The sequence below is a fragment of the Dietzia cercidiphylli genome (assembly GCF_039531545.1).
Lineage (GTDB): Bacteria > Actinomycetota > Actinomycetes > Mycobacteriales > Mycobacteriaceae > Dietzia > Dietzia natronolimnaea.
Map to the genome: position 1 here is coordinate 112,733 of NZ_BAAAQG010000021.1, position 55,800 is coordinate 168,532.

General features: G+C 71.6%; 56 protein-coding genes and 2 pseudogenes (1 of these 58 running past the window's edge). 37 read left to right on the forward strand and 21 right to left on the reverse strand.

What is annotated here, in order from left to right; genetic code table 11:
* From ABD250_RS16045 to ABD250_RS18130, 4 genes and pseudogenes are all read left to right on the forward strand, one after another.
* Positions 1-117 carry the 3' portion of a lipase family protein gene (locus tag ABD250_RS16045; protein WP_344393276.1) on the forward strand. It extends 1,638 nt beyond the left edge of the window, so only the last 117 of its 1,755 coding nucleotides appear in the window; its start codon lies beyond the left edge, outside the window; it ends in the stop codon at positions 115-117.
* 54 nt (positions 118-171) lie between these two features.
* Positions 172-459, forward strand: a pseudogene (locus ABD250_RS16050) (ArsR/SmtB family transcription factor); the annotation flags it as partial.
* 3 nt (positions 460-462) lie between these two features.
* Positions 463-924 (forward strand): annotated as a pseudogene (locus ABD250_RS18125) (SRPBCC family protein); the annotation flags it as partial.
* Positions 925-969: 45 nt separating this feature from the next.
* Entirely contained in the window at positions 970-1,659 is a 690-nt protein-coding gene (locus tag ABD250_RS18130) for a dihydrofolate reductase family protein (protein ID WP_422110539.1), read from the forward strand.
* On the opposite strand, the gene ABD250_RS16060 is transcribed toward ABD250_RS18130, so the two are convergent.
* Positions 1,598-2,590, reverse strand: coding sequence for a pseudouridine synthase (locus tag ABD250_RS16060; RefSeq protein ID WP_182659257.1), 993 nt, complete (start codon positions 2,588-2,590; stop codon positions 1,598-1,600). The two genes, ABD250_RS18130 and ABD250_RS16060, sit on opposite strands and share 62 nt — an antisense overlap.
* A 53-nt stretch (positions 2,591-2,643) precedes the next feature.
* Here ABD250_RS16060 and ABD250_RS16065 point away from each other — a divergent pair, with 53 nt between their 5' ends.
* On the forward strand, positions 2,644-3,540 hold the full coding sequence (locus tag ABD250_RS16065; RefSeq protein WP_344393278.1) for an endonuclease/exonuclease/phosphatase family protein: 897 nt from the start codon (positions 2,644-2,646) through the stop codon (positions 3,538-3,540).
* The gene (locus ABD250_RS16070; protein WP_182617154.1) at positions 3,537-4,157 is read left to right on the forward strand and encodes a DUF2238 domain-containing protein; all 621 of its coding nucleotides are present in this window, start codon (positions 3,537-3,539) and stop codon (positions 4,155-4,157) included. The genes ABD250_RS16065 and ABD250_RS16070 overlap by 4 nt, the downstream gene beginning before the upstream one ends.
* A gap of 49 nt (positions 4,158-4,206) precedes the next feature.
* On the opposite strand, the gene ABD250_RS16075 is transcribed toward ABD250_RS16070, so the two are convergent.
* Positions 4,207-5,535: a cation:proton antiporter domain-containing protein gene (locus ABD250_RS16075; protein WP_182659425.1), complete on the reverse strand. Its 1,329-nt coding sequence runs from the start codon at positions 5,533-5,535 to the stop codon at positions 4,207-4,209.
* A gap of 97 nt (positions 5,536-5,632) precedes the next feature.
* Between ABD250_RS16075 and ABD250_RS16080 the strand changes: the two genes are divergently transcribed.
* The 5 genes from ABD250_RS16080 (at position 5,633) to ilvD (ending at position 11,828) form a co-directional block, all read left to right on the forward strand.
* On the forward strand, positions 5,633-6,640 hold the full coding sequence (locus ABD250_RS16080; RefSeq protein ID WP_182659426.1) for an LLM class oxidoreductase: 1,008 nt from the start codon (positions 5,633-5,635) through the stop codon (positions 6,638-6,640).
* Between the two features lie 33 nt (positions 6,641-6,673).
* Positions 6,674-7,375: an oxygenase MpaB family protein gene (locus ABD250_RS16085; protein WP_182659427.1), complete on the forward strand. Its 702-nt coding sequence runs from the start codon at positions 6,674-6,676 to the stop codon at positions 7,373-7,375.
* A gap of 90 nt (positions 7,376-7,465) precedes the next feature.
* Positions 7,466-8,839 carry a cryptochrome/photolyase family protein gene (locus ABD250_RS16090; RefSeq protein ID WP_344393336.1) on the forward strand — a complete coding sequence of 458 codons (1,374 nt, stop codon included), beginning with the start codon at positions 7,466-7,468 and terminating at the stop codon, positions 8,837-8,839.
* A 71-nt stretch (positions 8,840-8,910) separates the two neighbouring features.
* On the forward strand, positions 8,911-10,053 hold the full coding sequence (locus ABD250_RS16095) for a PQQ-dependent sugar dehydrogenase (RefSeq protein WP_182659436.1): 1,143 nt from the start codon (positions 8,911-8,913) through the stop codon (positions 10,051-10,053).
* A gap of 50 nt (positions 10,054-10,103) precedes the next feature.
* On the forward strand, positions 10,104-11,828 hold the full coding sequence (gene ilvD, locus ABD250_RS16100) for a dihydroxy-acid dehydratase (protein WP_182659435.1): 1,725 nt from the start codon (positions 10,104-10,106) through the stop codon (positions 11,826-11,828).
* Positions 11,829-11,911: 83 nt separating this feature from the next.
* Here ilvD and ABD250_RS16105 read toward each other — a convergent pair whose 3' ends face one another.
* Positions 11,912-12,307, reverse strand: coding sequence for a VOC family protein (locus tag ABD250_RS16105; RefSeq protein WP_179525623.1), 396 nt, complete (start codon positions 12,305-12,307; stop codon positions 11,912-11,914).
* 32 nt (positions 12,308-12,339) lie between these two features.
* A complete protein-coding gene (locus ABD250_RS16110) occupies positions 12,340-13,026 on the reverse strand; it encodes a phosphate signaling complex PhoU family protein (RefSeq protein WP_179525622.1) in 687 nt (228 codons plus the stop codon).
* A gap of 162 nt (positions 13,027-13,188) precedes the next feature.
* On the opposite strand from ABD250_RS16110, the gene ABD250_RS16115 reads away from it, so the two are divergent.
* Both ABD250_RS16115 and ABD250_RS16120 read left to right on the forward strand, forming a co-directional pair.
* Entirely contained in the window at positions 13,189-13,323 is a 135-nt protein-coding gene (locus tag ABD250_RS16115; protein ID WP_259844327.1) for a hypothetical protein, read from the forward strand.
* The gene (locus ABD250_RS16120; RefSeq protein WP_179525621.1) at positions 13,320-14,465 is read left to right on the forward strand and encodes an acyl-CoA dehydrogenase family protein; all 1,146 of its coding nucleotides are present in this window, start codon (positions 13,320-13,322) and stop codon (positions 14,463-14,465) included. The genes ABD250_RS16115 and ABD250_RS16120 overlap by 4 nt, the downstream gene beginning before the upstream one ends.
* 66 nt (positions 14,466-14,531) lie before the next feature.
* Here the strand turns inward: ABD250_RS16120 and ABD250_RS16125 are convergent, their stop codons facing one another.
* The 7 genes from ABD250_RS16125 to ABD250_RS16155 all read right to left on the reverse strand — a co-directional run bounded on the left by ABD250_RS16125 (position 14,532) and on the right by ABD250_RS16155 (position 19,763).
* A complete protein-coding gene (locus ABD250_RS16125; RefSeq protein ID WP_182658831.1) occupies positions 14,532-14,810 on the reverse strand; it encodes a DUF7218 family protein in 279 nt (92 codons plus the stop codon).
* Between the two features lie 5 nt (positions 14,811-14,815).
* A complete protein-coding gene (locus ABD250_RS16130; RefSeq protein WP_182609930.1) occupies positions 14,816-15,286 on the reverse strand; it encodes a heme-binding beta-barrel domain-containing protein in 471 nt (156 codons plus the stop codon).
* A 9-nt stretch (positions 15,287-15,295) separates the two neighbouring features.
* Entirely contained in the window at positions 15,296-15,832 is a 537-nt protein-coding gene (locus ABD250_RS16135; RefSeq protein ID WP_179525618.1) for a DUF488 domain-containing protein, read from the reverse strand.
* A complete protein-coding gene (locus ABD250_RS16140) occupies positions 15,832-16,812 on the reverse strand; it encodes a DUF808 domain-containing protein (protein WP_179525617.1) in 981 nt (326 codons plus the stop codon). The genes ABD250_RS16135 and ABD250_RS16140 overlap by 1 nt, the downstream gene beginning before the upstream one ends.
* Positions 16,813-16,932: 120 nt before the next feature.
* Positions 16,933-17,802 carry an oxygenase MpaB family protein gene (locus tag ABD250_RS16145; protein WP_344393287.1) on the reverse strand — a complete coding sequence of 290 codons (870 nt, stop codon included), beginning with the start codon at positions 17,800-17,802 and terminating at the stop codon, positions 16,933-16,935.
* Between the two features lie 86 nt (positions 17,803-17,888).
* Positions 17,889-19,139 (reverse strand): multidrug effflux MFS transporter, encoded by a 1,251-nt coding sequence (locus ABD250_RS16150; protein ID WP_182644780.1) that lies wholly within the window; start codon positions 19,137-19,139, stop codon positions 17,889-17,891.
* A 114-nt stretch (positions 19,140-19,253) separates the two neighbouring features.
* Complete coding sequence (locus ABD250_RS16155; RefSeq protein ID WP_179525615.1) at positions 19,254-19,763, reverse strand: LGFP repeat-containing protein; 510 nt, start codon at positions 19,761-19,763, stop codon at positions 19,254-19,256.
* Positions 19,764-19,901: 138 nt separating this feature from the next.
* On the opposite strand from ABD250_RS16155, the gene ABD250_RS16160 reads away from it, so the two are divergent.
* Positions 19,902-20,384: a VOC family protein gene (locus tag ABD250_RS16160; RefSeq protein WP_182652392.1), complete on the forward strand. Its 483-nt coding sequence runs from the start codon at positions 19,902-19,904 to the stop codon at positions 20,382-20,384.
* An 80-nt stretch (positions 20,385-20,464) separates the two neighbouring features.
* Here the strand turns inward: ABD250_RS16160 and ABD250_RS16165 are convergent, their stop codons facing one another.
* Together ABD250_RS16165 and ABD250_RS16170 are read right to left on the reverse strand one after the other, a co-directional pair.
* Positions 20,465-22,162 (reverse strand): fumarate hydratase, encoded by a 1,698-nt coding sequence (locus ABD250_RS16165; RefSeq protein WP_182657876.1) that lies wholly within the window; start codon positions 22,160-22,162, stop codon positions 20,465-20,467.
* 64 nt (positions 22,163-22,226) lie between these two features.
* Positions 22,227-22,793, reverse strand: coding sequence for a protein-L-isoaspartate O-methyltransferase family protein (locus ABD250_RS16170; RefSeq protein WP_182652390.1), 567 nt, complete (start codon positions 22,791-22,793; stop codon positions 22,227-22,229).
* Between the two features lie 195 nt (positions 22,794-22,988).
* Here ABD250_RS16170 and ABD250_RS16175 point away from each other — a divergent pair, with 195 nt between their 5' ends.
* From ABD250_RS16175 to ABD250_RS16205, 7 genes are all read left to right on the forward strand, one after another.
* Positions 22,989-23,900: a siderophore ABC transporter substrate-binding protein gene (locus ABD250_RS16175; RefSeq protein ID WP_182609238.1), complete on the forward strand. Its 912-nt coding sequence runs from the start codon at positions 22,989-22,991 to the stop codon at positions 23,898-23,900.
* Between the two features lie 19 nt (positions 23,901-23,919).
* Complete coding sequence (locus ABD250_RS16180) at positions 23,920-24,942, forward strand: ABC transporter permease (RefSeq protein ID WP_338404121.1); 1,023 nt, start codon at positions 23,920-23,922, stop codon at positions 24,940-24,942.
* Positions 24,935-25,984, forward strand: a complete 1,050-nt coding sequence (locus tag ABD250_RS16185) for an iron chelate uptake ABC transporter family permease subunit (protein ID WP_182652389.1) — start codon at positions 24,935-24,937, stop codon at positions 25,982-25,984. The genes ABD250_RS16180 and ABD250_RS16185 overlap by 8 nt, the downstream gene beginning before the upstream one ends.
* 15 nt (positions 25,985-25,999) lie before the next feature.
* Positions 26,000-26,881: an iron ABC transporter ATP-binding protein gene (locus ABD250_RS16190; RefSeq protein WP_179525609.1), complete on the forward strand. Its 882-nt coding sequence runs from the start codon at positions 26,000-26,002 to the stop codon at positions 26,879-26,881.
* A gap of 41 nt (positions 26,882-26,922) precedes the next feature.
* A complete protein-coding gene (locus ABD250_RS16195; RefSeq protein ID WP_179525608.1) occupies positions 26,923-27,909 on the forward strand; it encodes an LLM class F420-dependent oxidoreductase in 987 nt (328 codons plus the stop codon).
* A 54-nt stretch (positions 27,910-27,963) separates the two neighbouring features.
* Positions 27,964-29,256: an acetyl-CoA hydrolase/transferase family protein gene (locus tag ABD250_RS16200; RefSeq protein ID WP_182657879.1), complete on the forward strand. Its 1,293-nt coding sequence runs from the start codon at positions 27,964-27,966 to the stop codon at positions 29,254-29,256.
* A 139-nt stretch (positions 29,257-29,395) separates the two neighbouring features.
* Entirely contained in the window at positions 29,396-30,133 is a 738-nt protein-coding gene (locus ABD250_RS16205; RefSeq protein WP_344393297.1) for a hypothetical protein, read from the forward strand.
* A gap of 73 nt (positions 30,134-30,206) precedes the next feature.
* On the opposite strand, the gene aqpZ is transcribed toward ABD250_RS16205, so the two are convergent.
* From aqpZ to ABD250_RS16220, 3 genes are all read right to left on the reverse strand, one after another.
* Positions 30,207-30,932 carry an aquaporin Z gene (gene aqpZ / locus ABD250_RS16210; protein ID WP_182609516.1) on the reverse strand — a complete coding sequence of 242 codons (726 nt, stop codon included), beginning with the start codon at positions 30,930-30,932 and terminating at the stop codon, positions 30,207-30,209.
* A 250-nt stretch (positions 30,933-31,182) separates the two neighbouring features.
* Entirely contained in the window at positions 31,183-31,911 is a 729-nt protein-coding gene (locus ABD250_RS16215; protein WP_182659394.1) for an SIR2 family NAD-dependent protein deacylase, read from the reverse strand.
* Between the two features lie 38 nt (positions 31,912-31,949).
* Positions 31,950-32,570, reverse strand: a complete 621-nt coding sequence (locus ABD250_RS16220; RefSeq protein WP_241730811.1) for an Rv1157c family protein — start codon at positions 32,568-32,570, stop codon at positions 31,950-31,952.
* 412 nt (positions 32,571-32,982) lie between these two features.
* Between ABD250_RS16220 and typA the strand changes: the two genes are divergently transcribed.
* The 4 genes from typA to ABD250_RS16240 all read left to right on the forward strand — a co-directional run bounded on the left by typA (position 32,983) and on the right by ABD250_RS16240 (position 38,049).
* Positions 32,983-34,905: a translational GTPase TypA gene (typA, locus tag ABD250_RS16225; RefSeq protein ID WP_179525605.1), complete on the forward strand. Its 1,923-nt coding sequence runs from the start codon at positions 32,983-32,985 to the stop codon at positions 34,903-34,905.
* 95 nt (positions 34,906-35,000) lie between these two features.
* Positions 35,001-36,758: an ABC transporter family substrate-binding protein gene (locus tag ABD250_RS16230; protein WP_344393300.1), complete on the forward strand. Its 1,758-nt coding sequence runs from the start codon at positions 35,001-35,003 to the stop codon at positions 36,756-36,758.
* The gene (gene mshB, locus ABD250_RS16235; RefSeq protein WP_344393302.1) at positions 36,755-37,651 is read left to right on the forward strand and encodes an N-acetyl-1-D-myo-inositol-2-amino-2-deoxy-alpha-D-glucopyranoside deacetylase; all 897 of its coding nucleotides are present in this window, start codon (positions 36,755-36,757) and stop codon (positions 37,649-37,651) included. The genes ABD250_RS16230 and mshB overlap by 4 nt, the downstream gene beginning before the upstream one ends.
* Complete coding sequence (locus ABD250_RS16240) at positions 37,648-38,049, forward strand: hypothetical protein (RefSeq protein WP_182658295.1); 402 nt, start codon at positions 37,648-37,650, stop codon at positions 38,047-38,049. Before mshB ends, ABD250_RS16240 begins: the two co-directional genes overlap by 4 nt.
* On the opposite strand, the gene ABD250_RS16245 is transcribed toward ABD250_RS16240, so the two are convergent.
* Both ABD250_RS16245 and ABD250_RS16250 read right to left on the reverse strand, forming a co-directional pair.
* A complete protein-coding gene (locus ABD250_RS16245; RefSeq protein ID WP_182658296.1) occupies positions 38,020-39,711 on the reverse strand; it encodes a PH domain-containing protein in 1,692 nt (563 codons plus the stop codon). The genes ABD250_RS16240 and ABD250_RS16245 overlap by 30 nt on opposite strands.
* On the reverse strand, positions 39,708-40,352 hold the full coding sequence (locus tag ABD250_RS16250; RefSeq protein WP_182658297.1) for a PH domain-containing protein: 645 nt from the start codon (positions 40,350-40,352) through the stop codon (positions 39,708-39,710). Before ABD250_RS16250 ends, ABD250_RS16245 begins: the two co-directional genes overlap by 4 nt.
* Before the next feature lie 99 nt (positions 40,353-40,451).
* On the opposite strand from ABD250_RS16250, the gene ABD250_RS16255 reads away from it, so the two are divergent.
* The 3 genes from ABD250_RS16255 to dapC all read left to right on the forward strand — a co-directional run bounded on the left by ABD250_RS16255 (position 40,452) and on the right by dapC (position 44,573).
* On the forward strand, positions 40,452-43,046 hold the full coding sequence (locus ABD250_RS16255) for a bifunctional FO biosynthesis protein CofGH (protein ID WP_344393306.1): 2,595 nt from the start codon (positions 40,452-40,454) through the stop codon (positions 43,044-43,046).
* Between the two features lie 85 nt (positions 43,047-43,131).
* Positions 43,132-43,455 carry a ferredoxin gene (gene fdxA, locus ABD250_RS16260; protein WP_095718370.1) on the forward strand — a complete coding sequence of 108 codons (324 nt, stop codon included), beginning with the start codon at positions 43,132-43,134 and terminating at the stop codon, positions 43,453-43,455.
* Positions 43,452-44,573, forward strand: a complete 1,122-nt coding sequence (dapC, locus tag ABD250_RS16265; RefSeq protein WP_344393309.1) for a succinyldiaminopimelate transaminase — start codon at positions 43,452-43,454, stop codon at positions 44,571-44,573. Before fdxA ends, dapC begins: the two co-directional genes overlap by 4 nt.
* Positions 44,574-44,723: 150 nt before the next feature.
* Here dapC and dapD read toward each other — a convergent pair whose 3' ends face one another.
* A complete protein-coding gene (gene dapD / locus ABD250_RS16270; RefSeq protein WP_179525597.1) occupies positions 44,724-45,692 on the reverse strand; it encodes a 2,3,4,5-tetrahydropyridine-2,6-dicarboxylate N-succinyltransferase in 969 nt (322 codons plus the stop codon).
* 61 nt (positions 45,693-45,753) lie between these two features.
* Between dapD and dapE the strand changes: the two genes are divergently transcribed.
* From dapE to ABD250_RS16310, 8 genes are all read left to right on the forward strand, one after another.
* Positions 45,754-46,923 (forward strand): succinyl-diaminopimelate desuccinylase, encoded by a 1,170-nt coding sequence (dapE, locus tag ABD250_RS16275; RefSeq protein ID WP_425551928.1) that lies wholly within the window; start codon positions 45,754-45,756, stop codon positions 46,921-46,923.
* 112 nt (positions 46,924-47,035) lie between these two features.
* Positions 47,036-47,836: an LOG family protein gene (locus ABD250_RS16280; protein ID WP_182657937.1), complete on the forward strand. Its 801-nt coding sequence runs from the start codon at positions 47,036-47,038 to the stop codon at positions 47,834-47,836.
* Positions 47,836-48,390 (forward strand): LOG family protein, encoded by a 555-nt coding sequence (locus tag ABD250_RS16285; RefSeq protein WP_182657938.1) that lies wholly within the window; start codon positions 47,836-47,838, stop codon positions 48,388-48,390. Before ABD250_RS16280 ends, ABD250_RS16285 begins: the two co-directional genes overlap by 1 nt.
* 68 nt (positions 48,391-48,458) lie before the next feature.
* Positions 48,459-49,271, forward strand: coding sequence for a dihydropteroate synthase (gene folP, locus ABD250_RS16290; protein ID WP_182657939.1), 813 nt, complete (start codon positions 48,459-48,461; stop codon positions 49,269-49,271).
* A gap of 74 nt (positions 49,272-49,345) precedes the next feature.
* On the forward strand, positions 49,346-49,696 hold the full coding sequence (locus ABD250_RS16295; RefSeq protein WP_179525592.1) for a DivIVA domain-containing protein: 351 nt from the start codon (positions 49,346-49,348) through the stop codon (positions 49,694-49,696).
* Positions 49,697-49,787: 91 nt separating this feature from the next.
* The gene (locus tag ABD250_RS16300) at positions 49,788-49,955 is read left to right on the forward strand and encodes a DUF3117 domain-containing protein (RefSeq protein WP_107747298.1); all 168 of its coding nucleotides are present in this window, start codon (positions 49,788-49,790) and stop codon (positions 49,953-49,955) included.
* Between the two features lie 79 nt (positions 49,956-50,034).
* The gene (locus tag ABD250_RS16305; protein WP_344393314.1) at positions 50,035-51,507 is read left to right on the forward strand and encodes a leucyl aminopeptidase family protein; all 1,473 of its coding nucleotides are present in this window, start codon (positions 50,035-50,037) and stop codon (positions 51,505-51,507) included.
* The gene (locus tag ABD250_RS16310) at positions 51,504-52,409 is read left to right on the forward strand and encodes a putative RNA methyltransferase (RefSeq protein ID WP_344393316.1); all 906 of its coding nucleotides are present in this window, start codon (positions 51,504-51,506) and stop codon (positions 52,407-52,409) included. Before ABD250_RS16305 ends, ABD250_RS16310 begins: the two co-directional genes overlap by 4 nt.
* A gap of 60 nt (positions 52,410-52,469) precedes the next feature.
* Here ABD250_RS16310 and glgA read toward each other — a convergent pair whose 3' ends face one another.
* Positions 52,470-53,636 carry a glycogen synthase gene (gene glgA / locus ABD250_RS16315; protein ID WP_338404153.1) on the reverse strand — a complete coding sequence of 389 codons (1,167 nt, stop codon included), beginning with the start codon at positions 53,634-53,636 and terminating at the stop codon, positions 52,470-52,472.
* 143 nt (positions 53,637-53,779) lie between these two features.
* Here glgA and glgC point away from each other — a divergent pair, with 143 nt between their 5' ends.
* A complete protein-coding gene (gene glgC / locus ABD250_RS16320; RefSeq protein WP_182658262.1) occupies positions 53,780-55,006 on the forward strand; it encodes a glucose-1-phosphate adenylyltransferase in 1,227 nt (408 codons plus the stop codon).
* Positions 55,007-55,055: 49 nt separating this feature from the next.
* Here glgC and ABD250_RS16325 read toward each other — a convergent pair whose 3' ends face one another.
* Entirely contained in the window at positions 55,056-55,664 is a 609-nt protein-coding gene (locus tag ABD250_RS16325) for an O-methyltransferase (protein ID WP_179525589.1), read from the reverse strand.
* Between the last annotated feature and the right edge of the window lie 136 nt (positions 55,665-55,800).

A 55,800-nucleotide genomic window follows, 5' to 3' on the forward strand; every position in this document is an offset into this window, starting at 1 on the left:
ACCTACCCCGGCCGCGATCACAACGGGTTGGTCGCTGCGGACTCTCCACTGACCCCGCAACTCGTGAGCTGGACCCTCGATCGCTGGAACCGGGCGGCGCCCACACCCACCTGCTGAGCGGGCGAAGGAGGGGGAACGCGCACAGGTCGGAACGGGGTCGCCGAACCCCAGCGCAGGGAGATCCTGGTCCTGCTGCGGGAGGGCGAGCGGCCGGCGACCGAGGTCGCGCTCGAACTGGGGATCACCCAGCCCGGTGCCTCCAAGCATCTGCGGGTGCTCCGCGAGGTCGGCCTGGTGCGCGACCGACGTGAGGGCAAGCAGCGCATCTACCACCTCGACCCCGGCGGGCTCCGGTCCGTCCACGAGTGGGTCGGCGGGTTCGAGCGGTTCTGGAACGAGAGCTTCGACAGGTTGGACGACTACGTCCGCGAGATTGCGCGGGCCGAGGAGGAGGAGTAGACCATGGGGGACAGCAGGCGGGGTGACCCGACAGGGCCGGAGACCGCGGACCGCGAGATCGCCATCACCAGGTACATCGACGCGCCGCGAGAGCTGGTGTTCCGCGCGTTCACCGAGGTGCAGCACCTGGCGCGGTGGTGGGGACCGGAGGGGTTCACCACCACCACCCGGTCCTTCGAGTTCCGCGAGGGCGGCGTGTGGGACTTCGTCATGCACGGCCCGGACGGAACCGACTACCAGGAGCGGATCACCTGGCGCGAGATCGTCCCCCCGGAGCGGATCGCGCTACTGCACGGCGAGTCCGCGGAGGATCCGGAGGCGTTCGAGTCCGTCCTGGACTTCCGAATCGACGGCGGGGGGACCCGTGTCGAGTTCCGCACGGTGTTCCCGACGAGGGAGCTCCGCGATCGCGCGGCGCAGGAGTACCACGCCGTCGAGGGTGGCGAGCAGACCCTGGCCAACCTGGCGGCCCATGTCGCCGAGCTCGCCGACGCGCAAGGGGAAGCGGGAGTGCGGAGGCAACTGGTCCGGGTCCACAACTTCTCCGTCTCGCTGGACGGGTTCGGTACGGGGGAGGGGCAGTGCCTCGAGGCGCCCTTCGGTCACGCCGGGCACCGGTTGTTGGAGTGGGCGCTACCGACACGGACCTTCCAGGACATGGGATTCCACGGGGACCGCGAGGCCTCGGTGGGGGTCGACGAGGCGTTCGCGAGCCGGTGGAACACGGGAATCGGCGCGGAGATCATGGGCCGCAACAAGTTCTCCCCCACCCGGGGCCCCTGGGCGGACGAGACGTGGCGTGGCTGGTGGGGGGACACCCCGCCCTTCCACACCCCGGTGATCGTCCTGACCCATCACCCCAGGCCGACGCTGGAGCTGGACGGCGGCACCACGTTCCACTTCATGGACGCCGACCCCGCCGCGGCGCTCGACGCCGCGCGCGAGCTGGCAGGTGGCCTGGACGTCCGCATCGGCGGGGGAGCGAGCACGATCCGCCAGTTCCTCCGGGCGGACCTGATCGACCACATGCACATCGTCGTGGTGCCCGTCATCCTGGGCCGGGGGGAACGGCTGTGGGACGGGGTGGAGGGGCTCGAGGAGCGATTCCACATCGAGTCCACCACCTCGCCCAGTGGGGTCATCCACCTGAGCTTCTGGCGTCGCCGTACACCGGGGCCTCGGCCAACCTCAGGCGTGTGACGAATCGCCGGGGTTCACCCGAGAGCGGGTCGGTGAACGCCAGCTCCCTCGCGAGCAGCTGGAGAGGAAGGGAGTGATCATCCGGGATCTCCGGTAGCAGGTCGGGGTACCGGCGATCCCCCAGGATCGCGATCCCCAGTGCGGCCAGGTGCACCCGCAGCTGGTGCAACCGGCCGGTCCGGGGGCGCAGGATCGTGTGCAGCACCGGGCGCCCGGCCGCGCTCCTGCCGGCACCGAGGACGTCGACGAGGGTCTCGGTGTTCGGCGGGAGGTCGGGGCGGACGGCGACCCGTCGGTGGCCTCGCAGCCTCTCGAGGTGGTCGCGGTGGACGAGGGGGACCGGGCGTCCGGAGATCTCCGGCGTGTGCGGATCCCAGCCCGGCGGCCGCGTCGAGACCGCCTCGTAGACCTTGGCGACCTCTCGTCGTTCGAACAGGGTCTGGTAGGCGCCCCGTGTGGACGGGCGTGCCGAGAACATCACCAGCCCGGCGGTGGCGCGGTCCAGACGGTGGACCGGGGTGAGGTCGGGATTGTCGAGACGGACGCGGAGACGGACGAGTGCCGACTCGCGCAGGAACCCGCCCGTCGGGGTGGTGGGGAGGAAGTGGGGCTTGTCGATCACGACCAGATCGTCGCTGACGTGCACGATCTCCTCGCGGACGGGGAGCGGGTCCTCCGCCGGCACCTCGCGGTGATACCAGATGAACTCGTGTGAACCGAGGGCCGCCGTGGGGCCGACCGGGCGGGCGTCGGCGCCCACGAAATCGCCGGCGGCGAAGCGGCGGTGCAGATCGGCAGGGTCGAGGTGATCGAACCGCTCGACCACGTACTCGGCGATCGACGCCCACGGCCCGGCCGTCGGCACGCGGAGCCGCGTCGGTCCGACCCCGTCCCTCACGGGCAGGGGCGAGGGCATCGGCACGACCGCCATCCTCCCCAATAGACTGGGGATCCACCACCCGATCCGGATTCGAGGACCGCACGATGGCACCGCACGACCCCGGCCCCGCCCCGGCCGCGCGGCCCGAGCCCTCGTTCCTCATCGGACCGGTCACCGAACCGGACATCCACGTGATGAGCTGGAACGTCCGCCGTCCGGTCCCGGCCGTGGTGGCGCGCCCGTCCGACCGGTGGAGTCGGCGCGCCCCCGCGGTCCGCGCGCTCCTCGCCGCCGAGCGGCCGACGGTTCTCGGCGCGCAGGAGGTGCTGCGCGAGCAGACCACGGTGATGCTCGACGCCCTGGGCCCCGGGTACGCCGTGGTCGGCCGCGGTCGGGGCTCGGACGGAGGTGGCGAGGCCTCGCCGATCTTCTACGACTCCGGACGGCTCGAGTTGCTCGACTGGGACCAGATCGCGCTGTCCGATCAGCCCACCCGCGCGGGATCGGCATCCTGGGGGAACCTCATCCCCCGGGTCATGGTGTCGGCGGAGTTCCGCGATCGCGGGACCTCACGGAGCTTCCTCGTGATCAACACCCACCTCGACCCGTTCTCCGCGCGCTCCCGTCTGCGGTCGGCGCGGGCGATTCTCGACCTGGTGTCCGCCGCCGCCCCGTCGTCCGCCCGGCACAGTCCGGCGCTGGTGACCGGCGACCTCAACACGGGCCCGGCCGGCGCGGCGGTCCGAGAACTGGTCCGGGAGGGGACTCTGGTCGACAGTTGGCACAGCGCGCGGACCCGCGCGAGCGAGGAGTGGGGGACGTACACCGGCTACCGCGCGCCGCGGAGGAACGGGGCGCGCATCGACTGGATACTCGCCTCGTCAGCATTTAGGGTCACCCACGCCGCGGTCAACCCGCTGCGGCCCGGCGGCGTGTGGGCGTCGGACCATCTGCCCGTCCACGCCGTCGTGCGTCTCGACCGAGGGGGTGTCGCCGCGTGATCGACAACTTCCTGCGTCCCGCGGAGAACCGCGTGCGGATGGCGGCGGACGCTCTGCGGATCCTCGGGGCCCTCAGCGTCCTGCTCGCCCTGCTGCTGCACGGTCTCACGGACGCGGCCATCGTCGCGTTCGCCCTGCCGGGACTGATGCTCCCGCGCTTCGTCGGGATGAGGCCGTGGGCGGACACCGCGGTGTCGGTCACGTTGCTCGTCGCCGCCTGGAGCAACGTCTTCGACCTGTACACGCGCATCTGGTGGTGGGACATCGTGGTCCACTTCGCGTGCGCCGGAGCGCTGGCGGTGGTGACCTACCTGTTCCTCGCGCACCGCGGGATCGTGCCGGCACCGGGCGACGGGGGTGTCCCGGCCGCGGGGGCGGTGGTGCTCACCACCGCCTTCGGCCTGGCCCTGGGCGCACTGTGGGAGATGGTGGAGTGGTTCGGCCACGCCTACCTGACGGACCGGATCTACGTGACCCTCGACGACACGATCGGGGACATGGCCGCGGGTGGTCTCGGCGCCCTGGCCGCGGGTCTGCTCCTGGCCCACTGGCCCCGGGTGCTGATGCCGACCGACCGGCCCGGTCGCGTGTCCTCGGAGGCGGGGTCCCGCCGCTAGACGGTCGACCCGGAGACCGCTGCCCGGGTACCACCGCTGACGCCGGACCTCACCGGATGCCGTCCTCGTCGTCGTCGTTCCCCCGTGACCCCGGTGAGACGGGGTCCTCCGGTGACGGTGTCGTGGCGCCCGGCCGACGAACCGGGGCTCCGGCCCGCACCACCTCCGCCAGGAGGGGGAAGAGCAGGACGGTGACCGCCCCGGCCGCCACCAGGACGGAGGAGATCTCGCCCGTCATCAGACCGTTGTTCACCGCGACCTCGGTGACCGCCACGATGATCGGGAGACCGGTCGCCGCGTACAGACCCACCCTCGCCCGTTCCCGTGGACCGTCGAGCCCGGGGCTCGCGCGGGTGACGGTCTCGCCCAGCCACACCCCTCCGCCGCGGAGGACCAGCATGCTCACCACGGCCGCCACCAGCACCCACGGCGAGGCCGCCACGGCCTTGAGGTCGATGCCCATCCCCGACACCACGAAGAAGGCGGGGATGAACAGGGTGTAGCCGACGGTCTCCAGTTGACGGAGCAGGATCGCGGCGAGACCGCGGTCCGGGGCCTGGCCACCGCCGCGCAGGTGTGCCCCGAGGGAGTCGACCAGTCGGCGCAGGATCATGCCGGCGGCGAACGCGCCGAGCACCACGTCCAGACCGAACACCGTGGCCACGACCATCATGGTGGCCAGCAGCAGGATCACCGTGCGCATGGCCAGCTGTCCGGTGGAGGTGGTGCCCTGCAGGAGCGCCCGACCGAGCGCGGGGATGTGGAGCAGTCGGGCCGGCACCGCCAGGATCACCAGCGCGGCCAGTCCGAACAGCCCGACGGCCGCGATGGAGGACTCGATGCTGCGGGTACCGAGCAGCACCGCCATCACGAGGATCGGCCCCAGTTCCCCCACCGCGCCGTGGGTGAGGACCGCCCGGCCCACGGGAGTGCTGTCGTGACCGGAGCCCTTGAGGATGGGCAACAGGGTCCCGATGGCCGTGGAGGTGAGCAGGAGCCCGATCGCCACGGCGGTCTCCCAGCGGCCCGAGACCATCCACCCCACCGCGGCTGCCAGGATCAGGCTGACGACCCAGGTCCCGGCCGCTCGTCGTCCGCTGCGCCCGGTGAGGGTGGAGACCTCGAGCTCGAACCCCGCCAGCAGGAACAGCATCCCCAGCCCGAGCTCCGCGAGGAGCGCCACCCCGCCGGATTCCACCGCCAGGTCCAGACCGTTGGGGCCGATCACCATCCCGCCCACCAGGAGGAGCACCACGCCCGGGATGAACGAGCGGGTGACCCCGGACAGCACCGGTGCCGCCCAGACGGCCAGGACGATCCAGAACAGCGAGACGAGTTCGGTGGGGGACGCCTCGGCGGCCAGGAGGGTGGTGGTCACGTCCGGCCTCTCGCTAGGTCGATGAAGGAGAGCTTAGTCGAGCGGGGCGCGCGAGCCCGCCGACCGGCGTCGACCGGATCGTGCGAGGGTGGGGCACATGACCACCTCGCCGCTCATCGTGTCCGACGGCGACCCCCGGCGGCTTCCGGGCTTCCGTCGCACGTTCGGTGCGGGGCGCCTGACCCTGGGGCTGGGCTTCCCGCTGCGGACGCGCGCCGATCAGGGCGACGGCTCGGACATCAGCGAACAGATCGAGGTCGCCCGGGCCGCGGAGGCCGGAGGGTTCGCCGCCCTCTACGCGAGGGACATCCCGCTTCGCGTCCCGTCCTTCGGCGACGTGGGCCAGATCCACGATCCGTGGGTGTTCCTGGCGTACGTGGCCGCACACACCAGCCGGATCGCCCTCGGGACGGCGGCCGTCGTGCTCCCCGTCCGCCATCCACTTCACGTGGCCAAGTCGGCGGCCAGCCTGGACCGTCTCTCCGGCGGCCGGTTCCTGCTCGGTGTGGCCTCCGGCGACCGGCCGGAGGAGTTCCGCGCGTTCGGACTGGAGCAGGGGCGGAGGGGGGAGCGGTTCCGGGAGAACCTCACGGTGATGACCCACGCCCTCACCACCGAGATGCGCGGGATCCGCTGGTCCGGGGGGTGGATGCACAGCGCGGACGTGGTCCCCAAGCCCACCGCCTCGTCGGTGCCGGTGATCATGACCGGCTCGTGTCAGCAGAGCATCGCGTACCTGGCCGCCCACGGGCACGGATGGCTGACCTACCCGCGTGACTTCGACGCGCAGCGCCGGACCGCCGCGCGGTGGCGCGAGGTGGTGACAGCGAGTCGGGAGGGAGGATCCGACGACGACGAGGTGTTCAGTCCCTTCGGGCAATCGCTCCAGATCGACCTGGCCGAGGACCCCGACGAGGCGGCCTCGCCGATCGGCTTCGGATTCCGGATCGGTCACCGGCGTCTGGTCGAGCACCTGACGGACCTGCGGGGGATCGGTGTCAACCACGTCCTGCTGGGTCTCGCGGCGTCCCGCCGGCCGATCCGGGAGGTCGTCCGGGAGCTGGCCGAGACCGTCGTGCCCCACTTTCCCGCGCTCGACCACTAGCCTCACCGGCGGAACGGAGAGGCGGGACCACCCATGGCAGGCGCGGCCACCCCGGAACCCGGACTGTTCGAGCACCTCCGGTCCCGGCAGTTCCTGTTCATGTTGCCCCGCGCGGTGTCACTGCAGCTGATGCACCCGGCGATCAGTGCGGCGATGCTCGAGCACTCGCCCTCCCCGGGCTTCGTCTGGCTGCACAAGCAGCGATCGGTCCCCCCGACGATCGACATGGCGTTCGACCCGCATCCGGAGTCCTGGATACCGAGGCGCATCGTGGTCACGCACGACACCATCCGGGGAACCGACGCCGACGGCCACCGTTACCACTCACTGGACCCGCAGGTCTTCCACTTCCAACACGCCACGTACGTGGACTCGCTGTTCGAGACCATCACGAGATTCCGCGGTCCACTGGACGCCGGGGAACGCCGGTCGGTCTACGCCTCGTGCTGCAGGTGGTACCGCGCCTACGGCATCTCCGACGCACCGCTGCCCCCGACGGTCGAGGACTTTGACGCCTACTTCCGCGACCGGACCGGGGCGCTCGCCGTCACCCCGGCGCTCACGCGCTACCGCGGGCAGCTCCTCCGTCCCCGCCAGTGGTGGCCGGCCGCGGTCCCCGCCGGCGCCATCCGGACGTTCCTGCATCCAGTGGCCGCGCGGGCGCTCGGGGTGCGGCCGTCCGCGATCGATCGCGCGGTGTCCGCCGCGTTCACCTCGGCGTCCTCGCTCGGGTGACCGCGTCTGCCACAATCGAGCCACGGCGGCGGGGCCCGGCACGATCCCGGGGAGGGTACCCGCCCGAGGAGATCCGGAGGCGATGTGACCATCTCGATCCTGTGGTTCCGCCGCGACCTACGACTGGCCGATCACCCGGCCCTCCTGGCGGCCGTCGACTCCTCGGACGAGGTCCTGCCGGTGTTCGTGCGCGACCCCGTGTTGCTCGCGCGAGGAGGCGTCCGCGCGGAGCGGCTGGAGGCCTCGCTGGCCGCCCTGTCGGCGGACACCGGCGGCGCCCTGATCGTCCGCACGGGCGAGCCCGCCGCGGTGATCGCGGAGCTGGCGGAGACGGTGGGCGCCGATCAGGTGCACGTGAGTCGCGAGTCCACCCCCTACGGGCGCCGTCGGGACGACCGGGTGCGCAGGGCCCTCGCCGGCGACGGCCGGGAACTCGTCGAGACCGGGTCGCCCTATGCGGTCGGCCCGGGCAGGGTCCTCAACAAGTCCGGAGAGCCGTACCGGGTCTTCACCCCGTTCGCCCGGGCCTGGCACGACCACGGGTGGCCGGAGCCCGGCGACCGCCCCGACGACATCTCGTGGGCCGCGGACCCCGACTCGGGCGCGTCCGAGGACGTCGACCCCGGGCCGGGAGGCGCGGGGCGCGGGGGAGAGGCCGGGGAGCAGGCGGCCCTCGCGCGGTGGCGGGAATTCCTGCACGAGGACCTGACCTCGTACGGCGACCAGCGGGACCGGCCCGACCTCGACACGACCAGCCGACTGTCCGTGCACCTGAAGTACGGGGAGATCCACCCGCGCACGATCCTGGCCGAGCTCGCCGATCACCCCGGCTCGGACTCCGAGGGCGCGCGTCGGTTCGTCACCGAGCTGGCGTGGCGCGAGTTCTACGCGGACGTCCTGTGGCACCGGCCCCGCTCCGCCTGGCGCGATCTCCGGGACACGCTGGAGGGAATGGACTACGACGAGGGCCCGGAGACCGCCGCGCTCGTCGAGGCCTGGCAACAGGGGCTGACCGGCTACCCGTTCGTGGACGCCGGGATGCGGCAGCTGCGGGCCGAGGGGTGGATGCACAACCGCGTCCGGATGGTCACCGCGAGCTTCCTGGTCAAGGACCTCCACGTGTGGTGGCCGTCCGGGGCCCGGTACTTCCTCGACCACCTGCGGGACGGCGACCTGGCCTCCAACAACCACGGGTGGCAGTGGGTGGCCGGGACCGGCACCGACGCCTCGCCGTACTTCCGGGTGTTCAACCCCGTCACCCAGGGGGTGAAATTCGATCCGGACGGCGACTACGTGCGCCGGTGGATCCCCGAGCTCGCGCACCTGTCGGGCGCCGCCGCCCACGAACCGTGGCGAGCGGCGGACGGATACGACCACGGGTACCCCGAGCGCATCGTGGACCACGCCGAGGAGCGCCGCGAGACCCTCCGTCGCTACGACCGCGCCCGCGGCGACGGGAGCTGACGGGCCCGGCGGGTCACCTGCAGGGACCCGGCTCGGGGCCGGGCCGCCCGCGGAGCCGATACCGTGAGGGCATGCGACGACTCCTGGTCCCGGTAGCGGCAGCGGCCCTCGTCCTGACCGGGTGTACCGGCGGAACCGCCTCCGTCGACCCCGATGACAGGGCGGGGCAGGCGCCGTCCACCGCCGCCACCTCCGAGGACTTCCGCGTGACGGAGCACGGCGGGTTCGACGAGGGGTGGGCGATGGCCTTCCTGCCCGGTTCCGAGCACCTGCTCATCTCACAGCGCGGAGGTGAGTTGATGCTGCGCGATCAGTCCACCGGCGAGGTCGTCGAGGTCGCCGGGGTGCCGCCGGTCGACGACGCCGGGCAGGGAGGTCTGCACGACGTCGCCGCCGGCGCCTCCCACGCCGAGGACGGCGCCGTCTACCTCAGCTGGGTGCGCGACCATCCCGAGGGCGCGCAGGGCGTGGTGGGCCGCGGCATACTCGACGTGGACCGCGCCGAGCTGACGGACCTGGAGGTGATCTGGGAGCAGGACCCCGCCGTCGGCAACGGACACTTCGCGCTGCGCCTGCTCGTCCTCGACGACCACCTCTACGTGACCTCGGGCGACCGCCAGGAGCAGACCCCCGCCCAGGACACCGCCAGCAACCTCGGCGCAGTGGTCCGCCTGACCCTCGACGGGGACCCGGCGCCCGGCAACCCGTGGGCGGGGGACGGCGGCTCCTCCGCCGACCTCTGGACCATCGGCCACCGCAACCCCCTGGGCATCGCCGAGGACCCGGAGGGCGGGATCTGGGTGTCCGAGATGGGCCCCCGCCACGGCGACGAGCTCAACCTGCTCGTCGAGGGCGCGAACTACGGGTGGCCCCGGGCCTCGATGGGACGGCACTACGACGGCGGGGACATCCCGGACCACCGGGACGGTGACGGCTTCGTCCCGCCCGCCGCGTACTGGGTGCCCGCCATCTCCCCCGGCAGCCTCCTGATCTACGGCGGGGACCGTTTCGACGGCTGGAGAGGCAGCGCGCTCGTCGGCGGACTGTCCGGACAGGTGTTGGTCCGTGTGGAACTGCAGGACCAGACCGCGACCGTCGTGCAGGAATGGGACATGGGCGAGCGGGTCAGGGCGCTCGCCGAGGCCCCCGACGGGGCGATCTGGGTGCTCGAGGACGGCCCGGGTGGGCGCCTGCTCGAGCTGACCCCGGTCTGACCCGTCGCCTCTCCTGTGGCCCTCTCCCGTCCACCGCCTAGTCTGGCGGTATGACGCAGCAGACTGATCAGACGAGCACCCGCGACGGTGTGGACATCAAGCCCCGCAGCCGGGACGTCACCGACGGCCTCGAGAAGACCGCCGCGCGGGGCATGCTCCGCGCGGTCGGGATGGGGGACGACGACTGGGGCAAGCCCCAGATCGGGGTGGCCTCCTCGTGGAACGAGATCACCCCGTGCAACCTCTCGCTCGACCGCCTGGCCAAGGCGGTCAAGGAGGGCGTGCACTCCGGCGGCGGGTACCCGCTCGAGTTCGGCACCATCTCGGTGTCCGACGGGATCTCGATGGGTCACGAGGGCATGCACTTCTCGCTCGTGTCCCGCGAGGTGATCGCCGACAGCGTCGAGACGGTGATGAGCGCCGAGCGGCTCGACGGGTCGGTGTTGCTCGCCGGCTGCGACAAGTCCCTCCCGGGGATGCTCATGGCCGCCGCGCGCCTCGATCTGGCGGGCGTCTTCCTGTACGCGGGATCCACGTTGCCCGGCTTCGCGAAGCTCTCCGACGGCACGGAGAAGCAGGTCACCATCATCGACGCGTTCGAGGCCGTCGGGGCGTGCTCGCGCGGTCTGATGAGTCGCGAGGACGTCGACACCATCGAGCGAGCCATCTGTCCCGGCGAGGGGGCGTGCGGCGGAATGTACACCGCCAACACCATGGCGAGCGCGGCCGAGGCGCTCGGGATGTCCCTCCCGGGGAGCGCGTCCCCGCCCGCGCCGGACCGGCGGCGGGACGACTACGCCAAGGCGAGCGGTGAGGCGGTGGTCGAGTTGCTGCGTCGCGGGATCACCGCCCGCGACATCATGACCAAGGAGGCGTTCGAGAACGCGATCGCCGTGGTCATGGCCTTCGGCGGATCCACCAACGCCGTCCTGCACCTGCTCGCGATCGCCAGCGAGGCGGAGGTCGAGCTCACCCTCGACGACTTCGCCCGCATCGGCGCGAAGGTGCCGCACCTCGCGGACGTCAAGCCGTTCGGCGCGCACGTGATGACCGACGTCGACCGGATCGGCGGTGTTCCGGTGGTCATGAGGGCCCTGTTCGACGCGGGACTCCTGCACGGCGACTGCCTCACCGTCACCGGGCGCACCGTCGCGGAGAACCTCGCGGACATCGCCCCGCCGGACCCGGACGGGCTGGTGCTGCGCGCGATGAGCGAGCCGATCCACCCGACCGGCGGCATCACGATCCTGCACGGGTCGCTCGCCCCTGAGGGCGCCGTGGTCAAGTCCGCCGGCTTCGATTCCGATGTCTTCGAGGGCACTGCCCGCGTGTTCGAGCGGGAGCGCTCCGCCATGGACGCGCTGGAGGACGGCACGATCACCGCCGGGGACGTCGTGGTGATCCGCTACGAGGGGCCCAAGGGCGGCCCGGGCATGCGCGAGATGCTCGCGATCACCGGCGCCATCAAGGGCGCCGGGCTCGGCAAGGACGTGCTGTTGATGACGGACGGGCGGTTCTCCGGTGGCACCACCGGCCTGTGCGTCGGCCACATCGCCCCCGAGGCGGTGGACGGTGGACCGATCGCCCTGGTCCGCGACGGCGACCGCATCCGCCTGGACGTGTCCGACGGGACCCTGGACCTGCTGGTGGACGAGGCCGAGCTGGAGGCGCGTCGCGCCGGGTGGGAGCCGCTCCCGCCGCGCTACACCCGCGGTGTGCTGGCCAAGTACTCCAAGCTCGTGCAGTCGGCCTCGACGGGCGCGATCTGCCGGTGAGGCCCCGCGGCAGCAGGTGACACGCCACGGTGGCTCGCCCACCACCGCATGACCCGGGCTCACACCCGGGTCATGCGGTCGCCCTACTTCGCGTCGGGGTCCGGTTGGTGGATGCCGAACACGTTGCCCTCGGTGTCGAGGAAGTAGCCCTGCCACGCCATACCCGGCAGGGCGTGCTTGTCCATGGCCACCGTCCCGCCGGCGTCGAGGATCGCGCGGGCGGTGGCGTCGAAGTCCCCGCACCCCATCGTGAGCACCGCGCCGGCGACGGGCGATCCCGTCGCAGGGGTGTCGCCGTTGCGCTGCATGATCGCGCCGTTGATGCCCGGTTGGTCCTCGGGGCCGGAGGTCACGCCAAAGTACGGTGACCCGGCGAAGTCGCTCCAGTCCTGGTAGGTCCAGCCGAAGACGGCAGCGTAGAACGCGCACGCCCGCGCGGGATCGGAGGCGTGGATCTCGAAGTGGATGGGACGGGACACGGCGGGCTCCTCACATCGGAGATCGGATCGGGTCAGTCGAGGACGGTGCCGTCCTCGAGGTGGGAGAGCGACCCGCCCCCGGGCCTCTCACCCGTGGCGAGGTAGACCACGCGGTTGGCGATACTGACCGTGTGATCGGCGAACCGCTCGTAGTAGCGGGCGAGCAGCGCCAGATCCACCGCCGCGACCGAGCCGTGCGGCCAGTCCTCGGCGGAGATCTGCCGCATGAGGTCGGCGTGGAGGGAATCGACCGCGTCGTCCTCCGAATCGAGTGAGCGAGCGAGGCGGACGTCCTTGGTGGGGAGCAGCTGCCCGAGATTCCGGGCCATGGCCGAGTCCCGCTCCGCGAATTCGCGGATCGTCGGGACCACGGGCCCGGGGATGACCGGGTTGGGGTGGCGTCGGCGGGCGACGCGGGCGATGTGGCCGGTGAGGGCGGCCATCCGCGTGAAGTGCTCGACGATGTAGATGCCGGAGACCACCTGCCGCAGGTCGCGGGCCACGGGTGCCTCGAGCAACAGCAGATCGAAGGCGTGCTGCTCGCTCGCCTCGCGCAGATCCTCCACCTCGGCCGCGCCGTCGATGACCTCGGTGGCGGCGACCTCGTCACCCTCGAGCAGCGCCACGGTGGCGAGGTCGAGGAGTCGGTTGTTCATCTCGCAGAACCGGACCAGCTGGTCGGAGAACTCGTCGAGCTTGGTATGGAGGACGGTGCGCATCCCATGACTGTAGTGGTGGGGCGGGATCGCCGCGATCCCGTTAAGCCAGTGTTCACCGCCCGGGCGGTCGGAGTGGGGGTGCGGGCGTGGGGAATAGATGGACCCATCGGTCTGTTCTGCCCTGTCGTACGCACGTCGCCCGCGTCCCGGAAAGGACACCCGATGATCCCGTTCCCGTACGAGACCACCCGCTCCCGGGAGAGGCGACCCGGCCGGTCGGTGCTGATCGACGCGGACTCGATGGTCGGGGCGCGGGAGATCGGCACCACCGCCTCGCGTCTGCGCGGGCTGGCATGAGCGGGTCCGCGGCCGCCACTCTCACCCCGGACCTCGGGGCACCGCGGGCACGGCTCACCGCCGGGGACCTCGGCGCCGTCGATCCCGGAGCGCTCATCGCGGTGATCGATTCGGTCGCCGCGCGGGCGACGGCGCTGGACCGCGGGGACGCCGACCTCAGGCAGGACCTCTCCGCTCTCGCCGACCTCGGCCTCTTCGACGTCGACCGCACCCCGGTCGGCGTCGCCGCCACGATCATCGAGGCCGTGGCCACCGAGAGCCTGGCGGTGGCCTTCGGCGCCTGGGCGCAACGCATGACCGCCGCCTACCTCCGCCACGCGGCGGACCGGTCGGACGCCGCGTGGCGGACCTATCGCGCCGTGGCCACGGGGGACCGGCCCGGTGTGACCGGCATGGCCGTTGCCCAGCGCCAGGCGGTCGGGCTGGGCAGAGTCCCGATCACCGCCACTCCGGTCGACGGCGGCTACCGCATCGACGGCCCGGTTGCGTGGGCCTCCAACGTCTACGAGGACAGCACGATCGTCCTGGCCGCCAACACCGGGGACGGGCGCAGCCTCGTCCTGGCCTTCGAGGCGTCGACTCCGGGCGTGGACATGCGCAGCGCCCCGGATCTCCTGGCGCTCAACGCCACGGCCTCGACCATGATCGGGCTCGACGGCGTCGTCGTCCCCGACGAGCAGGTGCTGGGGGAGGACCTGGGGGACTTCCTGACCGGCGTGCGCCCGGAGTTCCTCGTCCTGCAGGCCGCGTTCTGCTCGGGTGTCGCGGCGCGTTCTCTCACCGAGGTCGAGGGACTGCTCGGCGGCCTCGGTGCGTTCTCCGCCGACGAGCACTCCGCGCTGGTGGACCGCCACGAGCACATGCACTCGGAGTTGCACCGACTGGCGTCGCGGCCGGGAGAGGGCGCTCTCGTCGACCTCCTCCTGTTGCGCCTGGACGGCGCCGAGATCGCTCCCGCCGCCACGCGACTCGAGGCCATCCTCTGCGGTGGAATGGGGTATGCGCAGGACGCCCCCGCCAATCGTCGGATGCGTGAGGCCGCGTTCCTCCCCGTCCAGTCCCCCTCGCAGTCCCAGCTGCGGTGGGAGCTCGACGGGCTGGGGGTGTCCCGGCTCGTGTGGCGGGGGGACGCGGCGCGCTGACGCACCGGGCCACACGCCGACGAGGGTGAGCGCGCGGCCCGCTGAGCCCGGCCCGGTGAGCCCGGCTCAGTGCTCCCGCAACGCCTCGATCAACTCGTCCTTGGTCATGGACGAGCGTCCCTCGATGCCGACCTCCCGGGCGCGGTCGCGGAGCTCGTCGACGGTCCAGTCCTCGTACGAGCCGGCCTTGCCACCCTTGTGGCCGACCTCGGACCGCGATCGCCCGGCCGAGGCGTTGGCGATCCGGGCGGCCTTCTCCTTGCTGGCGCCGTCGTCGCGCAGCGCCTCGTAGACCTTCTCGTCCTTGATGTTCGCGGATCGCCCGTCGTTCTTCTTCTCGGCCACGACGCTCAGACCCGCCGCATATCGGAGTGGAGGTGATGGGTCATCGGCTGTCCGACCGCGGCCATGGCGAAGGTGGTGACCAACCTGTCCCCGGTGAGTTCGTACCGGCGCCTGGTGGCGTCCACCTGCTTGGCGGTGGCGCTGTTGGCCACCCGGGCCTGGAATTCCAGGACGAGCGAGTCCGCCTCGGCCACGACGGTGCCCTCGGCGAGTTCGGTCTGTCCCATGGGCTGCGCCAGGATCAACTCGGCGGTCCCGGCCCCCGGGATGCGCAGATAACCCGTCTCGGTGTGCATGGGGGAGCCGTCCGCGCTCCACGACCGTTGGACGTAGTGCAGGAACGGCTTGCCGACATCAGTGAAGACCACCTCGTCGGTGTACGTGAAGTCCTCGATGGTGGGATACGACCCCGCGCCCTCACCCCTCCAGGTGCCGAGAAGTGCGGCGACGGGGGCGAGGGAGGGTGCCGGTTCCATGCCACGAGCCTAGGCGACGCCGGCGTCCCACACCGGCTGTCCGTGGGCGTCGAGCCGAAGTCCTTCGCTCGGGCTGTGCCCGGTGATCGACCCGCTGTGCATGAGGTGCCCCACGGGGAGGTCGTGGACGGTCGTCGTCACGTCGGCCACGATCCTGCGGTGGCAGCGCCACCACACGGACTCCGAACACATGACCGCGGTCCGACGGGCGCGGGCGTCCCCGACGACCCGGTCCAGGGCCGCGCGGAACCCGGGGGAGCGGGTCCACGCGCTGTAGGCGCGGAACGCCTCGACGCGCCACCAGGTGTCGGGTGAGTCGCGCCGTTGCTCCGCCGTGAGCGTGCGACGGCCCCCGAGTTGCTCCTCCCAGCGGTAGTCGATGCCGAGGTCGCGGGCGAGCTCCGGCACCGCCCCCTGTGCGGCGGCCGAGTTGGCGCGGCTCCCGGGGAATCGACGGATGTCCACCAGGAGTTCGACCCCGGCGCCGGTGAGCAACCCCCCGAGCTCGTCGCCCGCGAGCCGACCGTGCCCCACGGTGAGGAGCATCAGTCCCTCGCGTGACCGGTCCCGGCGGCCTCCGCTGTGGTGGGGGCGGGCCCCGACTCGTCCCGTCGACGGGGGACGACGTGGGCCACGGCCACCACCACCGCGCCGACGACCAGGCCGAACAGCAGCGAGCACACCGTGTTGACCAGCCACCCGAGCACGCTCCCGACGCCTGCCACCGCCGCGGCCGGCTCCTCCAGCAGGTGCACCAGGTGGTACGGGGCGGTCGCCCCGAGCTCGTCCAGTCCCACCAGGAGGATGTGTCCGCCGACCCACAGCATCGCGAGCATCCCGACGAACGAGATCACCTCGAGGACCGTCGGCATCGCCCGGACCAGACCGCTGCCGAACCTCTTCACCCCCGGGGAGTCCCTCCCGGCCAGGTGGAGTCCGATGTCGTCCATCTTGACGATCACCGCCACCACGCCGTAGACGAGCGCGGTGATGAACAGCCCCACCACCACCAGGATCGCCGCGCGGGTCCAGAACGGCTCCTCGGCGACCTCGTTGAGCGCGATCATCATGATCTCGGCGCTGAGGATGAAGTCGGTGGTCACCGCCCCGCGGATCATCCGCTTCTCCGCGTCGGGGCCCTTCTCGACGACTGGCGTGGCCTCCTCGTGGTGGCCGGTGACGCGTTCCCACACCTTCTCCGCGCCCTCGTAGCAGAGGTACGCACCACCGAGCATCAGCAGTGGGGTGAGGATCCACGGGACGAACTGGCTGAGCAGGAGCGCGAAGACGATGATGATGGCCTTGTTGCCCAGGGAACCCGTGGCGATCCGACGGATGATGGGCAGTTCGCGCGACGGCTCCACGTCGCGGACGTACTGCGGGGTCACGGCGGTGTCGTCGACCACCACTCCGGCGGCCTTGACGCTCGCGCGTCCGGAGGCGGCCGCGATGTCGTCGGTACTGGCCGCGGCCATCCGGGCGAGGACGGCGATGTCGTCGAGCAGGGCGGCGAGACCACCGGCCATGGGTACCTCACTGTGGTGGGCGGGAGGGGTCCCCGCCGACGGGACGGCCGACCCGTGCCGGGTCGGATCGTCACAGGGTAGCCCCCTTCGGCCCGCCGCGCCCTCGCAGCCGGTCCGGTCTCAGCCCTCCACCGCGTCCAGGACCCACCTGAGTGTCGACACCCCGGTCCGCCCGAGGTGCAGGGCCACGGCCCGGGAGCCGAGGGGGCCGTCGGCGAGGCCGAGGGTCCTGCGGGCCCAGGGCGGCAGCGCCGCGACCGCGCCCTCGCGGAGCATCGCGTAGGCGGGCTTGTCGGTCCACCCCACGGGCGGCTCGTTCAGCAGGAAGTGCCGGGCGTCGAGCGCGGCCGGGGAGGCCTCGAGCTCGGGCCGGTACTCCTCGAGGGCCGCGTCGAGCTCGGCGACGGTCATCGGGACGTCCTGGGCTCCCAGCATGATCCCGGTGCGCGACGCCTGTCGCACGTACTCGTCCCGTCGCTCCGCCGACATCGCGGTGCGCCCGTACAGGCGGTGGCACTCGAGGAAGCCCCAGATCTCGGCGACGTGGACCCACCGCAACAGGTGCGGGTCGCGGGCGTCGTAGGGTCGGCCGCGATAGTCGGTCCCCACCACCGCCCGGTGCACCCCGTTGATCGTCCGGATGAGCTGCGTGGCGTCCGGGACCGTCCCGAAGGTGGTCGTGGCGATGAACTGCGAGGTGCGTTGGAGTCTGCCCCAGGGGTCGCCGCGGTAGTCGCTGTGGTCGGTCACCCCGGCCATGGCCAGCGGGTGCAGCGACTGGAGTAACAGAGCGGTCAGCCCGGCGGCGAACATCGAGGCGTCGCCGTGCACCGCGCAGATCGCATCCCCGGGGGAGTTCCACCGTTCGCCCTCGGAGTGCCAGATCCGTTGCCGTCGTTCGGCGGCGTCGTCACCGGCGATCCGCGAGCGCACCACCAGTCCGGCCCGCCGACGGGCACCGGTCAGGGCTCGGGACGCGGTCGTCGTCATCACCGGCATGTCGGACACCACCTCGGGGGTCGCTCGTGACCGTCACCCTACCCCCGGCCCACGACCGTCGTGTCGCCTCGCAGCGCTCACCCGGCGCGCGCCGACCGGCGGAGCACCGCCGTGAGAGCCACCACGACCACGAGTGCGCAGGCGCCCATCACGGCGAGCATGGGCAGGGCGGAGTGCGGGCCGGAGAACCCTGTCAGCGGCGCCACGAGCGCCGCCAGGCTGAACTGCGCAGCGCCGAGCAGCGCGGACCCGGACCCCGAGTGCCCCCGGGTCGCCTGCATGGACAGGGCTGCCGCGTTGGGCAGGATCGCCCCGATCGACAGGGTCAGCAGGATGAAGCCCACGGTGACCGGTGCCAACCCCAGGGTGCCGGCGGGGGACAGGGCGACGACGACGACGAGCACCGCGATCGCCGTGAGCATGCCGACCACCCCGGTGGCGAGGATCCTCTCCGGTGCGAACCTGCCGACCAGGCGTGCCCCGGCCAGGTTCGAGGCGAGGATGCCGAGGGCGTTGACGGTGAACGCCACCGAGTACGCGGTGGGGGAGAGTCCGACCATGTCCTGGTAGATGAACGGGCTCGCGGAGATGTACGCGAAGAGCACACCGAACGTGAACACGAACACCGACACCCGGGCCACGAACGGCCCGGAGGTGGCCACGAAACGCATGTCGCCCAGGGTGGACATGACGCCGCCGGTACGGCGGTCGCCGGGGTGCAACGTCTCGGGGACCGCTGCGACCACGCCGATCGCCGTGACCACCGACAGTCCGGCCAACAGCCAGAACACGCCCCGCCAGCCGCCGAACGGGACCACGGCACCGCCGACGAGCGGGGCGATCACCGGCGCCACCGACTGGAGGGCCATGAGGGTCGCGAACGCCTTGGCGACACCGGCACCGCGGCCGACGTCCACCACCACGGCCTTGCTCAGGACGATCCCCGCCGCGCCGAAGAACCCCTGGGCGACCCGTCCCAGCACCAGTACCCAGATCGACGGGGCCAGCGCACACACCACGGCCGCGACCGCGGTGCCCACCGAACCCAGGATCAACAGGGTGCGCCTGCCCACACGGTCCGAGAGCGGGCCGATCACGAGCTGCCCCGCGGCCAGCGAGACCATGAACGCGGTCAGGGTGAGCTGGGCGACCGAGGCGGAGACCCCGAACTCCCCGACGATGAGGGGAAGCGCGGGCAGGTAGGTGTCGGTCGCGAACGGCCCGATCGCACCGGCCAGGGCAAGGGGCAATAGCACGGCGGCGGGTACGGTCCCCGGCAGCGTGGACGGGGGATCCGGCGCCTGGGCGCGGGGGAGGGTGGACTTCACGGGAGGACGATAGCCCCGCCGGAGAGGGCCGCGCGACGCCCCGATAACCCGCTTTCACCCCCGTTCCGATGCCCGACGCGCGGGCGAACCGTGCGGGTGACGGGCGACTGCTGGTCAGTCGGTGCGGACCTCGGCGACCCCGTCGAGATATGTGATGACCCCGCCCTCGAAGGTGGAGATCCATCCCCCGTCGGTGGTGGCCTCGTCCGCGGTGGGGAAACCCAGCTCGCCCGCGGGCCCGCCCGCGTCCAGGTAGGCGGCGAGGATCTCGCCCTGCACCACGAAGGCGCGCCCTGCGGGGGTGAGGACGATCGCCCCGCGTTCGAACTCGGTGATCGAGCCGCCCTCTACATCGGTGGCGGGTCCGGCCGCCCGGCCCAGTTCGCCCGCCTCGCCGCCGAGGTCGTTCCAGCGGTCCGCCACGGGTGCCGGGACGTCGACCGTCGAATCGGCGGGCCCGGGGACGGGGGCCGAGGTCGTCGTGGACATCACCTCTGAGGTGGTCGGTGACACCCCGGTCGCCTCGTCCCGGCCCGATTCGCCGTCCGTCCCGCAGGCGGAGAGCCCGGCGGTGGCGGCCGCGGCGACCGTGACTGCGGCGAGGGTACGCGTGATCCTGTTCATGCACGTAGATCCTAGTCGCGGCCAGACCGGCGCCGAACGTCGTTGCCGGATCGCGACACTCCAGGGTGTTCCGCGGGGGCCGCGGTCGGGGGACACTGGATCCGGGCCACGCCCGTCGGGGCGGGAGGAGGGGGCGACATGTCGAGGTTCGTCACGTGTCTGTGGATGGACGGGCAGGCGGAGGAGGCCGCGGAGTTCTACTGCTCGGTCTTCCCGAACTCGCGCGTCATCTCGGTCGACGAGTCCCCGGTCGACACGCCGGGGCCGAAGGCCGGCGAGGTCCTGACAGTGGAGTTCGAGCTCGACGGTCGGGCCTTCCTCGCCCTCAACGGGGGTCCGGGGGTCGAGTACACCGATGCGATCTCGCTGGAGATCCGGTGCGCCGACCAGGACGAGATCGACCACTACTGGGACGGCCTGCTGGCCGGCGGGGGCCGGGAGGTGCAGTGCGGCTGGCTCATCGACCGTTACGGAGTGCGCTGGCAGGTCGCACCGGAGTCGTTGTACGAGCTGTGGCGCTCGGGGGACCAGGCGGCCACCGCACGGGCCTTCACGGTGATGATGGACATGGTCAGACTCGACGTGGCCACACTGGAGGCCGCTGCCCGGGGAGTCTCGTGACGCCACCCCCCGGGCGGTCACCCATGCAGGTCACATAGCCCGCGCGTGTGTGGCCCCCGCAGGTCACAGGCCCGCACAGGTCACAGACCCGGGCGCTTGCCCACCGTCAGCGTGACCTCGCCGGTGTGGGCGAAGAAGTCCTCGCCCTTGTCGTCGACCACGATGAACGCGGGGAAGTCCTCCACGTCGATCTTCCACACCGCCTCCATGCCGAGTTCCTCGTACTCGATCACCTCGACGTGCTTGATGCAGTCCTGGGCCAGCCGCGCGGCGGGGCCTCCGATCGAGCCGAGGTAGAAGCCGCCGTGGGTGGCGCAGGCATCGGTGACCTGCTTCGAGCGGTTGCCCTTGGCCAGCATGACCATCGAGCCGCCCGCGGCCTGGAACTGCTCGACGTACGAGTCCATGCGGCCGGCGGTGGTGGGGCCGAACGATCCCGACGGCATCCCCTCGGGGGTCTTGGCGGGTCCGGCGTAGTAGACCGGGTGATCCTTGAGGTACTGCGGCATCTCCTCGCCGGCGTCGAGCCGCTCCTTGATCTTGGAGTGGGCGATGTCGCGGGCCACCACCAGGGGACCGGTGAGGGACAGACGGGTCTTGACCGGGTGCTTGCTCAGCTCGGCGAGGATCTCCGCCATGGGCTTGTTGAGGTCGATCCTCACCGCCGCTCCCTTGCCGGTCCCGGACACGCCGTGCGTCGCGGCGTCCAGTTCGGCGTCGGTGGTGGCGGGCAGGAAACGGCCGGGATCGAACTCGAGCTGCTCGAGGAACACGCCCTCCGGGGTGATCTTGGCCTTGGCCTGACGATCGGCGCTGCAGGAGACGGCGATCGCGACGGGGAGTGACGCCCCGTGGCGGGGGAGGCGCACCACGCGGACGTCGTGGCAGAAGTACTTACCGCCGAACTGCGCGCCGATCCCGATCTGCTGGGTCAGCTCGAAGACCTTCTCCTCCAGCTCCACGTCGCGGAATCCGCGGCCCGACATGGCCCCCTCGCGGGGGAGCTCGTCCAGGTAGTGCGCCGAGGCGAGCTTGGCCGTCTTGACCGCGAACTCGGCGGAGGTGCCGCCCACCACGATCGCCAGGTGGTAGGGCGGGCAGGCCGCGGTGCCGATCGAGCGGATCTTCTCCTCGATGAACTGCATCATCCGCTCGGGATTGAGGATCGCCTTGGTCTCCTGGTAGAGGAAGGACTTGTTGGCCGAGCCGCCGCCCTTGGCCATGAACAGGAACTTGTAGCTGTTCTCGTGGCCGGGAGTGGTGTCGGCGCCGATCTCGATCTGGGCCGGGAGGTTGTTGCCGGTGTTCTTCTCGTCCCACATGGTGAGGGGGGCGTTCTGCGAGTAGCGCAGGTTGAGGCGGGTGAACGCGTCGTAGACACCGCGGGCGACCGCCTGCTCGTCGGGCCCCGGGGTGAGCACGTGCTGGCCACGCTCTCCCTTGACGATGGCGGTGCCGGTGTCCTGGCACATCGGAAGCACCCCGCCGGCGGCGATGTTGGCGTTCTTGAGCAGGTCCAGTGCGACGAACTTGTCGTTGTCGCTGGCCTCGGGGTCGTCGAGGATCTTGGCGACCTGGGCCAGGTGGTCGGGGCGCAGGTAGTGCGAGATGTCGTGCATCGCCGTCTCGGTGAGCAGGCGGATCGCCTCCGGATCCACGCGCAGGAAGGTCGTGCCGTCCGGGCCCTCGACGGTGGAGACGCCCTCGGTGGTCAGGAGGCGGTACTCGGTGGTGTCCGCACCGACCGGGAGGAGGTCCTCATAGACGAACTCGGGCATCGACGCTCCTGGATCTGTAAGGCGGGTAAAACTTCCGTCCAGGATAATCGTCCGATTGTGCAGGTCAGAATCGGGTGTGGCGCAGGGGGACGAAGCGGTATCCACCGTGGTCGGTGACCTCGAGTTCCCCGCTCGTGCGCCGCACCCTGTGCATGACGTCCCGCCAGGGCGCGACCATCACACCGCCCTCTGCGAGTTGGTCCACGAGCTCCTGAGGGAGGGCCTCGCCCATCGCGGAGACGAGGATCCGGTCGAAGGGGCCGTACTCCGGCAGGCCCAGCTCCCCGGGCCGGGCCTGGTGTACCCGCACCCAGGGCTGGGTGAGGGCCGCGCGTGACCTCTCGACCAGCTCCGGAACCAGCTCGACCGCGTACACGGCGGACCCCGGTCCGCCCAGTTCGCCGAGGATCGCCGATGTCCAGCCGCTGCCGGAGCCGACGTCGAGGACCCGCATCCCGGGGAACGGTTCGAGGAGGGTCATCATGTCCGCCACGGTGGAGGGTTGCGAGTTCGTCTGCCCGTGGCCGATCGGCAGCGGAGCGTCGCGGCGGTGGTCGCCCGCGACCTCAGGGGGGAGGAACCGTCGCCGGTCCTGGGCGCGCATCGCCCTCCGGACCTCCGCGGTGGGCATGCCGGGCCTCCTTCGCGACGGGATTCCGATGGCGTGATCGTACTCGCGCCGGGGTCCCGTGGCCACGGGAGCGGGCCGGTCGGCGCGAGGTCCCCACCACCCGCTTCTGAGGGAAGGCACACCTTGGTTTTGCCCCTGCGCACACGGCGTGGTTAAGGTGAGCCTAACCTACTGACTTAAGCCCCTGGAGACACTGTGAACCGATTCCCCACGATCGTCGCCGCGGCAGCCGCCCTCGCCCTGACCGGCGGCGCGCTCACTGCCTGCGGAAGCTCCGACGCGCAGTCCACCGGCACCGACGGTGAGGGGCCCGCGCGGGTCGTCCTCACCAGCCACGCCGCTGCCGACACGCTCGACGAGCTGGATCTCGAGGACCGGGTGGTGGGCCTGACCAAGACCGGGGTGTTCCCGGACGCGCTCGACACCTATGCGAGCGATGAGTACACGGACGTCGGCAGCCTCAAGGAGCCGAAGATGGACGTCATCGCCGAGCTCGGCCCCGATCTGATCCTGTTCGGTGCGCGCACGGAGGCGATGGAGCCCGAGTTCGCCAAGATCTCGGACCAGGTGATCGCCGGTGATCCCGACACCTCCGACACGGTCGCGTCCAACCGCGCCAAGGTGGAGGAGATCGCCGCCCTGTTCGGTGCCGAGGACAAGGCGGCGGAGCAGCTCGCCGAGATCGACGAGAGGGTCGCCGAGACGCGTGCCAAGGCCGAGGACGCCGGAACGGCACTGGTGCTCATGACCTCGGGCGGCAAGGTCACGGCCTACGGCCCCGGGACCCGGTTCGACATCATCTTCAACGAACTCGGAATGGAGTCGGCCGGTGACGTCGCCGCCGAGGGCAGGCACGGCGCACCGCTCAGCTGGGAGCAGATCGCCGAGCTCAACCCCGATCACGTCTTCGTGATCGATCGGGACGCCGCGATCGGTGCCGAGGGTGAGGCGGCCACAGCGCTGCTGGACAACCCCCTGTTCAACCGGACCTCCGCCGCGACCAACGGCAACGTCCACATGCTCGACGGGCAGAACTGGTACCTCATCGGCGGCGGGCTCGGCGTCCTGGACGCCATGATCGGCGAGATCGACTCGGCAGTCTCCTGACCGCGGGGAGCACCCGGTCGTGACCACCACCCTGTCGGAGAACCGGCCACGGCACCAGGCGCCCTGGCCGGTTCTCGGCGTGGCCGCACTACTGGTGGCACTGGTCGCGAGCGTGTTCGTCGGCGCGGCCGACATCACGGTCCGGGACGTCCTCACCGGTGGCCTCACCGAGGCGCATCGCGTCTACCTCCTCGAGGCCCGCCTGCCCCGGACCGCGGCGGCAGCGCTCGCCGGGGCGTCCCTGGCGGTCGCCGGACTGCTCATGCAGCTGCTCACCCGCAACCGCTTCGTGGAGCCCTCCACCGCCGGGACGGTCGAGTCCGCCGGATTGGGCCTGGTCGTGGTGGCGATCCTCGCCCCGGGCGCCCCGATCGTGGTGAAGATGCTCGTGGCGATGGTGTTCGCCCTCGCCGGCACCGCGCTGTTCCTCGCGTGCATCCGTCGCGTCGCCGTCTCCGACTCCTTCATCGTGCCGCTCATCGGCATCATGCTGGGCTCCGTCGTGGGTGCGGTCGCGGCGTTCCTGGCACTGTCCCGGGATCTCCTCCAGATGCTCAACGCCTGGATGCTCGCCGACTTCTCCGCGGTCCTCGCCGGGCGGTACGAACTGCTCTGGCTGGTGGCCGTCCTCGGGGTGATCGCCTACATCACGGCGGACAGGTTCACCGTGGCCGGGCTGGGGGAGGACGTCGCCACGGGCCTCGGTGTGGATCACCGCACGGTCGTCGCCCTGGGAATGTCCATCGTGGCGGCCGTCGCCGCCGTCGTCGTCGTCACCGTGGGCGCCCTCCCGCTGCTCGGACTCGTGGTCCCCAACGTCGTCTCCAGACTCGTCGGCGACGACGCGCGCCGCGGCCTGCCGCTCGTGGCGCTCCTCGGCGCGGTCACCGTCCTCGTCTGCGACATGGTCGGACGGTCGCTCCCGGGCATCCTCGCCGGTGGCTCGACCGGTGCGGGTGAGATCCCCGTGGGGACGCTGGTGGGGATCATCGGCGGGGCCGTATTCCTGGCGATGATGCTGCGGGCGGTGCGCAATGGTTGAGACCCCTACCGCGGAGCGCCTGCCGCAGCAGCTCCGGCGTGGGCGGACACGGACCGAGTCCGACCGACGACGCCGGTGGCTGGTCACCCTGGTCTGCGCCGCCGTCGCGGTCGGGGCGCTGGCCGCACTCGTCCTGACCGGCCTCCCGGAGACCGTGGGCTCCAGGGCCTGGCACTACTCGCTGGACCGGTTGTCCCGCCATGCCGTGGCGATCGTCCTGGTGGCCGTGGCGGTGGGCGTGTCGACGGTGTTGTTCCAGACCGTCACCGGGAACCGGATCCTCACCCCGGCACTCATGGGCTTCGACTCGCTGTACCTGCTCGTCCAGACGATGCTCGTGTTCTTCGTGGTCCCGCGTCCCGAGGCCCTCGCCGGCGGCCTCATCAGCGGCGGCCTCTCCGGATTCCTGGGGCAGACGGCGATCATGGTCGTGGCCTCGACCGCGCTCTACCTCTGGCTGCTCGGTGGGCGGAGGACCGACATCCACCTGCTGTTGCTGGTCGGCGTGGTGTTCGGGGTGTTCTTCCGCTCGATCTCCTCGTTCTTCCAACGCCTGCTCGACCCGGCCGCCTACCTGCGGGTCCAGGACGCCATGTTCGCCAGCTTCCGGGGTGTGCAGCCGGACATCCTGGTCGCGTGCGGACTCATCGTCGCCGCCTGCCTGGGTGTGGTCGTGCTGCTCGGCCGCAGGCTGGATGTGATGCTCCTCGGCCGTGACCCGGCGGTCGCCCTGGGCGTGAACCACCGCCGGGTGACGATCGTCGTGCTGGTGGTGGTCTCGTTCCTCGTCTCCGCGTCGACGGCGCTGATCGGCCCGGTGATGTTCTTCGGGCTCATCGTCGCCAACGCCGCCTACGCGCTCCTCGGGACCACCCTCCACCGCTTCACGCTGCCCGTCGCCTCGCTGCTCGGCGTGGTCGCGCTGGCCGGTGGGGAGTTGGTGCTCGGCGCCCTGGGCGTCGAGTCCGCGTTGAGCATCGTCATCGAGTTCGTCGGTGGCCTGCTGTTCCTGTTCCTGCTCCTGACCAACCGCGCACGCTGACGAAAGAAGCAGATCATGTCCCTCCTCCCGTTCCGTCGCCGCGGTGACCGGACCAGCGCGACCCCGTGGCCGGCCGAGCGCCCGACCGGGGGCGGTATCGAGGCGAACTCGGTGTGCGCGTCATACGGCGACACACAGGTCCTCCGCGACGTCACCGCGTGCTTCGCCCAGGGCGGCGTCACCTCGTTGATCGGACCCAACGGCGCCGGCAAGTCCACGTTGCTGGGGGTCATGAGCCGACTCCAGGGAGCCGACTCCGGACACGTCCTGGTCGACGGGGTCGATGTGTCCGTGAACGGTGGCCGCGAGCTCGCGCGACGCCTCGCGGTGCTGCGTCAGGAGAACGCCGTCTCCATCCGCCTGACGGTCCGCGAACTCGTGGCCTTCGGCAGGTTCCCGCACAACGGTGGCCGACCCACCCCCGGGGACGACGAGCACGTCGGGTACGCCCTGGCGGCGATGGAGCTGGAGGGCCTGGCCGACCGGTACCTCGACGAGCTCTCCGGCGGCCAGCGCCAACGCGCCCACATCGCCATGGTTCTCGCGCAGGACACGGACTACGTCCTGCTCGACGAACCGCTCAACAACCTCGACCTGCGTCACGCCACCTCGATCATGCGGTTGCTGCGCCGGACCGCCGCGGAGCGGGACAAGACCGTCGTCCTGGTGATCCACGACATCAACATCGCCGCCGCCTACTCGGACCGGATCATCGCCATGAAGGACGGCTCGATCGTCGCCGACGGCACGCCGGCGCAGATCATGCGGACCGACGTCCTGCGGTTGGTGTACGACATGGAGATGCAGGTCGCCGAGGTCGCGGGGCGATACGTGGCGCTGTACTTCGACGGCGAGGACGAGCCGGAGGGCATCGGCGCGGTCCTGTCCACCGCCTGACCGGCTCTCCCGGCGTGGCCCACGGCGCTAGTGTCGGGGGCATGCGTTTCGGACTCTTCCTGCCCCAGGGCTGGCGGCTCGACCTGGTCGACGTGCCCCCCGCCCGCCACTGGCCGGTCATCACCGACCTCGCCACCCGTGCCGACGCGGGCCCGTGGGAGTCGGTGTGGGTGTACGACCACATGCACACCGCACCGCTCACCACCGGAGAGGCCACCCACGAGGCCTGGACCCTGATGTCCGCTCTCGGCGCGGTGACCTCCCGGGTGCGGCTGGGTCAGATGTGTACCTGTCTCGGGTACCGCAACCCCGCGCTCCTGGCGAAGATGGCGTCGACCGTGGACCACATCTCCGGCGGACGCGTCGAGATGGGGATCGGGGCCGGCTGGTACGAGCACGAGTGGCGGGCCTACGGCTACGGGTTCCCCTCCGCCGGTGAGCGGATCGCCATGCTCGACGAGGGCGTGCGGATCATGACCGAGGCCTGGGCCGACGGCATCGTCTCGCTCGAGGGAGACCACTTCCGGGTCGACGGTGCGATCGTGCGACCCCGGCCACTGCAGGAGGGTGGCATCCCGATGTGGATCGCCGGCGGCGGCGAACGCAAGACCCTCCGGATCGCCGCCCGCCACGCCGACTACACGAACTTCGACGGCAGCCCCGAGGGGTTCGCCCACAAGTCGGAGGTCCTGTTCGCACACTGCGCGGACGTGGGCCGGGACCCGTCCGAGATCACGCGCACCGCCAACTACAACGTGGCCGTGGGGGAAACGGAGAAGGACGTCGCCGACAGGCTGGCGTTCCTCCGTGACCGGATGGCCCGCCACGTGGGCGCGGACGAGGCGGACCGGCAGCTCGGCGCGTACCGCGGGCTGCCCGCGGTGGGCACGCCCGGGCAGATCGTGGACAAGCTCCGCGAACTCGAGGGTCTGGGGATGACCTACGGGGTGTTCTACTTCCCAGAGATCGCCACCGACACCTCGGGGCTCGAGTTGTTCGAACGCGAGGTCATCCCGGCCCTGGCATGACCCGCCCGCCGGGCGGACGTCCCCACCATCCCCGACCACCGGAGTGCGACCGTGATCAAGGACATCCACTATGAAGAGCTGCCCGCCGAGGCGGTACTCGATCACGTCACCCCGGGGATGCACATCATCTCGCCGATCCAGAACGCGGCGCCCCCGGCGTTGCTGCGCGCTCTCGACGCGGGGGCCGAGGGGTTCTCCGGCGTCACCATCCACCACATGGACCCCTGGGAATCGCTGCCCTTCATGGAGGGTGCGTACCCGGGCAGGCTCCGGCACGTGGACTACTTCCTCGGTCCCGGTTCGCGGAAGAACTTCCACGAGGGCACGTGCGATCTCGTTCCGGTCGACTTCGCGCAGGTGCCGGCGACCCTGCGTGAGTTCAGCCCGCCCGGCCTCGCCGTGACCACGGTCTCCGAGATCGACGAGCACGGGTTCTTCTCGATGGGCACCAACGCCGACTACGTGGCGTCCTTCATCGGACAGGTGCCGTTCTTCGTCGAGGTCAACGCCAACATGCCCCGGACCTTCGGGCGCAACCACATCCACATCTCCCAGGTCGTGGGCGTGACGCGGAACGACGCCCCGATGATCTCGATCGAGCCGCCCGTGCCCGGCGAGATCGAGCACGCGATCGCCAACCTTATCGCCGAGCGGGTGCCGGACGGGGCCTGTCTGCAACTGGGGGTCGGCAAGCTCCCCAACGCGGTGCTGTCGCGGCTCACCGGGCACGAGAACCTGGGGATCCACACCGAGGCGCTGTCGGACGGCGTGATGGACCTCGTGGACGCCGGCGTCATCGACGGATCACGGAAGACCGGCCGGCCGTTCAAGCACGTCACCACCTTCGCGGTGGGGTCGCAGAAGCTCATGGACTGGCTGCACAACAACCCGTCGGTCGCCATGCTCCCGGTGGACATCGTCAACGACCCGCGCGTGATCGGTCAGGAGCACAATCTCCATTCGGTCAACGCCACGAGCGAGGTCGACCTCTACGGGCAGGCGGCATCGGAGACGATCGGTGGACGGTACTGGTCCGGAGCCGGTGGTCAGGCGGACTTCGGCAGGGGCTGCAGGTTCTCACCCGGTGGCCACGGGTTCATCGTCACCCCGTCCCAGACCTCCGGCGGTATCAGCCGGATCACGCTCTCGTTGACGCCCGGGAGCCCGGTGACCACCCACAAGAACATCATCGAGAACGTCGTGACCGAGTACGGGATCGCCACGCTCAGGGGTCGGTCGGTGTCCGACCGCGCCGCCGCACTGATCGCGATCGCCCACCCGGACCACCGCGAGCGGCTGAGTCGGGAGGCCCGCGACGCCGGGCTGTTGCCGCGGACCGTGCACTAGGGCCGGATCCCCGACGGCCCACCGGCGCCACGTGCGCGGTGTCCACGTTCGCGGTGTCCACGTGGGTCGACCGGTGGCAGGGGGCCCGGAGGGGGGTTACGTTTCCGGTGGAATGTGACCCCTGACATCGGAGGAAATCATGGACCCCATCATCTGGATCGTCATCGGGGTGGTCGCAGTGGTCGTGGTCATCGCGTTGATCGCGTTGGCCGCGAGGAACAGCAACAGGAAGAAGCTCGGCGAAGCGGCCGAACTGCGTAAGGACGCCCGGGAGCGGGAGCAGCAGCTGGAGCGTCAGCACTCCGTGGCCCGTGAGCAGGAGCACCGCGCGGGTGCGGCGGAGCAGGAGGCCAAGGCCAAGGCCGCGGAGGCGGATCGCCTGCGGTCGGAGGCCGAGCAGCACCGTTCGGTCGTCGACGAGCAGCGTCAGGACGTGCGCCGCATGGAGCAGCACGCGGACAAGCTCGATCCCAAACACCGCGCAGACGCTCCCGGCCGCACCGATGCCCCGGGCCACGCCGATGCGCCCGGCCGGACCGGTGACCGCAACCCGGTGACGGACGAGTCCGGTCGGACCGACGTGCGCGGCGGCGCCTCCACGGCCGGCGGTGCCACCACCGCCGGTGCGACCGGTGCCGGCGCCGGAGGCCTGACCGGCGGCGCCACCGGCGACATCGCGGACGCCGGTGGCCGGCACTCCAGGTCTGACGGGTCCCAGGGTCTCGGCACCCATGACACCGGCACCCATGACACCGGCATCCACGACCGGACGGGGCGTCACCCGGACGACGTCGATCCGGCCGCCCACCCGGACCGGGAGCCGGGCGTCGTGGACAAGGTGTTGGGACGGAACCGACGGGACGAGCAGGGGCGCTGACCCCCGGTACGTCGGACCGACTGCAGGGCCCGCGGGAGATGATCCCGCGGGCCCTGCAGTCATTCCCGGGTGGTCAGGCGGCGGCGCCGGTGGTGACCCGGGCGTTCTTCACCCGCTCGCCGAACAGGGGACCGTACAGGGCGCCGGCGATGAGCGCGCCGAGGATCGGGGCCACCCAGAAGAGCCACAGCTGACCGACGGCCCCGTCGCCGTTGAAGAAGGCCACGGCGGTCGAGCGGGCCGGGTTCACCGAGGTGTTGGTGATGGGTATCGAGATGAGGTGGATCAACGTCAGCGTCAGCCCGATCGCCAGGGGTGCGAAGCCGGCGGGGGCGCGGCGATCGGTGGCTCCGAGGATCACCCAGATGAAGATCGCGGTCAGCACGACCTCGATGATCAGGGCCGAGAGCAGGCCGTACCCGTCCGGGGAGTTGGCGCCGAAGCCGTTGGCGGCCATGTGGCCGGTCGCCTCGAATCCGTCCTTGCCCTTGGCCACGACGAGGATCAGTGCTCCCGCGACCAGACCGCCGACGACCTGGCTGACGATGTATACGGGGGCCTTGGCCCAGGGGAGGCGCCCGGCGATGGCGGCGCCGACGGTGACGGCCGGGTTGAAGTGGCCGCCGGAGATGTGGCCGAGCGCGTACACGCCGGTCAGGACGGTCAGGCCGAAGGCCAGGGAGACACCGAGGTAGCCGACGCCCACGGGGACGTCTCCGGTGTCTGCGGTGGCGACCTGGACGGCGGCGAACACCGCCGTGCCGCACCCTCCCAGTACCAGCCAGAAGGTGCCGATCACCTCGGCCGCGATCACCGCCGTCCCGGACGGGGTGCCGGGGGACGTGTCGGACGGGGTGCCGGGGGACGGTGCGGACGGGGTGCGCGGGGACGAGTCGGACATGGATTGACCTCCGGTGGTGTACTCCCCGGGATCGGGGGAGGCGGGAACGTGGTGGTGAGTGTTTCCGCTGAGCACACGCTAGCGCTGCCGGGGTCCCGCCGCGCCGGTTCCGCGACCTGTCAAGCGGTCCCGGCGAGGTGAGCCTCGGTCAGGGCGCCAGGAGAGTCGGGAGAACCGCCGCGGCGGTGTCACGGAGGTGGACCGTCACCCCGTCCGTGAGGCCGGAGGGATCGGGGTTGACCTCGACGACCGGGATCCCGAGGTCGACGGCGATGCCGGGGAGCGACGCGGCGGGATGGACGAGACCGGAGGTGCCGACGACCAGGACCGCGGTCGCGGCGGAGATCGCGGACACCGCGGCGTCCCAGGGCTGCCGGGGGAGCATCTCGCCGAACCAGACCACTCCCGGCCTGGCCCGTCCGCCGCACCGCGGGCAGTCGGGCGGCGCGAGCCGGTCCACGGGGTCCGCCGGCGGCGGCCCCACCTCCATCGGGGCCCCACACTCGTCACACCGGTGCGCGAAGAGGCTGCCGTGGAGATGGTGCACCCCGGCGGAACCCGCGCGCTCGTGCAGGTCGTCGACGTTCTGGGTCACCACCGTCACGCTGCGGTCCCGGGCGGCGCGGGCGATCGCGAGATGACCGGCATTCGGCTCGGCGCATCCGACGAGGCGCTCGCGCCAGCGATACCAGGCCCACACGGAGTCCCGGTCGCGGTCCCAGGCCTCCGGGGTCGCGAGGTCGGCGGGGTCGTGGCGTGCCCACAGTCCCGTCCGGGAGTCCCGGAAGGTGGGCACCCCGCTCTCCGCACTCATCCCGGCACCCGTCAGAACGACGAGAGGCCCGCCGTCGCCGAGGGCGAGACGGGCCTTGCTCATGTCGGGGTGGGGCCGGTCGGACCCCACGCCGTCGCTGATCACGGGACGAACGCGGAACCCACCAGCGGCAGTGAGACACAATTGGAGGTCCCGCCGCCGGCGAGGGTGGTGGTGACGCCGCCCTGCAGGAGCATCAGCACCTGCCCCGGGCCGGTGTCGGCGACACCGTTGAGGGTCGCCGGTCCGCCCGCGTTGATCCCGTTGTAGCTGAGCACGGTGGTGCCGCGGCGACCGTTGTTGATGTTGAACCAGTCCACGGTCATGGGCTGCACCTGCTGGGGTGCGACGCCCTCGGTGCCGAGGGCGGTGAAGATGAAGCCAAGGTGGCCGCCCGGGATGCCGGGCAGGGGCAGGCCGGCGGGCCCCGGCACGGCGGTGGCGGCCCCGACCGCGGTCTGTTCCCCGTCGATGCAGTTCTGCATGATGGTCGGGTAGGCGAACTGCGCGATCACCGGACCGTTCTCGGGCAGCGGGGTGCCCGGCTCGCCGGACCCGCGGAAGAAGCCCACCAGCCGGGCGATGGTGCCCCGGGTCTCCTCGGGGATCCACTGCTGCTCGGAGAGGTTCTCGATGGCCTGCAGCACCGGCTCGGTCGGGCGGCCCAGCTCGTCCAGCGACTGGGCGCTCGCGGAGGCGGGGACGGCGAGCGACACGGCCATGGCGGCGACTGCACCGAGACCTAGGTTCCTGAACGAGTTCCTGAGCGAGTGGCGGGTCACTGGCGAGTCCATTCTTCGGATGAGGCGGACGGACCGGTCGGCGGGCCGACCAATCGACGGCTCGATGTTCTCACAACGTTTACAGGTGTGGATACCGGAGGCCCGGTTGCTGTGGCGTCTGTGGCCAGTGTGGCAGAAGATACTTGTGATGTAAATAACAGTGGCCGCCGCGGGTGTGGCGTCGCCCGCTCGGGATGACTGTCCGGAGGCCGATGCGGGTAATGTGGTCACGCACGCGCGCTCGACCGGACGCGCTTGTGGATCACGCGGGAGTCCCGCAGATTCCCACCACGCGCCCGGCGGCCACAGAGTCGCCCGTGGCGCCGAAAGCCTCTGAGGGAGAACCCACCGTATGGCCCTGACCGAGTTCCGCAACGTCGCCATCGTCGCGCACGTCGACCATGGTAAGACGACACTCGTCGACGCGATGCTGCGCCAGTCCGGAGCGTTCGACGAACGCGCGGAGCTCGTGGACCGGGTCATGGACTCGGGTGACCTCGAGCGCGAGAAGGGCATCACGATCCTGGCCAAGAACACGTCGGTGCGGCGTCTCGGCGCAGGGTCGGGCGGCGCCGACCTCGTCTTCAACATCATCGACACCCCCGGCCACGCCGACTTCGGCGGCGAGGTGGAGCGCGGCCTCAACATGGTCGACGGCGTCGTCCTGCTCATCGACTCCTCGGAGGGCCCGCTGCCGCAGACGCGGTTCGTCCTGCGCAAGGCGCTGGCGGCATCCCTGCCGGTCATCATCGTCGTCAACAAGACCGACCGTCCGGACGCCCGCATCGACGAGGTCGTCGAGGACGCCCAGGACCTCCTCATCGGTCTCGCCTCCGATCTCGAGGACCCGGACGCCCAGGCCGCGGCCGAGCGCGCGCTCGAACTGCCCGTGGTGTTCGCCTCCGGGCGCGCCGGTAAGGCCTCGACCACGCAGCCGGCCAACGGCCAGGAACCGGCCGGGGAGAACCTCGACGAGCTCTTCACGCTCCTGTACGACGTGATCCCCGCGCCCCGCGGTGACGCCGACGCGCCGCTGCAGGCCCACGTGACCAACCTGGACGCGTCCAACTTCCTCGGTCGTATCGGTCTGGTCCGTATCCACAACGGCCGTCTCCGCAAGGGTCAGCAGGTGGCGTGGATCCACAACCTTCCCGACGGCGGTCAGGAGACCAAGTCCGTGCGGATCTCGGAACTCCTCGCGACCAAGGGCGTCGAGCGGATGCCCACCGACGAGGCCGTGGCCGGTGACATCGTCGCGGTGGCCGGGATCAGCGACATCATGATCGGCGACACCCTCGCGGATCCGGAGAACCCGGTGGCGCTGCCCGCGATCACCGTCGACGAGCCGGCGATCTCGATGACCATCGGCGTCAACACCTCCCCGCTCGCCGGCCGCAACGGCGGTACCAAGCTCACCGCGCGGATGGTCAAGGCGCGTCTCGACCAGGAGCTCGTGGGCAACGTCTCGCTCAAGGTCCTCGACACCGCGCGCCCCGACGACTGGGAGGTCCAGGGCCGCGGCGAGATGGCGCTGTCCATCCTCGTCGAGACCATGCGCCGGGAGGGCTTCGAGCTCACCGTGGGCAAGCCGCAGGTCGTGACCCGGGTCGTCGACGGCAAGGTCCACGAGCCGATGGAGCACATGACCATCGACGTGCCCGAGGAGTACCTCGGCGCGGTCACCCAGCTCATGGCGGCCCGCAAGGGGCGCATGGAGCAGATGGGCAACCACGGATCCGGATGGGTCCGGATGGAGTTCCGGGTGCCCGCCCGGGGGCTGATCGGCTTCCGCACGACCTTCATGACCGAGACGCGCGGCGCCGGGATCGCCAACTCCGAGTCGGCCGGCTACGAGCCCTGGGTCGGAGAGATCCGCTCGCGGCACACCGGTTCACTGGTCGCCGACCGTGCCGGCAAGGCCACCGCGTTCGCGCTGCTCAGCCTGGCCGACCGCGGCGACTTCTTCATCGAGCCCGGTTCCGAGGTGTACGAGGGCGTCGTCGTGGGCGAGAACCCGCGATCCGAGGACATGGACGTCAACATCACCAAGGAGAAGAAGCTCACCAACATGCGAGCGGCCTCCTCCGATACGACCGAGACCCTGCAGAGGGCCCGCAACCTCTCGCTGGAGGAGGCCATGGAGTTCTGTGCCGGCGACGAGTGCGTGGAGGTCGGACCGGAGGCGATCCGCGTGCGCAAGGTGCTGCTCACCGCCAATGAGCGGGCCAAGGCCCGCAGCAAGTCCAAGTCGCGCGAGCAGCAGTCGGTCAACTGACGAGGACCCTGGTGGCGACGAGGGGGGCATCAGTTCGTCGGCGCGGCACGGGCGTTCTGGCAGCCGTGCTCTCCCTCGTCGTCGTCACAGGGTGTGTGGCCGATCCTCCTCCGCCCACCGTGGTGGGGGAGGAGCGTACCGACGGGGAGTCCGTCAGCCTGTCCAGCGGCGGGGTCCTGCTGGCCCTCGACCGCGTCGACCCGGGCTTCAACCCGCATCTCCTGGCCGATCAGGGAGTCGACACGGACCTGGTCGCCTCCCTGTTGCTCCCGAGCGCGTTCGTCCCCGGGCCGGGCGGTGAGCCGGTGCTCAACCGCGACCTCCTCGTGTCCGCCGAGCCCCTGCCGGGGAGCCCGCGGACCATCCGCTACACGATCGACCCGCTGGCGCAGTGGACCGACGGGGTGCCGGTCGCGGCCGAGGACTTCGAGTACCTGTGGCGGCAGATGACGACCCAGCCCGGAGTGGTCGACCCCGCCGGGTACGAGCAGATCGTCGAGGTGCGGTCCGGCGCCGGGGGCAAGGTCGTCGACGTGGTGTTCGACTCCCCACCGACGCAGTGGAGGACGCTGTTCGCCGACCTGCTGCCCGGACACATCCTCAAGAACGCCCCGGACGGCTTCCAGGGCGCGATGTCCGGCCTCCCCGTGATGAGCGCGGGACCGTTCATGATCCGGTTCGCCGACATCGGTCGGGGGGAGATCGAGTTCGTACGCAACGACCGGTACTGGGCGCGCGCGCCGGAACTCGATCAGATCCTCGTGCGGCGGGCGACAGGGGCCGGACAACTCGGCGCGGCGTTGCGTGGAGGACCGGGATCACTCGCGATGGTCTCGGCGACACCGTTGGCCGCGGACGTCTCGGCCACCGTCCCCGGGGTCCGTGCCGTGACCGTCGACTCCTCGGCCCAACTCGAACTGGGCTTCAACACCGTCGCCCCGGCGGTCCGCGACCCGGCGGTGCGGCGCGGCCTCACGGCGGCGGTGGACCCCGAGGTGGTCGGTCGGATCGTCACCGGACAGTCCGACCCGGCCGTCACGACCTACCCGTTCCCGCCGGGGTCCGCCAGCACCACGACCGGCGACGGGGCCGCCGTGGAGCGCGCGCTCCGCGACGCGGGGTTCACCCGCACCGGGGCGCGATGGGAGCGCGACGACGACCCGCTGAGCGTGACGCTCGGGGTGGAGGCCGAGGACGACCGGGCGCTCACCGCGGCGTTCACCATCGCGGACCAGCTGCGCGGCGCGGGCATCGGCGCCCGGGTCTGGGAGCTCGACGCGGTCGCCCTGTACGGGGACGCGCTCCCGCACGGTCTGGTCGACGCGGTGGTGGGATGGCAACGGGTCGACGGACGCCCCGAGGTCGCGGCGGTGTCCAGGTTCGCCTGCGCCCCCGCCCCGTCCCCGAGCCCCACCACGGGCGGCCGCACCGCCCTGACCCGGCCGCTCACCACGGTCACCAGCCTCGTCCCGCCGGAGCCCGACACCGGGACCACCACGACGGCGCGCACCGATCCGATGGGGACCGCCGAGACGACCACCCCCACCACGAGTACGCCGCCCCGCACCATCGGGACCTCCGCCCCGGCACGCGCCAGCGGGGTCTCCGGGGTGTGCGACCCCGCGCTGGACCGCGCCCTCGGGCTGGGCGACGACACGGAGGGTCCCGACCTCACCGCGGCGGGCGACCTGGTCGCCGACCACGCCCTCCGGATCCCACTGGTCCGGCCGGGCCTGCTGCTCGCCGACGACGGCGTCGAGGTGACGGGCACGGGGCGCGGCGGCGTCGACGCCGCACCGCCGATGGTCTCCGACGTCTTCGACACCGCACCCAGCTGGAGGAGGACCGGATGACAGATCTCACCGCACCGCCGCCGGGCACCGGGACCCGGGCACTGTTCGTCCACGCCCACCCCGACGACGAGGCCATCACCACGGGTGGTTCCATCGCCGCCCTCGTCGCCGCCGGAGTCGATGTGCGCGTGGTGACGTGCACCCTCGGTGAGGAGGGCGAGGTGCTCGGTGAGGACTTCGCGGGCCTGGTGGCCGACCGCGCCGACCAGCTGGGCGGCTACCGGATCGGGGAACTGGCGGTCGCCCTGCGTGCGCTCGGCGTGGACCGGCCCCGCTTCCTGGGCGGCGCCGGCCGGTGGCGGGACTCCGGGATGGCCGGCGCGGCCTCCGCGCGTCATCCGCGGGCGTTCGTCGGGTCGGGACGCGAGGCGGTCGAGGAGATGGCGTCGCTCCTCGACGGCTGGCGGCCCCAACTCCTCGTCACCTACGACCCGCGCGGGGGGTACGGGCACCCGGATCACATCCGTGTCCACGAGGTCGTCCGCGCCGCTCTCGACGAGGCCGGCCACCGGCCCCGGCGGATGGCGTGGACGGTGACCGCCCGGTCGGACGTCTCGCGACGGCACCCCGCGCCACCCGGCCACCTGCGGCACGCGGGGGAGTCCGAGCTTCCCTCGGTGCCGGACTCCCGACTCACCCACCGTGTGCCGCTCGACGACGCGACCTATGCGGCCAAGTTGGAGGCACTGACCGGGCACGCGACCCAGCTGGAACTGGTGCCCGGCACGGATGCCGATCCGTGGTTCCTCGCACTGACCAACGGGGTGCTGCAGCCGGTCTCGGAGGTCGAGTGGTACATCGCCCACGACCTCGTCGACCCCGACGGCCCCTACGTCAAGTGCCCGCCCGGCACCGCACACCTTCTCGACGGACTCGTGGGGGAGTCCCGGTGACCGGCCGGACCGCCGTCGCGCGCACCACCTCGGCCGTGGAGCTCGGCGTGGCGCTGCTGATGCTCGCGGTGGGGGCCGCGACCAGCTGTGTCCTCACCGTCGCCTGGTTGACCGCGTATGTCGGCCCGGTCCCGGCCCCGTTCACCATCCTGGTGGCCGGCGCGTGGTCGCTGTTCCTGGTGCGGGTGACCTCCGCCTGGTCCGAACGCGCGATCGTGGCCGTGTTCCCGGCCCTGATCTGGATCCTCACCCTGGTGGCGCTCAACCTGGGTCCCGGCGGGGACATGCCGGTCCCGATCGGGTTGCGGGGCCTGGCGCTGCTGCTGGTGGGCGGTCTCATCCCGCTGTGGGTCGCGACCCTGGGTCGATCACTGCGCCCGGATACCCATCGAGGGTGAGGAACGCACGTCGGGGTCACCCTCGTGGTTCCAGACGTCCGTGATCCCCGGGGTCAGCGCCTCGGCCAGAGCCCACGCCTCGTCGGCGTCCATGTCCATCACCGAGTAGACGCCGTTGCCCGCCGGGGTGGCCGCGGAGACGGTGGCGACCCCGGCCGAGCGCTGGAACACCGACTGGGTCACCGTCCATCCGATGATCCCGTCCGCCTCGAGCACCGTCCGCTTGGCGGTCCACGACCCGTGCGAGGTCACCAGCATGTCGGGCAGCAGTGCGTGGCCGAGCATCCTGATCCGGTCGACCGACAACGCGAGGAAGAACACGAGGGCCGCCGGGATCGCCCACCGCACCCAGATCTCGGCCGAGGGACCGGAGTCGATCCGGACCAGGACGATGAGACCGGCCACGATCCAGAACGGCATGAGTCCGCGGGTGATCCGCCGCCGGGCGGCCTTCCACGGGTGACGTCGCAGAGGCACGGTGACGGGGGTCGGGTCGCCGAGGATGCGGATCGCCACCCGGCGGACGTCCTTGATGGGTGCCTGCGGCAGCAGGGTCGACGCGGCGGCACCCTTCTTGGTCCCCGTCATGATGGGCTCGAGCCGGCCGCCGCCCAGGAGCCGGAGGTACACGGGCAGACGGATCTCGACCCCGCGGAGCCTGGCCTTGTCCAACGCCTGGTGCTTGCGGCGCAGGATGCCGTTCTGGACGTAGAGCAACTGCCCACGGTCGGTGAGTGCGTACTTCCCGTAGCGGATCGCGTACGTGATGATCGCCAGGACGCCGGCCACCACCCAGATCGCGACGGCCTCGCCGACCAGGGTCCACGGTTGTCCGAGGGAATCGAGCCACGAGACGGCCGCCTCGACCACCGCGAGGTCCATGACGCGGTCGTGCATGTCGCCCATCTGCCAGGTGATGAGCCACAGTGACAGGAGCACGCCGAACCCGATGAAGGAGAACGGCGCGAACCTTGCCCACGTGACGCGCCACTGGGAGATGTCCTCACCGTACTTCGACCCCCACTGCTCCTCGTCCTCCTCGCTGAGCGTCGGGTCCAGGGCACGCCGGTGCTTGAGCAACTCGTCGCGCAGCGGCTCGACCTGGGCCGTGTCGATGGCGTTGAGCCGGAACCGCTCGGCGTCCGACTTCCCGGAGTCCGCGCGGCCGGTGCCGACCTCGACGATCGACACCCGCATGACCCGGTGGAACAGATCCGATTCGGTGTCCACGCTGCGGATCCGCTGGCGCGACACCGTGACCACGTTGCGGCTGAAGAAGCCCTTCCTCAGGATGATGTGGGTCCGGCCGACCTGATAGCTCGTGGACAGCCACCGCAGCAGACTGCCGAGGACGATCAGTGAGATGACGCCGATCTCGAACCAGTAGTTGTTGCGGTTCGAGCCCAGCCACAGGGAGATGAGGAACAGCGGGAGCAACCGGGTGAGCATCCCCAGGGGATCCACCAGCAGCATCCGCCAGGACAACCGCTCCCACGGGGCCTCCGGGTCGACCTGTCCGGCCTCGTCGGTCCGATCGACCGCGGTGTCCTCCTCCGTCGGGTCGGAACCCGGGGCCCGTGCGGTGTCGACGGAGGAGCCGGCCTCGTCGTCGTCGTCGTCCGGACCCGCCGTCACCCCGGTCGCGGCGCCCGGTCCGCTCACGTCCCGTCCTCCGAGTCCAGGTTGGCGATGGCGATGAGGTGCTGGGCCAGGGCCTCGGCATCAGCGAGGGTCAGCCCCCTGATCTCGACCGTGCCCTGCGCGGAGGCGGTGGAGGCGTGGACCGTGGCCAGGCCGAACCAGCGCTCGAACAGGTTGCGGGTGGTGTACACCGTCTGGAGGCGGGCCAATGGGGCGATCCGGAACTGGGTGGTCCACCAGCCCTTGCGCGAGCACACCGCGGTGTCCGAGACGTCCCAGCGGGCCACGATGTAGCGCCACCACGGCGCCACCACGATCGACATGAACGCGAACGGGACGGTCGCGGCCAGCGCGACCCAGTTCCAGAACCCCATCACGTTGTCGCCCCAGAAGTACCACCCGACCTGCAGGGCGGCGAGGATCGCCCACGACCAGATCCCCTCGATCACCCACAACACCGGCGTGCGGGGGGAGATCCGGTGCCGCGGAGCCGTGACCAGCACCCGGTTGGACGTCAGCAGACCCTCCCCGGAGTCGGGGACGTCCTCGGTGGCGGTCGCCGGAGCCGGCTCGCGCAGGGCGTGGGCGCCACCGGCGCCACGGGGGGGTGTGGACACCAGGGGATCGCCGTTGCTGCGCAGGGGACGGGCGGGATCGGGCATGCCGCCCAGACTAATGCGCGGTCCCGTTCCGCACGCCCGTGACCTCCCACGCAGCACCGGCCCTCCACCTCCCGGCCCCGGTGGGGCATCATCACGGACATGGATCTCGCCCTGACGCCCGTCGATCCCGAGCCCACGCCCTCGGCCATGCGGCGCGCGCTGCGCCGGGCCTCCGACGGGCTCACCCTCGACGTGACCGAGGCGGCGGTGTTGCTGGCCGCGCGCGGAGACGATCTCGTCCGGCTGACCGGGCTGGCGGCCGCGCGTCGCGACGCCCGCCTCCTCGACGAGGGGCGTCCGGGGGTGGTGACGTACTCCCGCAAGGTGTTCGTCCCGCTCACCCGCCTGTGCCGCGACCGCTGCCACTACTGCACCTTCGTCACCGTGCCCGGGAAACTCCGGGCCGCCGGCGAAGGCATGTTCCTCGACCCCGACGAGGTGGTGGACCTGTGCCGGCGCGGCGCGGAGGCCGGGTGCAAGGAGGCGCTCTTCACGTTGGGCGACCGACCGGAGGACCGGTGGCCCGAGGCGAGGGAGTGGCTCGAGTCGCGCGGCTTCTCCTCGACGCTGGACTACGTCCGGGCCATGGCCATCCGGGTGTTGGAGGAGACCGGTCTGCTGCCGCACCTCAATCCCGGCGTGATGAGCTGGTCGGAGATGTCCACCCTCAAGCCGGTCGCACCGTCCATGGGGATGATGCTCGAGACCACGGCCACGAGGTTGTTCACCACCCCGGGTGCGTGTCACCACGGCAGCCCGGACAAGGACCCGGCCGTGCGGCTGCGCACCCTGACCGACGCGGGGCGTCTCGCGGTGCCGTTCACCTCGGGGATCCTGGTGGGGATCGGGGAGAACAGGACCGAGCGGGCCGACAGTCTGCTCGCGCTGGCCGGGCTGGCCAGGGAGTTCGGACACCTCCAGGAGGTGATCGTCCAGAACTTCCGGGCCAAGCCCGACACCGCCATGCGCGACTCGGCCGACGCGGACACCGACGAGTTCCTCGCCGCGATCGCCGTCGCGCGCCTGGTGCTCGACCCGCGGGTCGCCGTCCAGGCCCCGCCGAACCTGGTCGACCGGCAGGACGTGCTGGCCCTCATCGGCGCGGGGGTGGACGACCTGGGCGGCATCTCGCCGCTCACACCCGACCACGTCAACCCCGAGCGGCCGTGGCCGCATCTGGAGGGACTGACCGCCGACCTGGCGGCGGCGGGCTGGGCGCTGACCGAGCGACTCACCGCCCACCCGCGATACGTCGGAGCGGGTGACGCCTGGATCGACCCCAGGGTGTCGGGTCACGTCCACGCGCTCGCCGACCCGGCCACGGGCCTGGCGGCGGTCGGCGGCGGTGGCGAGGGCGACGACGACGAGGTGGTCCGTCCCTCGGGGCGGCCGTGGCAGGAGCCCGACGACGACTGGGACTCGAGCGGACGGACCGACCTGCACACCGCGATCGACACCGAGGGCCGCAACACCGACACCCGTTCGGACATCGGCGAGGCGTTCGGCAACTGGGACGTCATCCGGGCCCGCGCCGCCGAGCTCGGTGCGGCCGCGCTGGTCCCCGAGCGGGCGGACTCCGAGGTGCTCGCAGCGCTGCGGGCCGCGGAGTCGGACCCGGCCGGCCTCACGGACGACCAGTACCTCGCCCTGGCCACGGCCACGGGGGACGGGCTGGCCGCGTTGGCCGGACTCGCCGACCGGATCCGCGCGGACGTGGTGGGGGAGACGGTGACCTACGTGGTCAACCGGAACATCAACTTCTCCAACATCTGCTACACGGGGTGCCGGTTCTGCGCCTTCGCCCAGCGCAAGGGGGACGCGGACGCGTTCTCGCTCTCGGCCGCCGAGGTGGCCGACCGCGCGTACGAGGCGTACGTCTCCGGGGCGTCCGAGGTCTGCATGCAGGGCGGGATCGACCCGGACCTGCCGGTCTCCGGTTACGCCGACCTCGTCCGCGCGGTCAAGGAGCGGGTGCCGTCCATGCACGTCCACGCGTTCAGCCCGATGGAGATCTCGAACGGGGCGGCCCGGTCCGGGGTGGGGGTCAGGGAGTGGCTCACCGAGCTGCGGGCGGCCGGTCTGGACACCATCCCCGGTACCGCGGCGGAGATCCTCGACGACGTGGTCCGCTGGGTCCTGACCAAGGGCAAACTCCCGGCCTCCGAGTGGATCGACATCGTCACCACCGCCCACGAGGTTGGCCTGCGCTCGAGCTCGACCATGATGTACGGCCACGTGGACACGCCGAGGCACTGGGTGGCGCACCTGCGCACCCTGCGGGGGATCCAGGACCGGACCGGCGGGTTCACCGAGTTCGTCCCCCTGCCCTTCGTGCACCGCAGTGCCCCGCTGTACCTGGCGGGCGCGTCCCGGCCGGGCCCGACGCGGGAGGAGAACGTCGCCGTCCACGCCCTGGCACGGATCATGCTGCACGGATCGATCCACAACGTGCAGACCAGCTGGGTCAAGCTCGGGGTCGCGGGGACGCGCACCATGCTCCGCGCGGGGGCGAACGACCTGGGCGGCACGCTGATGGAGGAGACGATCTCCCGGATGGCCGGGGCCGAGAACGGGTCCGCCAAGACCCCGGAGGAGATCGCGGAGATCGCCACCGGGATCGGTCGGCCCGCCCGGCGTCGGGACACCGTCTACGGACCGGCCCCCACCCAGATCCCCGTGACCGTCGTCACATAGCGCGACCGGCTTCGGGGCGGCGTCGTCGCGGACGCGGGGTGTGACATACGATGCAGGCCATACCGCTACGAGGAAGGTGGCTGACGTGACCTACACGATCGCAGAGCCGTGCGTCGACGTGATGGACAAGTCCTGCGTCGAGGAGTGTCCTGTCGACTGCATCTACGAGGGTGGACGGATGCTGTACATCCACCCCGACGAGTGTGTCGACTGCGGCGCGTGTGAGCCCGTCTGCCCGGTGGAGGCCATCTTCTACGAGGATGACACCCCGGAGGAGTGGTCCGAGTACAACACCGCCAACGTCGACTTCTTCGTCGAGCTGGGATCGCCGGGCGGCGCCGCCAAGGTGGGCAAGGTCGACTACGACCACCCGTTCATCAAGGCGCTGCCCCCCATGAACCAGGAGTGACCCCGGTGGTGTCGCGCCCGGAGCGTCGTCCGCCCGGGCGCGCGCTACCCGTGTTCCCGTGGGACACCCTCGCCGAGGCGAGGTCAGTGGCCACCGCGCATCCCGACGGCCTGGTCGATCTCACCGTGGGCACCCCCGTCGACCCGGTCGCCCCGCTCATCCGTGAGGCACTCGCCGCCGGATCCGCGGAACCGGGTTACCCGACCACCATCGGGACCGCGGAGCTCCGGCTCGCGGCCGCCGACGCTCTCCACCGGCGCTACGGGGTCACCGGCCTGGATCCCGGGGCGATCCTGCCCGCGATCGGTACCAAGGAGTTGATCGCGGGTCTGCCCGCACAGCTCGGACTCGGCCCGGGCCACACGGTCGTCGTGCCGGAGGTGGCCTACCCGACCTACGAGGTGGGGGCCCTGCTCGCGGGTGCGACGGTCGTGCGCGCCGACTCCCTGACGCAACTCGGCCCGTCGTCGCCCACCCTGCTCTACCTCAACTCGCCGTCGAACCCCAGCGGCCGGGTGCTCGGCGTGGACCACCTGCGCAAGGTCGTCGGTTGGGCCCGCGACCGCGGGGTGATCGTGGCCTCGGACGAGTGCTACCTCGGGCTGGTCTGGGAGGGTGAGGCGCCCTCGGTCCTCGACCCGCGTGTCTGCGACGGCGACCACACCGGGCTCCTGGCCCTGCACTCGCTGTCCAAGACGTCGAACCTGGCCTCGTATCGTGCGGGGTTCGTGGCGGGCGACCCGTCCCTCGTGGCGGAGCTGCTGGCGGTGCGCAAGCACGCGGGTCTGATGATGCCCCTGCCCGTCCAGAACGCCATGACCGCGGCGCTCCGGGATGACGCCCACGAGGCCGAGCAACGCGAGCGGTACCGGGCCCGACGTGAGCTCCTGCTCCCGGCCGTGCAGGACGCCGGGTTCCGCGTCGACGACTCGCAGGCCGGGCTCTACCTCTGGGCGACCCGCGACGAGCCCTGCCGGGAGACGGTGGACTGGTTCGCCGCCCGCGGTGTCCTGGTGGCCCCCGGTGAGTTCTACGGTTCCGCCGGGGCCCGGCACGTCCGCATCGCCCTCACCGCGACCGACGCCACCGTGGCCGAGGCGGTCCGTCGGCTGGCCTGAGCGGGTCGCACCCTACGTCCGCCCGGCCGCGGCCGCGCCCGCCGGCGCCCCCTGCGCCCGCCGGCGCCATCGATAAGAGCGTTCCGCGCATCTGCTCTCGGCCGATGCGTGCGGAACGCTCTTGTCGTTGTGGGTGTGCGTCGCGGGAGGTCAGTCGTTGGCGTGGAGCGCCTCGTTCAGCTCGACGCCCTCACGCTTCCACGGCACGGCCTCGACGGCGCCGGAGACGGAGTTGCGCCGGAACAGCAGATTGTCCATCCCGGAGAGCTGGCCCGCCTTGACGGGCTCGCGATCGGCCCAGGCCCCGGCCCGGACGTCGACCTTGGTCCCGGCGGTGACGTAGAGCCCGGCCTCGACCACGCAGTCGTCGCCGAGCGAGATCCCGATTCCGGAGTTGGCACCCAGCAGGCAGCGCTCGCCGATCGAGATGGTCTCCTTGCCGCCGCCCGAGAGGGTTCCCATGATCGACGCGCCGCCACCGACGTCGGAGTCCGCACCGACCACGACACCGGCCGAGACGCGTCCCTCGACCATCGACGGCCCGAGGGTGCCGGCGTTGAAGTTGACGAACCCCTCGTGCATGACGGTCGTCCCCTCCGCCAGATGGGCACCCAGTCGGACGCGGTCGGCGTCGGCGATCCGGACCCCGGACGGGACCACGTAGTCCACCATCCTCGGGAACTTGTCCACGCCGTAGACCGTCACCGGGCCGCGGGCGCGCAACCTGGCACGCACCATCTCGAATCCCGGTACCTCACAGGGGCCGAAGTTGGTCCACACGACGTTGGCCAGTGTCCCGAACAACCCGTCCATGTTGGCGAAGTGCGGCCGGATGAGGCGGTGGGAGATCAGGTGCAGCCGCAGGTAGGCGTCATAGGCGTCGGTCGGGGCCTGCGTGAGGTCCTCGATCTCGACCCGCACCGCGACCCGCTCGACACCGCGATCGGCGTCGGGTCCGGTGAGGGGAGCCAGCTCCTCGGGGACCTCGTCACCCGACAGGATCCGGTGACCCCCCTCGGAGGCCGCTCCGAGCTGGGGCGCTGGGTACCACACGTCGAGGACGGTGTGATCGGACGTCAGGGTGGCGATTCCGGTGGCCACGGCTCCGTGTGCACTCATGCCCCCGATGCTAGCGGTCGGCCCCGGCGCGTACCGGCCACGGGCATCTAAGGTGGACGCCGTGACCGCCGCCCTCGATCTGACCGCCGACCCGGTCGACCTCACCCGCGCCCTCGTCGACATCGCCAGTCCCTCCCGGGAGGAGGCGGAGATCGCCGGCGCCGTCCACACGGCGCTCGCCTCCGTGGTCGCCGGCTTCACGGGTCCGGCCGCCGGGCGGACCGAACTCGTGCGGGACGGCCACCGCGTCCTGGCCCGCACCTCGAGGGGGTTGCCGACCCGGGTGGTGCTCGCCGGACATCTCGACACCGTCCCGGTGGCGGACAACGTCCCGTGCCGACTCACGGGTGAGGGAGCCGATCAGGTCCTGCACGGGTGTGGGACCGTCGACATGAAATCCGGCGACGCCGTGTTCCTCCACCTGTTCGCGACCCTGGCGGACTCCGCCGAGCTCGCGCACGATCTCACGTTGGTGCTCTACGACTGCGAGGAGATCGAGGCGACCGCGAACGGTCTCGGGTTCCTCGAACGGACCCACCGCGACTGGCTCACGGGGGACGTGGCGATACTCGGCGAGCCCACCGGCGGCCTGATCGAGGCGGGCTGCCAGGGCACCCTCCGGATCCGGGTCCACGCCCGCGGCACCCGGGCCCACTCGGCGCGGAGCTGGTTGGGGGACAACGCCGTGCACCGCCTCGCCCCGGTGCTGGCGGCGCTGGAGAGGTACGGACCGCGCTCGGTGGACATCGACGGCTGCGTCTACCGGGAGGGGCTGCAGGCCGTGCGGATGTCCGCGGGCGTGGCCGGCAACACCGTCCCGGACGAGGCGTGGCTGGACGTCAACTTCCGCTTCGCGCCGGACCGGGACACCGATGCCGCTCTCGCGCACGCCCTCGACGCGCTCGGGTTGACCGGGGCGGGCCCAGTCCCCGCCGGCGGGGAGCCGCCGAGAGACCCCGGTCTGTACTGGGAACTCACCGACCTGTCCCCGGGGGCACTGCCCGGCCTCGGCGCCCCGGCCGCGGCCGAGCTGGTGCGGGCGGCGGGCGGACGGGTACGGGCCAAGTACGGATGGACCGACGTGTCACGGTTCGCCGCCCTGGGCGTCCCGGCTGTCAATCTGGGTCCGGGCGACCCCGGCCTGGCGCACACACGGGACGAGCACTGCCCGGCCACCCAGATCACCGAGGTGGCCGAGGTGCTCCGCACCTACCTCACCACCTCCGGCTGACCCCGACCCGACACGACCCGCGCCCGACACGGCCCGGACCTGATACGACCCCGGACCCCGCGAGCCCGGACATCACGAGCCCGGACCCCACCCCAGTAGGAGACCACCCCTGATGGCACCGAACGATTCAGTACACCTGCGCGGCCCGCTCCTCCTGCGACGGGACAAGGGCGGCGATCGCACGACCACCGACCAACGGCTGTTGGACACCAACCAGGACACCGACTGGTTGCACACCGACCCGTGGCGGGTCCTGCGCATCCAGAGCGAGTTCGTCAACGGGTTCGGCGCGCTCGCGGAGCTGCCCGACGCGGTGAGCGTCTTCGGGTCCGCGCGGACCCGCCCGGGTGATCCCGCCTACGAACAGGCGGTGGAGCTGGGGCGGGCGCTCGCGGAGGCGGGTTACGCGGTGGTCACGGGCGGCGGACCGGGTCAGATGGAGGCGGCCAACAAGGGCGCGTGGGAGGCGGACGGTGAGTCCGTGGGCCTGGGGATCGAGCTGCCCATGGAACAGGGGATCAACCGCTGGGTGGACCTGGGGCTGCACTTCCGCTACTTCTTCGTCCGCAAGACGATGTTCGTCAAATACACGCAGGCGTTCGTCTGTACCCCGGGTGGCTTCGGCACCCTGGACGAGTTCTTCGAGGCCATCACCCTGGTCCAGACCGACAAGATCACCCGGTTCCCGATCGTCCTGCTGGGAGTGGAGTTCTGGACCCCACTGGTGGACTGGATCCGGGGAACCCTGGTCGAGCAGGGGATGATCTCGGCGTCCGACCTCGACCTGTTCCTGGTCACCGACTCCGTGGCCGAGACGGTGGAGTACATCCGCGAGGCGCACCACCGGGCCGCGCTGACCGCCGAACAGCGTGAAGACCTGTACGGCGAGGAACACCGGGGGGTCGAGCGTTGATGGCACCGGTTCCCGGCCGTCGGGTCTGCGTCTACTGCGCCTCCTCGACCCACGACCCCGGGCTGCTGCAGATCGCCACCGAGGTCGGCAACGGGATCGCCCATCGTGGATGGTCTCTGGTCTCCGGCGGCGGCAACGTGTCCATGATGGGCGCGGTCGCCGAGGCGGCGCGGGACGGCGGAGCCCGGACCGTCGGCGTCATCCCCGAGGGGCTCCGGGTGCGTGAGGTGGCCGACACCGCTGCGGACGACCTGGTGGTGGTCACCACGATGAGGGAACGCAAACGCGAGATGGAGGAGCGCTCGGACGCGTTCCTCACCCTGCCCGGGGGGATCGGCACGATGGAGGAGATGTTCGAGGTGTGGACCTCCGCCTCGCTCGGGTTCCACCACAAGCCGGTCGTGCTCTACGACCCGATCGGCTTCTACCGACCGCTGATGGACTGGGTCGGCGGGCTCGTCGAGTCCGGTCTGGTCAAGCCGCAGGCGTTCGACAGCCTCGTGGTGTGTGACGACCTGGAGGCGGCGCTCGACGCCTGCGGAGGCCGGCGGTGACGCCACCGGGCGCGACGCCGCCTCCGACGCTCTGCGGGCGCCCCGTCCCGGTGGACCGACCTCTGGTGATGGCGATCGTCAACCGCACGCCGGACTCCTTCTACGACCGTGGAGCGAGCTTCACCGACGTGGCGGCGATGAACCGGGTCGACCGGTGCGTGGAGGACGGCGCGGACATCCTCGACATCGGTGGGGTCAAGGCCGGTCCCGGCGAGCTGGTGGACGCCCGGGAGGAGCTCCGGCGGGTGGTGCCCTTCATCGAGGCGGTCCGGGACAGACACCCGGGCGTGGTCATCTCCGTGGACACCTGGCGCGGCTCGGTCGCCCGCAGCGCCCTGTCCGCCGGCGCCGATCTGGTCAACGACACCTGGGCGGGGCACGATCCCGAGGTGCTGACCGCCGCCGGCGAGGCGGGGGCGGGGTTCGTGTGCTCCCACACCGGGGGTGCGGTCCCGCGCACCCGGCCCTTCCGGGTGGGATACCCCGACGTCGTCCTCGACGTGGTCTCGGAACTGTCCGCTGCCGCCGAACGGGCCCTCGCCGCCGGGGTCCCCGAGGACGGGATACTGGTCGACCCCACCCACGACTTCGGCAAGAACACCTTCCACGGTCTCGAGCTCCTGCGGCGGATGGACGAGATCGTGGCCCTCGGTCATCCCGTCCTGATGGCGCTGAGCAACAAGGACTTCATCGGCGAGACCCTGGACGCGGGAATCGACGACCGCGCCGAGGGCACCCTGGCGGCGACCTCCGTCGCGGCGATGATGGGCGCCCGCGTGTTCCGCACCCACGACGTGCGTGCGACGCGCCGCTCGGTGGAGATGGTGGCCTCCATCGTGGGAACCCGCCCACCTGCGCGAACGGTCCGCGGGCTCGCCTGACTCGGGCGGGTCCACCGCCGCGAGGCGTGTGCCAGACTGGAGGCCCGGCCCGGACCAGAGAGAGGCTCCCGCGCATGCTCACCATCGTCATCTATGTGGTGGTCACCCTGATCGTGGCGGCGGCGCTCTACGCCCTGTCGATCGTGGTCTTCGGCCGTTCGGAACCGCTGCCGGCGGTGGCGCGGGGACACACGGTCACGATGCTGCCCGAAGGGCCGCTCACCGGCGACGATCTGCGATCGGTCCGATTCGGGATGTCCGCGCGGGGGTACACGATGTCGGAGGTCGACTGGGCGCTCGAGGAGGCGGCGACGGAGATCGACAGGCTCCGCGCGCGACTCGCCGGGGAGGGAAACGTCGGGGAGTCCTCCGACGGGGCGGACCCAGAACGCGCTCCCGCGTCCGGGCACGGTGTGACGCGCTAGAATCGGCAACATCCACTCAGCGATACCGCACGTGGGCCCGGCCGTCCTCACAGGACGCGGCCCACTGCCAAGGACGAAGGGAATCGACCCGATGGCGGCTATGAAGCCCAGGACCGGTGACGGACCGATGGAAGCGGCCAAGGAGGGCCGCGGGATCGTCATGCGCGTCCCTCTCGAGGGTGGCGGACGCCTCGTCGTGGAGTTGACCCCCGACGAGGCGAAGTCGCTCGGCGCGGAGTTGACCCAGGCCATCTCCTGATCGTCCCCTGCTCTGGCGAATCGACGCACCCGGCCCACGCGGCGGGTGCGTCGATTCGGTTCCACGGAAGGTTCTCCCGATGTCCGAGGTCCCCTCGCGTCCACTCCCCACCGTTCGCGTAGCTCGCGGATCGGACCCCGCCACCGGATGGTCGCTGGTCACCCGGGCCCCGGAGGAGGGCCGACCCCTCCGCGGCCGCGCCGTGGAGGCGCGGACGAGCGCGGTCGACGGCCGGCCGGTGGTGGAGGTCGAGATCGACGCGACGGCTCCCCGTCCCGGATGGTCGGGAGCGGTGGACGTCGGCATCGGGTACCGCCGGGCGGGTGCGGCCGTGGCCAGACACCTGCGGGATGCGCGGCGGACCGATGAGGTCGGGGTGTCCGTTCCCGGAACCGTCCCTCCCGACCGGGTCGGCGATCTGGTCCTCGGATACCTGTTGGGTGCGCGCGGTCAGGACGTGTTCGCCGCCGACCCGGCGCCGGTGGCGCCGGACCTGGTGGTGCGGGTCTCGCCGGGATCAGGGGAGGACGACGACGAGGTGGTCGTCCGCGACGCTGTCGCCGCGGCCGAGGAGGCCGCCCGTGCCACCGCCCTGGCCCGCGACCTCGCCGGCGCGCCCGCGGATCTGAAGACCCCGGAGTGGCTCGTGTCCCGGATGTCCGGGGTCCTGGCAGCCGCCGGGATGCGGACCCGGGTGCTCGAGGGGGACGAGCTGGTCGACGGCGGTTTCGGCGGGGTCCTCGCGGTGGGCGGCGGTTCGGCGGCGACGCCCCGCGTCCTGGTGGCGCGCCGCCCCGGGCCCGGCACGCGCGTGCTCCTGGTGGGCAAGGGCATCACGTTCGACACCGGTGGGATCTCGGTCAAGCCGGCGGAGGGGATGCACCTCATGCGCACCGACATGGCGGGCTCCGCCGCCGTCGTGGCGGCGGCGGCCGCCTACTGCGCTGACACGGACGGCCCGTACGCGGCCCTCGACGTGACCGTCGTGGTCCCGTCGGCGGAGAACATGCTCTCCGGGTCCGCCTATCGCCCCGGGGACGTGGTCACCCACGTGGGCGGCACGACGTCCGAGGTCACCAACACCGACGCGGAGGGTCGGATGGTGTTGGCCGACGCGCTGGCGCACGGGATCGCCGAGTGCGACCCGGAGGTGGTCGTGGACGTGGCCACCCTCACGGGGGCGATGAAGGTCGCCCTCGGGATGCGGACCGGTGCGGTCATGGCGACGGACGACGACCTCGCGGACCGCGTGTCCGCGGCGGGCGCGGCGGCGGGGGAGCGGTGGTGGAGGCTCCCGCTTCCCGACGACCTGCGCCGGGCCGTCGACTCCGGGATCGCGGACCGCCGGCAGGCGCCCGCCGGGCCGGGGGCCATCACCGCGGCCCTGTTCCTCGAGGGTTTCGTCGACGGGCGCCCGTGGGCCCACCTCGACATCGCCGGCCCGGCGCGGTCGCCGGAGGAGATCGACGAGGTCGGACCGGTGGCGACCGGGTTCGCCACCCGGACCCTGGTGGGACTGCTCCGGGATCTCGTCGACCGGCCGCGGCGGTGACCCCGGCGCCGGCCGCGCTCGTCCGGACGATTCCGTTGTTGCGCTGCCCGCTCTGCGGGGACCGGCTGGGGCCCACCGAGGCCGGCGTGGAGTGCGGCGGCGGGCATTCGTTCGACCGCGCACGCGGTGGTCATCTGACCCTCCTCGGGGCGCGGGGACGCCGGTTCCCCGGGGACTCGGCGGAGCAGGTCGCCGCCCGCGAGAGGGTCCTCGGCCACGGGGTGTTCGACGGGGTCGCCGACGCCCTGGCCGAGGTGGCGACCGGTGCGGTCGGCGCGGTCGCCCGCCCCGTGCTCCTGGACGCCGGGGCCGGGACGGGGTTCTACCTCGACCGTGTCGTCGACGCGCTGCACCGGAGGGTCGCGCCGGGTGGGGACGCCATGGAGGCGGTCGGGGAGCCACTCGGGATCGGCACGGAGCTCTCGGTGGCCGCCGCGCGCCGGCTGGCCCGCGTCAATCCCCTCGTCGCGGCGTTGGTCGTCGACACCTGGGACGGTCTTCCCCTCCGGGACGCCGGTGTCGACCTGGTCCAGGTGGTCTTCGCGCCGAGGAACCCCGCCGAGTTCGCCCGGGTCCTCCGCCCGGGCGGGACTCTCGTCGTCGCGGTGCCGGGCCCGGGTCATCTCGAGCCCCTGCGGTCGCGGGTCGGGATGCTCGCACCCGCGGCGGACAAGGCCGAGCGCCTGGACACGCACCTGGCCGCCGGGTTCGACCCCGGTCCGGTCCGGGTGGTCGACGTCACCACCACGGTTCCCGCCGCGATCGCCGCGGACCTGGCCCTCATGGGCCCCAGTGGAGTCCACCTGGGTCGGGCCGGGGTCGAGCGGGCCATCGGGTCCGGCGACGGCCCGGTCCGCGTCCACGTCGAGGTGCGGACGTTCCGCAGGTCTCTGCAGGAGTGACGCGCTCTACACGAGTGAGGCGCTCTACACGAGTGAGGCGCTCTACAGGAGGTAGGCGCTCTACAGGAGTGAGGCGTACATCGCGTGGGTCTGCTCGGCGATCGCCTCCCACGCGAACCGCGTCCGGGCCCGCTCCTGCCCGGCACGGCCGTACGCGGCGGCCTTGCCCGGATCGACGACGAGTTCGTTGACCGCGGCCGCGAGACCGGCCTCGAAGGCGTCCGGGTCCGACTCGTCGTAGTGGACGAGCGTGCCGGTCTCGCCGTCGATGACGACCTCCGGGATCCCGCCGACATCGGAGGCGACGACGGCGGTGTCGCAGGCCATGGCCTCGAGGTTGACGATCCCGAGGGGTTCGTACACCGACGGGCACGCGAACACCGTGGCGGCGGAGAGGATCTCGATGACCTCCGCGCGCGGCAGCATGTCGCGGAGCCAGTAGACGCCGTCCCGGGTGGACTGCAGGTCGGCGACCAGTGATTCCATCTCGGCCGCGATCTCCGGGGTGTCCGGGGCACCCGCACAGAGCACGAGCTGGGCGTCCGGGTGGAAATCTCGGGCCGCGCGGACCAGGTGGGGCACTCCCTTCTGACGTGTGATGCGACCGACGAACGCCACGATCGGTCGGTCCGGGTCGACACCGTGCCGCCGGAGGACCGAGTCCTCCCCGGCGAACGTCTCGACCGGTGACCACACCGAGGTGTCGATGCCGTTGAGGATCACGTGGATCTTCTCCGGATCGACCTCGGGGTAGACGCGCAGGATCTCGTCCTTCATCCGTGCACTCACCGCGACCACGGCGTCAGCGTGGGCGAAGGCGTTGCGCTCCGACCACGACGAGACGCGGTAGCCGCCCCCGAGCTGCTCGGCCTTCCAGGGTCGGCTGGGCTCGAGAGAGTGCGCGGACACCACGTGGGGGATGCCGTAGAGCTCCCCGGCGAGGTGGCCGGCCAGGCCCGCGTACCAGGTGTGGGAGTGGACGATGTCCGCCCCCTCCGCGGCCACGCACATGCGCAGGCCGGCGGAGAGGGTCCGGATCGCCGGGTTGGCGTCCTCGCCCAGCTCCGGATCGGGCCGGAACGCCCGCGCGGTGTCGCGGTCCGCGCCCATGCACAGGACGTCGACCTCGCACAGCGGCCGCAGGGTGGCCACCAGTTCGGTCACGTGGACCCCCGCCCCGCCGTAGACCTCCGGTGGGTACTCCCTCGTCATCATCGCTACTCGCACACCGGTCAACCTAGCCCCCCGGGGCGTCCCCGGGACCGTTGCGGGTGAACCCCGCCCGACCACGGGGTGTCGGCGCGGGGCGGTGCGGGGGCAAGTCCCGTGATGGTCCGTGGCAACGGCCCGGAAGTCGTTACGGTGGGGGGGTGAGGAACCAGCCGCACGTCCTAGCAATCGTTCTCGCCGGTGGCGAGGGCAAGCGCCTCTTCCCGCACACCGCGGACCGCGCCAAACCGGCGGTGCCGTTCGGCGGGTCGTACAGGTTGATCGACTTCGTCCTGAGCAACCTCGTCAACGCCGGCTTCATGCGGATCTGCGTCCTCACGCAGTACAAGTCGCACTCCCTCGACCGGCACATCTCCCAGGTGTGGCACATGAGGGGGATGGGGGGCGAGTACATCACCCCCGTTCCCGCGCAGCAGCGGCTCGGACCGCGGTGGTACACCGGGTCGGCGGACGCCATCCTGCAGTCGCTGAACCTGGTCCACGACGAGAAGCCGGACCACATCGTCGTCTTCGGGGCCGATCACGTCTACCGCATGGACCCCCGTCAGATGCTCGACCACCACATCGCCACGGGGGCCGCGGTCACGGTCGCCGGGATCCGGGTCCCCCGCAGTGAGGCCTTCGCCTTCGGCTGCATCGACGCGGGGGACGACGACCTGATCCGGGACTGGGTCGAGAAGCCCTCCGATCCTCCGGGGACGCCGGACGACCCGGATGCGACGTTCGCCTCGATGGGCAACTACATCTTCACCACGGATGCGCTCGTCACGGCCCTCAAGGCGGACGCGGAGAAGCCCGATTCCACCCACGACATGGGCGGGGACATCATCCCCGCGCTGGTGGAACAGGAGCGCGCGTACGTCTACGACTTCGCCCGCAACCGGGTCCCGGGCGAGACGGAGCGCGACCGGGGGTACTGGCGGGACGTGGGGACCATCGACGCGTTCTACGACGCCCACGTGGACCTGGTCTCAGTGCACCCGGTGTTCAACCTCTATAACAACCTGTGGCCGATCCGGACCCAGCAGGACAACCTGCCGCCCGCCAAGTTCGTCAACGGCGGCATGTCCCAGGAGTCGATGGTGGGGGCGGGGACGATCATCTCCGCGGCCACCGTGCGCAACTCCGTGGTCTCGAACAACGTGGTGGTCGAGGACGGCGCCGTGGTGGAGGGCAGCGTGCTGATGCCCGGTGTGCGGATCGGTCGGGGCGCCGTGGTGCGCAGGGCGATCGTGGACAAGAACTCCTCGATCGGCCCGGGCGACGTGATCGGCGTGGATCACGAGCGCGACCGGCTCCGGTTCCCGATCAGTGCCGGCGGAGTGGTGAGCGTGTCCAAAAACTCCGTCACGTCGCTGCCCGGCTGAGTCGCCAGCCGGGTCCGGTCCAGGGTTCGCCGCCTCCGGGCGCGCGGGCTCAGAGTGCGACCACGGTCAGCCCGCCGCCGACGGGCAGCACGGTGACGTGTGCGTGTTCGGGCAGGTCCGCGCCCTCCGGCAGCGGTGCGTGCTCACCGATCAGGACCAGCGCACCGCCGGGACGCAACAGTTGGTGAGCGCGGGACACCACCCGGGCGACCGAGTGATCCGGGACATCGGCGACGAGCAGGTCGTAGGCGCCGTCGGCGAGCTTGTCGGCCACCTCCAGCGGCCGCGCCGCGATGTAGCGGGCGGCGGACGCGGGGTGTCCGGCCGCGCGGAGGGCGGTCCGGGCCGCCTCCAGGTGATGGGGATCGTCGGTGATGCAGGTGACCACGGTCCCGGAGCCCTGCCCGGCTGCCGCCAGGATCGCCAGGGCGGGCACGCCGGGAGCGGGCGAGATGCACACCGCGGTGCGGGCTCCGGTCAGTCGGGCGACCAGCCGGATCACCTCGGCGGTCAGCGCGTCCGGAGAGGCGGCACCCAGTTCGGCCGCGTCCGCACGGGCGGGGGCGTAGAGCGAGTCGTCGACCAGATCGGAGCTGCGGCGCGCGAGGTCGGCGAGCCTGGAACGGTCGGAGGCGGGGACGTCAGTCGAATCGGACACCCGAGCAGCGTATCGCCGCGCACGCGGACGACGTGTCCAACGCGCGGTGATCGGATCGGTATGAGACTCTCAGGGGGATCTCAGTACGGGTATACCGTGAGGACAGCCCGATGAGAGAGGGTGGGCACACGTCGTT

What these genes read in the sequence shown, in the direction of transcription:
- ABD250_RS16060 (WP_182659257.1), bottom strand. Translation starts at nt 2,590, where the DNA reads ATGGCGGTCGTGCCGATGCCCTCGCCCCTGCCCGTGAGGGACGGGGTC.
- ABD250_RS16065 (WP_344393278.1), top strand. Translation starts at nt 2,644, where the DNA reads ATGGCACCGCACGACCCCGGCCCCGCCCCGGCCGCGCGGCCCGAGCCC.
- ABD250_RS16080 (WP_182659426.1), top strand. Translation starts at nt 5,633, where the DNA reads ATGACCACCTCGCCGCTCATCGTGTCCGACGGCGACCCCCGGCGGCTT.
- ABD250_RS16085 (WP_182659427.1), top strand. Translation starts at nt 6,674, where the DNA reads ATGGCAGGCGCGGCCACCCCGGAACCCGGACTGTTCGAGCACCTCCGG.
- ABD250_RS16095 (WP_182659436.1), top strand. Translation starts at nt 8,911, where the DNA reads ATGCGACGACTCCTGGTCCCGGTAGCGGCAGCGGCCCTCGTCCTGACC.
- ilvD (WP_182659435.1), top strand. Translation starts at nt 10,104, where the DNA reads ATGACGCAGCAGACTGATCAGACGAGCACCCGCGACGGTGTGGACATC.
- ABD250_RS16110 (WP_179525622.1), bottom strand. Translation starts at nt 13,026, where the DNA reads ATGCGCACCGTCCTCCATACCAAGCTCGACGAGTTCTCCGACCAGCTG.
- ABD250_RS16115 (WP_259844327.1), top strand. Translation starts at nt 13,189, where the DNA reads ATGATCCCGTTCCCGTACGAGACCACCCGCTCCCGGGAGAGGCGACCC.
- ABD250_RS16120 (WP_179525621.1), top strand. Translation starts at nt 13,320, where the DNA reads ATGAGCGGGTCCGCGGCCGCCACTCTCACCCCGGACCTCGGGGCACCG.
- ABD250_RS16130 (WP_182609930.1), bottom strand. Translation starts at nt 15,286, where the DNA reads ATGGAACCGGCACCCTCCCTCGCCCCCGTCGCCGCACTTCTCGGCACC.
- ABD250_RS16135 (WP_179525618.1), bottom strand. Translation starts at nt 15,832, where the DNA reads ATGCTCCTCACCGTGGGGCACGGTCGGCTCGCGGGCGACGAGCTCGGG.
- ABD250_RS16140 (WP_179525617.1), bottom strand. Translation starts at nt 16,812, where the DNA reads ATGGCCGGTGGTCTCGCCGCCCTGCTCGACGACATCGCCGTCCTCGCC.
- ABD250_RS16145 (WP_344393287.1), bottom strand. Translation starts at nt 17,802, where the DNA reads ATGACGACGACCGCGTCCCGAGCCCTGACCGGTGCCCGTCGGCGGGCC.
- ABD250_RS16155 (WP_179525615.1), bottom strand. Translation starts at nt 19,763, where the DNA reads ATGAACAGGATCACGCGTACCCTCGCCGCAGTCACGGTCGCCGCGGCC.
- ABD250_RS16160 (WP_182652392.1), top strand. Translation starts at nt 19,902, where the DNA reads ATGTCGAGGTTCGTCACGTGTCTGTGGATGGACGGGCAGGCGGAGGAG.
- ABD250_RS16165 (WP_182657876.1), bottom strand. Translation starts at nt 22,162, where the DNA reads ATGCCCGAGTTCGTCTATGAGGACCTCCTCCCGGTCGGTGCGGACACC.
- ABD250_RS16170 (WP_182652390.1), bottom strand. Translation starts at nt 22,793, where the DNA reads ATGCCCACCGCGGAGGTCCGGAGGGCGATGCGCGCCCAGGACCGGCGA.
- ABD250_RS16185 (WP_182652389.1), top strand. Translation starts at nt 24,935, where the DNA reads ATGGTTGAGACCCCTACCGCGGAGCGCCTGCCGCAGCAGCTCCGGCGT.
- ABD250_RS16190 (WP_179525609.1), top strand. Translation starts at nt 26,000, where the DNA reads ATGTCCCTCCTCCCGTTCCGTCGCCGCGGTGACCGGACCAGCGCGACC.
- ABD250_RS16195 (WP_179525608.1), top strand. Translation starts at nt 26,923, where the DNA reads ATGCGTTTCGGACTCTTCCTGCCCCAGGGCTGGCGGCTCGACCTGGTC.
- ABD250_RS16205 (WP_344393297.1), top strand. Translation starts at nt 29,396, where the DNA reads ATGGACCCCATCATCTGGATCGTCATCGGGGTGGTCGCAGTGGTCGTG.
- ABD250_RS16215 (WP_182659394.1), bottom strand. Translation starts at nt 31,911, where the DNA reads ATGAGCAAGGCCCGTCTCGCCCTCGGCGACGGCGGGCCTCTCGTCGTT.
- ABD250_RS16220 (WP_241730811.1), bottom strand. Translation starts at nt 32,570, where the DNA reads ATGGCCGTGTCGCTCGCCGTCCCCGCCTCCGCGAGCGCCCAGTCGCTG.
- typA (WP_179525605.1), top strand. Translation starts at nt 32,983, where the DNA reads ATGGCCCTGACCGAGTTCCGCAACGTCGCCATCGTCGCGCACGTCGAC.
- mshB (WP_344393302.1), top strand. Translation starts at nt 36,755, where the DNA reads ATGACAGATCTCACCGCACCGCCGCCGGGCACCGGGACCCGGGCACTG.
- ABD250_RS16250 (WP_182658297.1), bottom strand. Translation starts at nt 40,352, where the DNA reads ATGCCCGATCCCGCCCGTCCCCTGCGCAGCAACGGCGATCCCCTGGTG.
- ABD250_RS16255 (WP_344393306.1), top strand. Translation starts at nt 40,452, where the DNA reads ATGGATCTCGCCCTGACGCCCGTCGATCCCGAGCCCACGCCCTCGGCC.
- dapD (WP_179525597.1), bottom strand. Translation starts at nt 45,692, where the DNA reads ATGAGTGCACACGGAGCCGTGGCCACCGGAATCGCCACCCTGACGTCC.
- ABD250_RS16280 (WP_182657937.1), top strand. Translation starts at nt 47,036, where the DNA reads ATGGCACCGAACGATTCAGTACACCTGCGCGGCCCGCTCCTCCTGCGA.
- ABD250_RS16285 (WP_182657938.1), top strand. Translation starts at nt 47,836, where the DNA reads ATGGCACCGGTTCCCGGCCGTCGGGTCTGCGTCTACTGCGCCTCCTCG.
- folP (WP_182657939.1), top strand. Translation starts at nt 48,459, where the DNA reads ATGGCGATCGTCAACCGCACGCCGGACTCCTTCTACGACCGTGGAGCG.
- ABD250_RS16295 (WP_179525592.1), top strand. Translation starts at nt 49,346, where the DNA reads ATGCTCACCATCGTCATCTATGTGGTGGTCACCCTGATCGTGGCGGCG.
- ABD250_RS16300 (WP_107747298.1), top strand. Translation starts at nt 49,788, where the DNA reads ATGGCGGCTATGAAGCCCAGGACCGGTGACGGACCGATGGAAGCGGCC.
- ABD250_RS16305 (WP_344393314.1), top strand. Translation starts at nt 50,035, where the DNA reads ATGTCCGAGGTCCCCTCGCGTCCACTCCCCACCGTTCGCGTAGCTCGC.